General features: G+C 51.1%; 39 protein-coding genes and 1 CRISPR repeat array. Of the genes, 11 read left to right on the forward strand and 28 right to left on the reverse strand.

Going from position 1 to position 46,383, the window contains the following annotated elements; translation table 11 throughout:
• Positions 1 to 367: 367 nt before the first annotated feature.
• The 5 genes from nadB to LKE08_RS27920 form a co-directional block, all read right to left on the reverse strand.
• Positions 368 to 2,095 carry an L-aspartate oxidase gene (gene nadB, locus LKE08_RS27900; RefSeq protein WP_324707566.1) on the reverse strand — a complete coding sequence of 576 codons (1,728 nt, stop codon included), beginning with the start codon at positions 2,093 to 2,095 and terminating at the stop codon, positions 368 to 370.
• A gap of 412 nt (positions 2,096 to 2,507) precedes the next feature.
• Positions 2,508 to 3,251 carry a macro domain-containing protein gene (locus tag LKE08_RS27905; protein ID WP_324707567.1) on the reverse strand — a complete coding sequence of 248 codons (744 nt, stop codon included), beginning with the start codon at positions 3,249 to 3,251 and terminating at the stop codon, positions 2,508 to 2,510.
• Positions 3,252 to 3,260: 9 nt separating this feature from the next.
• Entirely contained in the window at positions 3,261 to 4,499 is a 1,239-nt protein-coding gene (locus LKE08_RS27910; protein ID WP_324707568.1) for a DUF4433 domain-containing protein, read from the reverse strand.
• 44 nt (positions 4,500 to 4,543) lie between these two features.
• Positions 4,544 to 6,442: a 3'-5' exonuclease gene (locus LKE08_RS27915; RefSeq protein WP_324707569.1), complete on the reverse strand. Its 1,899-nt coding sequence runs from the start codon at positions 6,440 to 6,442 to the stop codon at positions 4,544 to 4,546.
• Between the two features lie 738 nt (positions 6,443 to 7,180).
• The gene (locus LKE08_RS27920) at positions 7,181 to 7,531 is read right to left on the reverse strand and encodes a carboxymuconolactone decarboxylase family protein (protein ID WP_324707570.1); all 351 of its coding nucleotides are present in this window, start codon (positions 7,529 to 7,531) and stop codon (positions 7,181 to 7,183) included.
• A gap of 208 nt (positions 7,532 to 7,739) precedes the next feature.
• Here LKE08_RS27920 and LKE08_RS27925 point away from each other — a divergent pair, with 208 nt between their 5' ends.
• Positions 7,740 to 8,369, forward strand: coding sequence for a hypothetical protein (locus LKE08_RS27925; RefSeq protein ID WP_324707571.1), 630 nt, complete (start codon positions 7,740 to 7,742; stop codon positions 8,367 to 8,369).
• Between the two features lie 327 nt (positions 8,370 to 8,696).
• A CRISPR array of direct repeats spans positions 8,697 to 11,034; the repeat unit is 37 nt; unit sequence GTTTCCGTCCCCTTGCGGGGAATAGGTAGGAAAGAAC.
• Positions 11,035 to 11,364: 330 nt separating this feature from the next.
• Here LKE08_RS27925 and cas2 read toward each other — a convergent pair.
• The gene (cas2, locus tag LKE08_RS27930; RefSeq protein ID WP_324707572.1) at positions 11,365 to 11,649 is read right to left on the reverse strand and encodes a CRISPR-associated endonuclease Cas2; all 285 of its coding nucleotides are present in this window, start codon (positions 11,647 to 11,649) and stop codon (positions 11,365 to 11,367) included.
• Positions 11,650 to 11,876: 227 nt separating this feature from the next.
• Positions 11,877 to 12,890: a CRISPR-associated endonuclease Cas1 gene (cas1, locus tag LKE08_RS27935; protein WP_324707573.1), complete on the reverse strand. Its 1,014-nt coding sequence runs from the start codon at positions 12,888 to 12,890 to the stop codon at positions 11,877 to 11,879.
• A 119-nt stretch (positions 12,891 to 13,009) separates the two neighbouring features.
• On the opposite strand from cas1, the gene csx18 reads away from it, so the two are divergent.
• Positions 13,010 to 13,324 carry a CRISPR-associated protein Csx18 gene (gene csx18, locus LKE08_RS27940; RefSeq protein ID WP_324707574.1) on the forward strand — a complete coding sequence of 105 codons (315 nt, stop codon included), beginning with the start codon at positions 13,010 to 13,012 and terminating at the stop codon, positions 13,322 to 13,324.
• Positions 13,325 to 13,381: 57 nt separating this feature from the next.
• Here the strand turns inward: csx18 and LKE08_RS27945 are convergent, their stop codons facing one another.
• From LKE08_RS27945 to cas10, 8 genes are all read right to left on the reverse strand, one after another.
• Positions 13,382 to 14,482 (reverse strand): putative CRISPR-associated protein, encoded by a 1,101-nt coding sequence (locus LKE08_RS27945; RefSeq protein ID WP_324707575.1) that lies wholly within the window; start codon positions 14,480 to 14,482, stop codon positions 13,382 to 13,384.
• Positions 14,483 to 14,609: 127 nt separating this feature from the next.
• Positions 14,610 to 15,881 (reverse strand): TIGR02221 family CRISPR-associated protein, encoded by a 1,272-nt coding sequence (gene csx2 / locus LKE08_RS27950; protein ID WP_324707576.1) that lies wholly within the window; start codon positions 15,879 to 15,881, stop codon positions 14,610 to 14,612.
• A gap of 14 nt (positions 15,882 to 15,895) precedes the next feature.
• A complete protein-coding gene (gene cas6 / locus LKE08_RS27955; RefSeq protein ID WP_324707577.1) occupies positions 15,896 to 16,654 on the reverse strand; it encodes a CRISPR system precrRNA processing endoribonuclease RAMP protein Cas6 in 759 nt (252 codons plus the stop codon).
• A 7-nt stretch (positions 16,655 to 16,661) separates the two neighbouring features.
• Positions 16,662 to 17,933 carry a type III-A CRISPR-associated RAMP protein Csm5 gene (gene csm5 / locus LKE08_RS27960; protein WP_324707578.1) on the reverse strand — a complete coding sequence of 424 codons (1,272 nt, stop codon included), beginning with the start codon at positions 17,931 to 17,933 and terminating at the stop codon, positions 16,662 to 16,664.
• Positions 17,934 to 17,938: 5 nt separating this feature from the next.
• Entirely contained in the window at positions 17,939 to 18,982 is a 1,044-nt protein-coding gene (gene csm4, locus LKE08_RS27965) for a type III-A CRISPR-associated RAMP protein Csm4 (protein ID WP_324707579.1), read from the reverse strand.
• Between the two features lie 9 nt (positions 18,983 to 18,991).
• Positions 18,992 to 19,936 (reverse strand): type III-A CRISPR-associated RAMP protein Csm3, encoded by a 945-nt coding sequence (csm3, locus tag LKE08_RS27970; protein ID WP_324707580.1) that lies wholly within the window; start codon positions 19,934 to 19,936, stop codon positions 18,992 to 18,994.
• The gene (csm2, locus tag LKE08_RS27975; protein WP_324707581.1) at positions 19,936 to 20,409 is read right to left on the reverse strand and encodes a type III-A CRISPR-associated protein Csm2; all 474 of its coding nucleotides are present in this window, start codon (positions 20,407 to 20,409) and stop codon (positions 19,936 to 19,938) included. Before csm2 ends, csm3 begins: the two co-directional genes overlap by 1 nt.
• Before the next feature lie 47 nt (positions 20,410 to 20,456).
• The gene (gene cas10 / locus LKE08_RS27980) at positions 20,457 to 22,763 is read right to left on the reverse strand and encodes a type III-A CRISPR-associated protein Cas10/Csm1 (RefSeq protein WP_324707582.1); all 2,307 of its coding nucleotides are present in this window, start codon (positions 22,761 to 22,763) and stop codon (positions 20,457 to 20,459) included.
• Between the two features lie 467 nt (positions 22,764 to 23,230).
• Between cas10 and LKE08_RS27985 the strand changes: the two genes are divergently transcribed.
• Positions 23,231 to 23,920, forward strand: coding sequence for a cupin (locus LKE08_RS27985; RefSeq protein WP_324707583.1), 690 nt, complete (start codon positions 23,231 to 23,233; stop codon positions 23,918 to 23,920).
• A gap of 228 nt (positions 23,921 to 24,148) precedes the next feature.
• Here the strand turns inward: LKE08_RS27985 and purF are convergent, their stop codons facing one another.
• The 7 genes from purF to ndhC all read right to left on the reverse strand — a co-directional run bounded on the left by purF (position 24,149) and on the right by ndhC (position 33,515).
• Complete coding sequence (gene purF, locus LKE08_RS27990) at positions 24,149 to 25,627, reverse strand: amidophosphoribosyltransferase (RefSeq protein ID WP_324707584.1); 1,479 nt, start codon at positions 25,625 to 25,627, stop codon at positions 24,149 to 24,151.
• A 269-nt stretch (positions 25,628 to 25,896) separates the two neighbouring features.
• Complete coding sequence (purL, locus tag LKE08_RS27995; protein ID WP_324707585.1) at positions 25,897 to 28,284, reverse strand: phosphoribosylformylglycinamidine synthase subunit PurL; 2,388 nt, start codon at positions 28,282 to 28,284, stop codon at positions 25,897 to 25,899.
• A gap of 257 nt (positions 28,285 to 28,541) precedes the next feature.
• Positions 28,542 to 29,810, reverse strand: a complete 1,269-nt coding sequence (locus tag LKE08_RS28000) for a pitrilysin family protein (RefSeq protein ID WP_324707586.1) — start codon at positions 29,808 to 29,810, stop codon at positions 28,542 to 28,544.
• A gap of 203 nt (positions 29,811 to 30,013) precedes the next feature.
• The gene (locus LKE08_RS28005) at positions 30,014 to 31,600 is read right to left on the reverse strand and encodes a Cna B-type (RefSeq protein ID WP_324707587.1); all 1,587 of its coding nucleotides are present in this window, start codon (positions 31,598 to 31,600) and stop codon (positions 30,014 to 30,016) included.
• A 310-nt stretch (positions 31,601 to 31,910) separates the two neighbouring features.
• On the reverse strand, positions 31,911 to 32,420 hold the full coding sequence (locus LKE08_RS28010; RefSeq protein ID WP_324707588.1) for an NAD(P)H-quinone oxidoreductase subunit J: 510 nt from the start codon (positions 32,418 to 32,420) through the stop codon (positions 31,911 to 31,913).
• Entirely contained in the window at positions 32,413 to 33,138 is a 726-nt protein-coding gene (ndhK, locus tag LKE08_RS28015; protein WP_324707589.1) for a photosynthetic/respiratory NAD(P)H-quinone oxidoreductase subunit K, read from the reverse strand. The genes LKE08_RS28010 and ndhK overlap by 8 nt, the downstream gene beginning before the upstream one ends.
• Before the next feature lie 14 nt (positions 33,139 to 33,152).
• On the reverse strand, positions 33,153 to 33,515 hold the full coding sequence (ndhC, locus tag LKE08_RS28020; protein ID WP_324707590.1) for a photosynthetic/respiratory NAD(P)H-quinone oxidoreductase subunit C: 363 nt from the start codon (positions 33,513 to 33,515) through the stop codon (positions 33,153 to 33,155).
• 508 nt (positions 33,516 to 34,023) lie between these two features.
• Here ndhC and LKE08_RS28025 point away from each other — a divergent pair.
• The 8 genes from LKE08_RS28025 to LKE08_RS28060 all read left to right on the forward strand — a co-directional run bounded on the left by LKE08_RS28025 (position 34,024) and on the right by LKE08_RS28060 (position 38,371).
• Positions 34,024 to 34,359 (forward strand): rubredoxin, encoded by a 336-nt coding sequence (locus tag LKE08_RS28025; RefSeq protein WP_324707591.1) that lies wholly within the window; start codon positions 34,024 to 34,026, stop codon positions 34,357 to 34,359.
• 25 nt (positions 34,360 to 34,384) lie between these two features.
• On the forward strand, positions 34,385 to 35,389 hold the full coding sequence (locus tag LKE08_RS28030; RefSeq protein WP_324707592.1) for a photosynthesis system II assembly factor Ycf48: 1,005 nt from the start codon (positions 34,385 to 34,387) through the stop codon (positions 35,387 to 35,389).
• A gap of 123 nt (positions 35,390 to 35,512) precedes the next feature.
• On the forward strand, positions 35,513 to 35,758 hold the full coding sequence (gene psbE / locus LKE08_RS28035; RefSeq protein WP_324707593.1) for a cytochrome b559 subunit alpha: 246 nt from the start codon (positions 35,513 to 35,515) through the stop codon (positions 35,756 to 35,758).
• 26 nt (positions 35,759 to 35,784) lie between these two features.
• On the forward strand, positions 35,785 to 35,919 hold the full coding sequence (psbF, locus tag LKE08_RS28040) for a cytochrome b559 subunit beta (RefSeq protein ID WP_324707594.1): 135 nt from the start codon (positions 35,785 to 35,787) through the stop codon (positions 35,917 to 35,919).
• Positions 35,920 to 35,928: 9 nt separating this feature from the next.
• A complete protein-coding gene (locus LKE08_RS28045; protein WP_324707595.1) occupies positions 35,929 to 36,048 on the forward strand; it encodes a photosystem II reaction center protein L in 120 nt (39 codons plus the stop codon).
• Between the two features lie 71 nt (positions 36,049 to 36,119).
• On the forward strand, positions 36,120 to 36,239 hold the full coding sequence (locus LKE08_RS28050) for a photosystem II reaction center protein J (RefSeq protein ID WP_324707596.1): 120 nt from the start codon (positions 36,120 to 36,122) through the stop codon (positions 36,237 to 36,239).
• Between the two features lie 220 nt (positions 36,240 to 36,459).
• Complete coding sequence (locus tag LKE08_RS28055; RefSeq protein WP_324707597.1) at positions 36,460 to 36,714, forward strand: SemiSWEET transporter; 255 nt, start codon at positions 36,460 to 36,462, stop codon at positions 36,712 to 36,714.
• A 40-nt stretch (positions 36,715 to 36,754) separates the two neighbouring features.
• Positions 36,755 to 38,371 (forward strand): radical SAM protein, encoded by a 1,617-nt coding sequence (locus LKE08_RS28060; RefSeq protein WP_324707598.1) that lies wholly within the window; start codon positions 36,755 to 36,757, stop codon positions 38,369 to 38,371.
• 227 nt (positions 38,372 to 38,598) lie between these two features.
• Here the strand turns inward: LKE08_RS28060 and LKE08_RS28065 are convergent, their stop codons facing one another.
• The 6 genes from LKE08_RS28065 to gap form a co-directional block, all read right to left on the reverse strand.
• Positions 38,599 to 39,459 (reverse strand): SDR family oxidoreductase, encoded by an 861-nt coding sequence (locus LKE08_RS28065; RefSeq protein ID WP_324707599.1) that lies wholly within the window; start codon positions 39,457 to 39,459, stop codon positions 38,599 to 38,601.
• Between the two features lie 178 nt (positions 39,460 to 39,637).
• Entirely contained in the window at positions 39,638 to 39,856 is a 219-nt protein-coding gene (locus tag LKE08_RS28070; RefSeq protein ID WP_324707600.1) for a hypothetical protein, read from the reverse strand.
• Between the two features lie 20 nt (positions 39,857 to 39,876).
• Positions 39,877 to 41,103, reverse strand: coding sequence for a 2,3-bisphosphoglycerate-independent phosphoglycerate mutase (locus LKE08_RS28075; protein ID WP_324707601.1), 1,227 nt, complete (start codon positions 41,101 to 41,103; stop codon positions 39,877 to 39,879).
• 81 nt (positions 41,104 to 41,184) lie between these two features.
• Complete coding sequence (gene ppsA / locus LKE08_RS28080) at positions 41,185 to 43,566, reverse strand: phosphoenolpyruvate synthase (RefSeq protein ID WP_324707602.1); 2,382 nt, start codon at positions 43,564 to 43,566, stop codon at positions 41,185 to 41,187.
• Positions 43,567 to 43,649: 83 nt separating this feature from the next.
• Complete coding sequence (locus LKE08_RS28085) at positions 43,650 to 45,236, reverse strand: BON domain-containing protein (RefSeq protein ID WP_324707603.1); 1,587 nt, start codon at positions 45,234 to 45,236, stop codon at positions 43,650 to 43,652.
• Between the two features lie 50 nt (positions 45,237 to 45,286).
• On the reverse strand, positions 45,287 to 46,383 hold a 1,097-nt coding region (gap, locus tag LKE08_RS28090; RefSeq protein ID WP_324707604.1), incomplete at its 5' end, for a type I glyceraldehyde-3-phosphate dehydrogenase.

Consider the following 46,383-nt stretch of genomic DNA (forward strand, 5'->3'; position numbering starts at 1 on the left):
CTCCCCAATCATCTTTAGATGATTTGAGCTGGTAGGGGCGCAAGGCTTGCGCCCTCGGGAATTGATTCCCAAGCGGTGTTGATATCCAACCCGTTTGTTTCCGGGCATTCAACCGGATTTGATATGAGGAGTTCTCAGAACTCACCCGCCTTGAAATGAATTTCAAGGCTGATAGCAAAAGTCCACTCAAGTGGACTCATCTCACCCATTCCAAGCCCTCATAATTGGTGGTTTTGGGGGACAGAAAACTTCCCAATTATTTCTCATTGCTATAGCGGTATGTATTTAGGTGAACACACATCCTCTCTCTGTGTCCTCTGTGCCTCTGTGGTAAAAATTTCGGACGATCCTCACTTCTCCCAAAATATCAAGATCGGATCATTTCTTCCTGATACCGCATCCCCGTGGGCACGGACGTACACCGATCGCCCTTAACAACCGTGTGAACCTGCCAATCTTCCCGGGTTTCCCGATAATCCAAGCGGTAATGTCCGCCGCGGCTTTCGGTGCGGAATGCAGCACTTTTTAAAATTAAATGGGCGATATCTAATAAGTTGAGAAGTTCGGCGACGGACTTCAGATATTTGCCGGTTTCCGGGGATGTAAATCGGACGGTTTTTTGGGGATTTGGAGCGAGTAAATAGGGGCTGATTTCCAGGTTTTCCACCTCCTTTCGCCAACCTTCGACGGTGGCGATCGCCGCTTCCAAAACCTCTCGGGTGCGACAAATTCCGGCGCTATCCCACATCAAAGCTGCCAAATCCTGCCGCAAACTGGCGATGCGGTCGCCGGATGGGACGGGGCGATCGTCGATTTCGACCGTTTCCGGGGACGGTTCGGCTGTGCCATTCATCTCCTTATTTAAATCGCTTTCAATCTTCGACAACTGGGAGGCAAAAACCAAACATTCCAGCAGGGAATTACTCGCCAACCGGTTCGCGCCGTGCACCCCCGTGCTCGCCGTTTCTCCGATCGCGTACAATCCCGAAATCGAGGTGCGGTTCATCACGTCGCAGGCGACTCCCCCCATCCAATAGTGGGCGGCGGGGGCGACGGGCATCAACTCGTTGAAAACGTCGATTCCCCAGTGCTGGCACACTTGGATGATATTCGGAAACCGGCGGCGAATTTTGTCCGGTGCGATCGGCCGCATATCCAAATAAACGTTGGCTTCGGCGGGATTTTCGGCGGTATTTTGTAAGTGGAGATAGATCGCCCGACTGACGACATCTCGCGGCGCCAATTCCCCGGAGGGGTGGTAGTCGAAGGCGAACCGCCGCCCCTCGCGATCGACCAAATGGGCGCCCTCTCCCCTCACCGCTTCGCTGATCAAAAAGTGGGGCGCCCCCGGTTTCATCAGTGCGGTGGGGTGGAATTGGACAAACTCCAGATCCCGAACCGCGGCCCCCGCCCGCCACGCGATCGCGATCCCGTCCCCGGTGCTGACTTCGGGGTTGGTGGTTTTGGCGAACACCTGGCCGCCGCCCCCCGTCGCCAGGACCACGGCTTTGGCCCGCATCCAGCGAATTTGGTTGTCGCAGAGGAGGCTGATGCCCTGACAGCGGCCGGTTTCGGGGTGCAGCCACAGACTCAGGGCGATCGCCTGGGAGATCACCTGAATGTTGGGGCGTTCCAATACCGTCGCCATCAATACGTCCACAATCGCCCGTCCGGTGGTGTCGCGGGAGTGGAGGACTCGGGGGAAGGAGTGGGCGGCTTCCAGGGTGGTGGCCAATTTTTCCCCCTTGCGATCGAAATCGACGCCCAGGTTGACCAAAAATGCGATCGCCTCCGCCGCGTGGTCCACCAAAAACTGCACCGCCTCGCGATCGCACAGTCCCGCCCCGGCTTTGAGGGTATCTTCCAGGTGCAGGTTTGGCGTGTCGGGGGGGTAGATAGCCGCGGCGATGCCCCCCTGAGCCCACGGACTCGAACCGCTTTCGAGGTTGTCCTTCGTCACCAACCCCACCCGCAGATGGGAGGGCAGGCACAAGCTGGCGTAGAGTCCGGCGGCGCCACTGCCGACGACGAGGACATCAAATGGGTTCGGAATGTCTCCGGCGGGGTCGGAAGCGGGGGTGGGGGTTTGGTTCATGCTGTCGAGTGTTACGCTTCAGACGAGTATAGCGCTACGCGCAAGTCAAAAGTCAAAAGTCAAAAGTCAAAAGTTGATTACAAGGGCTTTTCAAAGTCCTACATATCGATTCTTTGGGTGTATTTTCAGCAATTGCCCCAAAATTGGATTAGCCTATTTCGTTTTTGATTAAAGGTTGGATAACTCGCAATTTCAATAGGGTGCGATCGTCTTTTGATTTGGCGTTGGGATTTTGGATTAGCTGTTGAACCTAGCACTTTTTCTGCAAAATGTCAAGCCCCGGAGTATTTTGTATGGGGGGATGGGGTGGAGAGGGGGCGATCGTAAAGTGCGAAACAGCCCCCCCTGATAGAGAATGGAATGGAATATGTTACCGTCGCGTCAGTCCCAACAAGAAAAGAATTGTCTGTAATTAAAATAGCAATTGTAGTTGGGTTGGTTCTCTTTCACTGTCTCCACCAGTTAATTGTTTGTCAGAGTGTAGGTTCTTAGCCATCTCGGATTGAGATTTTGAGTACAACAGCTTAAAAATATCTTCATAAGTTTTTTTACCAACTCCTGGAATTTTTTGCAACTGCCGAAAACGTTGAATTGGCAAAGCTGAATTTATTTTATCGACAATATTGCTGCGGATTTTTAACTTAGAAATCCAGAATTGATTATTTTTTTTATTCAGCATCTCAACCATCAAACCTTCTGTTCCACTAGCATGAGATTCCCGATCCAAGCAAATGTAAACATCTATGTCAACATCACTCAAGTATTTTTCCATAACTTCTCGAACATCATGCCAATTTAACCCTCCTTTATCACAACCCAGCTTCGGAAATGCAATTGATTCAATTTTTGCTCTTTCATAATTGTCAACAAAGTAAGTTAATCCTTGTTCTATCCACTCTAGTTTTGAAGGATACTTCCAATGATTTTTGGTCGCAAAATTCATGATCCAAGGCGATTCATAACCTCGATAGAGGTAAGGATGATCGACCCGAACTTGTTTTTGCTTGCATCGGTTGAGATAGTCTTCATACATATCTGGATAGCGAAGTTTAAATTCCAAAGCCAAACCCGCTCCCATAACTCCCACACAATTGACCGTATTGACAATAGTTTGGGACTCCACATTAAACACCGTTGTATCTGTGTACTTAATCATTAGCAACTCTCAAAAATATAGAGAACGATTGACTTCTACCGATATGTTAACACAATCAGGGATAAGCTCTCGAACTGCTGGCATTTGAAACGGCCATCTACAGAATATCTTAAGAATGCTTTGCACATTTACTCGGTCAGGTACTAACACTTCTGCACACATAATTATTTTATACCTTTGTTTTGTTGCCGGATCTTCATCATTCCATGAACGTCCTTTTATGATTGTCCAAGGTAGTTGTTCTAGCATGGCTAGGTCATGATAAACATTTGTAGCAACCGCTGCTACATTTCCATCAGAAAACAATGTTCCTTCTTCCAAGATTAACATCGGATCAATGCCAAGCATGACAATCTCATCTTGAAGATCCCGTCTTTTATAGAGCATGGTATTTCTGGGATTAAAATAAAAAGGAACATGACCATGCCATCTTGTTCTCCAAGACTGAGCTTCTTGCATGGAAATATCTGTTTTTATAAACCCACCCTGATGAGAAAGATTGTGAGAAAGCAAGCCATTTTCTAAAATCGAATTTAAGTTGGAAATATGTGTCATGTGATACAAATATTTAATCCCAAATTTATTGAGATAATCCCTTCCCAATTCTTTTTTAAAATAAGGATGTTCGGGGATAAACAACCCAATAGTTTCTGATAATTCTCGATCAATATTATGAATCCCAGAGTCCAAAATTCCAATAATTTCTTCTCTCAATTCTTGGGATATTTGTCCGTTAACATCCGCAGGAAGCATTTTTTTGCATATCTGTAGATGCTTGTCTGTAGGCAAAGAATCTCTAATATTTCTTAAATCAGGAGAACACAAAAACTCCGGGGAAAGAGATTCGATCAAGCTCAATTGCTGTTCAGGCTTGATACTGTTGATTTTTTTGATAAGTTGATCTTTAATTTCATTAGCCGATAACATCGATAAGTATCGGTTAATAATGGGTTGCCATATTTTTGGGTCTTGATGTTCAAAACAAGCTTGGAGTACATTACAAGCCGTCTCTTCTGATAATTTAAGTAATTCTAAATTTTGAGCTTGTTCTCGATGATTATAGGGATGGAAACCCAAATCAAACTTGACAAGTTTACCCGCCACTAAATTACTACATTCACATTTTACTTGACTTTTGTGTATATATAAATCTGCTTCGCCTTTTCGTTCAATAAAACCATAGTTGTTTTCAACTCCCCTTTGGGTATTAAAACCGCCAAACCATTTGATTCTTCCAACTTGTATCATTTTCAATTGACCCCAAAATTAATCAACGATAAATTGTGAAAAAATCACAAATAAACAAAATCAAATTTTTTGTCATTTTTGAACTCTCGGATTAACGCATTTTCTTGACAAATAAACAACTTCAATAATTCTTGAGCACGAGTCATGGATACATAAAGCTGACGACGAGCAAGAATACTCCCATCACTACTATCAGAGCATTGGGCAAAATCTTCCATCCAAATAATAAAAACTGCTTTGAACTCTAAACCCAAAGATGATAAACTAGAAATTAATCGAATACCCGGACGACTTTGGCTATAATTCTTCTTACTTTGCTGACCTTTGCTAACCCAATAAAATGAAACATTGGCTTGGGCGAGGTATTGTTGAAAAATATTCATCTGTTTTTTATTCGATTGACGGTGAATTACAGCTATATCTTCTGGTTGATAATTTCCAGATTTTAATAATTTTTTGATTTCCTCTGTCACCACTTGTTCTTGAGTTCGAGAAGAACCTGTCACATAAACTTCTGGACGAGTACCTGAGCGTTGAGCTTGGCTGGGAAGAACGATAGGAAAAGTAATTTCATCAGTTTCTGAGACTTTATCTTGAGGCACAGAATGATGAAGCATCGTCCATGCTGCTGATAGAATTTCTTGAGTATTACGATAATTTTTGTCTAAATCAAATCGCTTGCTAATGGTTCGACCTACAGCTTTAATCCCAACTTCCTTCCATGTAAAATCGTCTCGCTTATAAAGACTTTGGCTACCGTCTGCAACAATCATTAAATCTCCATTTTCCGGATCTTTTAATGCCTGAACACAACAGCGAAACCAAATTGGTACAAAGGTATGAGCTTCATCGACTAAAATTGCATCCCATTTTTGACTGTGTTTTTGTGAAAGCGCTTTCAAAGTCTCTTGACCTACGTATTCATCATAATTGATTCCAGGTTGACTGCCTAAGGATTTGCCAGTTACAATTTTTGACCATTCATGGAAGTTCTCTACCAGGATTCTATTTTGTTGATCTGCGACGACTGAATTTTTGATAACCGATCGCAAGTAAGATGCTAGACTAACATTAAAACAGACAATTAAAACTTTAGCATGGGGATTATTATTGAGGATTAATTTGGCACGAGCCAATAAAAGCAAAGTTTTTCCAGATCCGGAAACACCAAAGAAAATCCGGTGTCCTTCTCCAATTCTGCGCGCCAAATTCTCTTGTTTTGCATCTAGAGTTTTCAGAATTTTGTCATCAGGTAAAGGATAAAAATTACCTCTAACACTGGTCGTTTTTGCTGGTTCATCTCTAATCACCATTTCGGGATTGAGAACGCCTTTAATTGTACTAATCTGATCTGATGTTAGTGGTTCAAAATTGAAATAAGCTTTTACAAACATTTGTCGCAAGCGATCGCACAAATTTTCCGTCGATAAGTTTTGCCAATTTAAAAACTCATCTCGATAGACAACCTGGGGATAAGGAAGAATCTTATCTAAATCAGTCTCGGTGGCTTTTTTATAGTTAATGTTTGACATGATGACACCCAAACCTATCGGAAATGCCACTTTTCCTTGATGCTTACCTTGCTGCTGTTGGAGAATTCGATATTTGGGCAAATTATTTAATAGTTTATCTAGATAATCATTCGCCTGTCGTAAAGGCGATTTTTGCCACTCTACACTTTCTACATCATCTTTCAAAGAAACAATTTGAAAAGTATTAGTATCTGATGGTTCCCTAATTTGATTAGAATACCAACCTTTCACTTCGATTACTAACAATCCTAAATCGGGACCTAAAATAATAAAGTCTGGACAATGACTATTCAGCAGAGGTTCATACCAAACATAAAAGTTATCGTCTAACCGATCGCGCAATATTTCATAAAGTTTTTTTTCTCCTTCACTCGCTTTTGCAGGAATAGGAGATGGAATCATGATTGCCATTTTTGAGTTTCTCCTCTAATTGAATTGATTCGTTTTTTTGATTGAAGGCAACGCTTGGTTTAAAACGCCACAATCATATCACGACAAGCCGATCGCGCCTTTCCGATCCGAGCGATCCGTCATAAACGCGACTAATTCTTCCGGTTTATATTTTATTATCTAACATTGATTGACTTTTGAATGTAAACTTTTATATAGCAACCGTAGCAGTTCGGATACAATTGCCTGTCCCGAGTCCACTTGAGTGGACTTTTGCTATGAGCCTTGAAATGAATTTCAAGGCGGGTTTCAAATTGGCAGATCAGTGCGAACCGTTGCAGTCTGTTGCTATAAATCACGGCTTCGGAGGCCGATCGCACCCTCCCATCAAAACCAAACCGCCGACAGTTCCACCTCGATGCGGGGTGCTCTCATACCTATCGGCCGCAATGCCAACTTTTACGCAAAATCCGATCGCATTTTTTCCATACGTTCCGATTACGCCTCCTCGAAATTCAATTCGATCGCATAGCCGATCGCCTTTTTCCCAGTTTATCCGTGGGGATGAATGCAGTGGGGTTCGAGATGCGATCGCCCCCACCCAACCCTCCCCTTGGTAAGGGGAGGACTATTTAAAATTACGATCGGGTGTTTCTCAAATGAGTCAGCTACGGAGAGTCAAAGTCCCCCTTTTGAAGGGGGATAATGGCGGATCGAACCGTATCGCAACAGATCGACAACTGCTATAAAACTTCGAGATCAGCCCTTTTCAGCCATAAACTGATCGTAAGCCATCAGGGCGTCGGCGCCGAAGACGGTGGACGGACCGCCCCCCATGAGTTGACAGACGCCGATCACTTCCACCAACTCTTCCCGGGTGACGCCGGCTTCGATGCATTCGTGGAGGTGGTGGGCGATGCAACCGTCGCAGCGGGCGGCGATGCCGAGGGCCAGGGCGATCATTTCTTTCGTCTTGTGGGAGAGGGCGCCGTCCTTGGCGGAGGTGGCTATCATCAAGGATTTGAAGGCCTTCATCGTTTCCGGTTCGGCCTTGGCCAGTTCTTTGCTTCCGGCCATGAAGTTTTTGCCGATTTCGGGATAATTTTTCACGATTGTCTCCTGTGAATGTCCGTTGTGGGCGATCGCGGAACCGTTTCGGGTTCTTTTGTTATAATTATATAGGATTTTAGTCATCAAACGGGATAGGGGTGGGTCGGGGCATTTTGAGAGCGATCGCCGAAATTCCCCATTTCAACGGGGCGATCGCGCGGGCGATCGTCGAGAAAAAAGAAATTCGGAGGAAGAGAAGATAGGACAAGTGAAGCGGCGGGAAATTCAAACCATACCGGCGACGACGAATGAAACTTTGCTTCGGGTGTTCGGCACCGTGATGCCGATGGGGTTATTGTTGGTGCGATCGCCCGGTTATTTTTTCACCTCCCAATGGGAGTCCCGCCAAACCCCCCCGCCGGATATCGACACATTTATTACAGCAGAAACGGACGATGTGGCGAGAGTCGGAGAAACGTTGGTTTTCGTGCACCGTTGGCGGGGGAAAGATTTTGATCCGACGGCCTTCGCGCGGGCGAAAGTTTTTTTGTCAAAGGTGACGCGGGGGGTGCGGGAGGCGGGATATCGGGCCGAACCGTTCGATCCCCTCTCGCCCCAACTCAGTTTGCCGCGTCTGGCGGTGGAAGCGGGTTTGGGGAATCTGAGTCCCTACGGATTGTTGGTCCATCCCCGGTTCGGCCCCCGGTTGATTTTGACGGGATTGAAAACCGATTATCCCCTGCAAATATCGAGTCGCCGGCCGGAGGCGGGGGGGTGTACGGATTGCATGGTTTGCGTGCGAAAATGTCCCCAAAACCCGATGGCAACCGGACAGGTGGACATGGCGGTTTGTAAGAGTTGCACGCGCTGTTTGACGGTGTGTCCGGTGGGTTCGTAACCGTTTTTTATTATTGCTGAAATCATGGCATTCGTCAGAGCGATCGCCGTCAATTTTTCGTTTCCAGCGGGCGATCGGACTCTTTCGCTTCGACGATAGTAATGGGAAGTTATTTTAATTTTTTTTGCCCCCAAACCCCCAATTCTGGGGGCTTTGATCGGCTGGAAATTTTGCGAACATTTGACACGGCTATATTGTGAATTTGCCCGTATTTTGGGCTGCAAATGTGTGGCGATTTTTGCTTAAAGTTCTGTCTCCTGACCGGGAATTGGTAGTTAACTTAATTGATTATATAACTATGTAGTTGTCTTATATTGTGTCGCCGGAGTTTCCGTCCCCTTGCGGGGAATAGGTAGGAAAGAACTTTTCCATGAACTTCCAGACAATGACCCGTGTCAGCGATGGCAAGTTTCCGTCCCCTTGCGGGGAATAGGTAGGAAAGAACTGGTCCTACCGTGGATGTAGTCTCATCGAAACGACGTTTCCGTCCCCTTGCGGGGAATAGGTAGGAAAGAACCAACAACAAAATGTTTTCTCAAGTGTTTATCAGTAGCTTGGATGTTTCCGTCCCCTTGCGGGGAATAGGTAGGAAAGAACGTCCGTGCCCGGTGGGAGGAGGCGTACCGCCACGACTTGTTTCCGTCCCCTTGCGGGGAATAGGTAGGAAAGAACACCGAGGTTCCCGGCTAGAGGATTTCCGGCTATTCAGTCGTTTCCGTCCCCTTGCGGGGAATAGGTAGGAAAGAACGGCGTCTTTGAAAGAGTCGACATCTCTTCAGAAGGGATGGAGGTTTCCGTCCCCTTGCGGGGAATAGGTAGGAAAGAACTAATGATTTTAACATTCTACCGAAAATCTCGGTATAAGTTTCCGTCCCCTTGCGGGGAATAGGTAGGAAAGAACTTGTTCAAAATAGAGGCAAATACCATGGTTAACCCTAGTTTCCGTCCCCTTGCGGGGAATAGGTAGGAAAGAACCCGAGAAAAAAGCGGCCCTTCAAGCACTGATGACCGTCCGTTTCCGTCCCCTTGCGGGGAATAGGTAGGAAAGAACCGCGTCCATCATCGAGAAACTCATGAAGCCCGCCCCTCGCGTTTCCGTCCCCTTGCGGGGAATAGGTAGGAAAGAACGAAAGCTTCCAGTTCTTCTCTTTGTTGCGTTCCTTTGTTTCTCGTTTCCGTCCCCTTGCGGGGAATAGGTAGGAAAGAACACGATGCGCCGGACCTCCGATGGTCACGGCGGGGTGATGTTTCCGTCCCCTTGCGGGGAATAGGTAGGAAAGAACAGCATCGGGGTGAAAAAGGCCAAGGTCCGTCCAAGCCGAGTTTCCGTCCCCTTGCGGGGAATAGGTAGGAAAGAACCAGGGAGTAGAGACCCCTTCTGATGTTTATCAAGAGTTTCCGTCCCCTTGCGGGGAATAGGTAGGAAAGAACTCGCAAGCTTCCGACCTGGAAGAACGTCTCAGGCCGAGACTCCGTTTCCGTCCCCTTGCGGGGAATAGGTAGGAAAGAACTGGGTCCAGATGCAGACCCCCGAGAAGGGGCTCCAAGTTTTGTTTCCGTCCCCTTGCGGGGAATAGGTAGGAAAGAACTCTGAATGGTTGCAGTGGTTCTGCGGCCTCCAAGGTGTCGTAGGTTTCCGTCCCCTTGCGGGGAATAGGTAGGAAAGAACAAGTTGATTTCAACACAGGCATGCCGCCACGACGCCTACGTTTCCGTCCCCTTGCGGGGAATAGGTAGGAAAGAACCTGCTGAAGACTTCATAAAGAGCATCAAATAAGGTTAGTTTCCGTCCCCTTGCGGGGAATAGGTAGGAAAGAACACTGAAGAACTTCTCTAGGAATAAAGCAGTATCCCGGCTGGTTTCCGTCCCCTTGCGGGGAATAGGTAGGAAAGAACGTGTGGTCCTACCGGGGCTGTGCCCTGGTAGAAACGAGTTTCCGTCCCCTTGCGGGGAATAGGTAGGAAAGAACTCCGATTGAGGAGGAAGCTTCGAAGAAGGGAACCTCCGTTTCCGTCCCCTTGCGGGGAATAGGTAGGAAAGAACCATACCGCTACGTATTGGAAACAGACTCCGAAGTCCTGGAGGAGTTTCCGTCCCCTTGCGGGGAATAGGTAGGAAAGAACTGGACGACCTGGAGGACGACGACGAAGACTTCGACGTCGTTTCCGTCCCCTTGCGGGGAATAGGTAGGAAAGAACACATAAGATGGGGGGTAAATCATTCATATTTGGAGAGGAGGTTTCCGTCCCCTTGCGGGGAATAGGTAGGAAAGAACCTGCTGTATGAGTATGGCAAGAAGGCGGTGCCGGAAGGCAACCGGTTTCCGTCCCCTTGCGGGGAATAGGTAGGAAAGAACTGACAACCTGATCGGGCATGTCCTGATGTCCCTACGAGAAGGTTTCCGTCCCCTTGCGGGGAATAGGTAGGAAAGAACAACCGTTATTTGTACAATACGGGACCGGGCGGAGGGGCGTTTCCGTCCCCTTGCGGGGAATAGGTAGGAAAGAACCTGGAATCCTTGGCTATCTGTCAATCCAAATCTGCAAGGAGTTTCCGTCCCCTTGCGGGGAATAGGTAGGAAAGAACTTGGGCGCGACGCAACCCACACTGGGGTATCCACCCCACATGTTTCCGTCCCCTTGCGGGGAATAGGTAGGAAAGAACCCTATACCTTTGGAAACTATACGCTATGCGGTTTTCAAGGTGCGTTTGCGCGAGAGCACGGAGAAACTGCTTAACAAAACTTTACGGGCTTTGTTGTCGCGAGAAAATTTCTTCGTTTTCGATGGTTTTTATAGTATCAGCCCTTGCGCGAGACTGTCAACCCCCAAAAACACAAAATTTTCTTTTTCTTGCTGACGGATACATCAACTCCCGCGTCCCTGCTCGTCGCGCCACATTCTTAAAAAAAGCAACATAACTTCACAAAAGCTGAAACGATTTTCCCACAAGCATTCCAGCCCCAAAACTTTCAAAAATAGCGCGATCGCACCCCTACAAAATGAGAAAATCCGGCGGCTCGTAGGGGGCCGGCCCGCCGTACACCTTCACCTGGGCTTTGGTGGCGGGATTGAGGGGATAGGCCCGCAGGCTATCCTCCTCCAACTTCAAAACCCTCAGCCATCGTTTATTTAATAAATCCTCCAGAACTTTTTCCTCCAGGGGACACTCGAACACCGAATACTGAACCCGCTGACATCGCTGTTCGAGCAACTTCGCCAACTTGTTGCGGCGCTTGTCGTCCCGGACGTCGTAGCAAACCAACCAAAAATTCGCCATAATCATTCCTCAAAACGTTAAAAGTCAAAAGTCCGATCTTTTGATTCATCAGTCCTATGGTGTCCGGATAATCTGTTGGGTTTCGTTCCTCAACCCAACCGACATCGGCTCTAGCCCCCAAACCCCCAATTCTGGGGGCTTTGATGCAGATCCCCCGATTAGCCCGACCATTGCAGATCCTCCCCCAGCGGAGTTTTCGCCGGATTTGATATCAATACCGGCTTTGCTCAACGCAAGGTAAACGCCTCGTAGTCCAGGCGAGTTTCCACCAGACAACGGCCGAGCGATCGCGCCTGTTCCAACAGGATCTGACTCAATTTCAACTTCCGATTTTGGGGCGGATATAAAATAGAGTCCTGAAATTGGCGTTCCAACTGCCCCAAATACAGCTTTTTCACCGTCTGCCCCAACCAGACCCCCTCCTCATCCCCCGGCGCCGGTTCAAAATCATTCGGATCGATCAACCCGCCGTTCACCAAAGCGATGGCGGCGCGATCGACCACCACGGGGCGAAACTCCTCCATCAGATCCAGGACTAAATTGGGGCGAAATGGAGTAATAGCGTGGAAAAAGCCCAAATAGGGGTCGAACCCAGCCTGGACGCCGGCGGCAAAAATCCGCGCCAACAAAACGCCGTAACCCCAACTCAGCAGGGCATTCACCGGATCGCGGGGCGGGCGGCGGTTGCGTCCCCCGAACTTCCACTCGGGGGGGAACCAGTGGGTCAGGGCTTGGTAGTAGATGCGGGCGCAGATCCCCTCCACACCCATCAACTCGTCGCGATCGAGGGGGGTTTCCGTCTGTTTGAGGCGGGGGAGGTAGGAGGCGATGGTGTCGATCGCCTCGGTGAGTTGTCCGATGCGCCCCCCGGTGTCCCGGTTGCGCCGCTGGAGGACGTACCGCTGGTTTCTGACTTTCCCCAAAATCAGCCGTTGGGCCAGGGCCATGCCGAAGGTGGTGTCCAGGGCGCGATATTGGGCGAGTCGCACCGTGGGGTTGGTGGCGAAGTGCCCCTGGAGGCGCCCGCGAAACCGCCCGTCCCGGCGCAGGAAAATGGTTTCGATGCCGCGATCGAGGAGTTGGGCGATCGCGCCATCCGTCAACTGCACGCCGGGGAGGATGACGATCAAATCAACTTCGGCGAGGCGGCAGGTTGTGGACTTCTCGGACTGCTCAATTTTTAGGGTCTGATTCTGATACCGAACCACGGTTTGGGGTTCGGTCAGGTAAAGGGTGGTCATGGCGATAATGTAAAGAAAATTATAGTATTTAAACAGAATGTTTCAATTGTTGGTCATCTCGTTTTTTTAGCATATAATTGTTGGTGAAAAAAATCAATTGAAAATCGGGGTCTAAAATCATGAACCGTTCCAGTGCCCGGACGCTGATCCGGTATCGCAGCATCGGGGTCGCGATCGCCAATGCCGTCGCAACTTGGGTGTTCTTAATTATCGCGCCTTTGGGATTGTTTACCGTCATCATCTGTACGGCTTTCGTGTTCGGAATTTCTCTGGCTGCGGGAATTGCGGGCGATCGCACCCTGTTCTCACTCCTGCGACGCAACGGCTGGGAAATGATGATGTCTGACGATCCGGAATTGTACACCCAGGGACGGGTGCAGCAACCCCCGCAATCGCCCTTATATCAACGCGATCAGAATCTTTTAGACAGATAAATACTGTGGGGGTGGCTGTTGAGCCACCCCCAGTTATATGGATTCAGCCGAAACAGCTTACTCGGCAAATTCCTGGTTCAGGTGGATGGCGATACTGTTGGTTTCCGCCAGATTTCGCCCCGTCGTCTGGATGCACAAACCGTAACCCGCATCCGTCCAGGTGAGGACGAACTCGACAATCCCATCGGCAGTAGTGCGCCGAATTGGGTTGGTTTGATTGGGGTTAAATGGCAAAGAATTTACAATCTTAAGGACGTAGGGAGAACGGCGAATTTTTTTAGAAAAATCTTCCAGAATATCTTTGCCATGATCGTCTCGCAAACTGATAGGTTTGCGATCTGGAACGGTGTCATTTTGGGGAATACTGGACAAAATCGCCGTTTCCTGTTTGGCGAATTGCAGGCGCGATCGCTCGTTGAATAAGATCCCCATTGCCGAAAGACAGACCAAATCCGCTTCGCGATCGAGCAAAGATTGAAGGTAGGGATCTTCGAGGGAAAATTCGAGATTAGAAACTTCGACGATATTTTCCGTTTCCAGAGATTCAAACAGCAAATAATTGTTCAACCAAAACGCCAAATCGAGGGCGACGGGTTGGGGCGGCAGTTCGATCACCTCCGAAAACTTCTCGAACAGGTAATAGACGGGAATTCCCAACGCCTGTCCGATCATCCCCGCGAAGGAAATTTGGGCTTTGTAGCCTCCCGTGGCATTGATAGCGATCGCTTCCGGGGAGAACTTGCGGACTTCGGTGCTAATTTCCCGAACCAAATTTTTCAAACCTTTTTGTCGAAAATCCTGGACACTATCATCCCGGAGTCCCTCCAAAACGCGATACTCAACCCGTTCAAATTTCAGGGGATTTTTGTTATTATCAAAATACAGTTTCAGCAAATTTCCCATCGCCCTGCCGTCGTCCGTATCAGAGACGAGAAAGATCAGGGACAGGCGATTTGGCAAAAACCCCTTGTCGCAAATGCTGGCGATGGAGTTAATTTCCGCCCCGCAGAGGCGATCGGAGTTGCTGCGATCGAGGAGGGACAGGGAGAGTTGCTGCCAGTTGTGGGCGTTGAAGGCGTCCTGAATGTCCGAATCGGGCGATCGTCTTAGGTTGTTCAGGAGGCTGGTTCCGACGGTGCAAATGAGCGTGTTTCTCATGGTTGTTGCAAATTAGATAATAGAGCAGGAGAAGATTAGAATTAGAGTCAATTATCCAGAGGAATAGACGGACTTTATATCGATGATAAAGCCACATTTTTTTACCCCCTAGACAATTTTTAAAACTCTAGCTCGGCTTGTCGATGATCTCCCAGGCTACAGCAATCTGATTCAGTTGTTGTAAGATTTCTTGTAAGGTGTTCTTAATTTCTGCCACAGTTTTCGGATTTTTGCGAAATCCAGAATGTAGAACATCATTGCGTAAATTAGCCAACTTACAAGGCGGATTGTTCCACAACTGATTGATCGTCTTACGTTTAGATTGTTCAATTTCTTTATATTGACTGCGGTAAATGGACTCCCGATCTCCCACTTTACCACCACAGCAAAGGATTTCCATTTCTTCGCGTGTTTGTTTATCCATTGGATCGAGTTCAAAATGATAACAAAGGAGAGAAGGTAGCCATTCCCGTGCCAGTGATATAGCTTGGACATCTAGACCCTTCTTTGCATACCACTCAATTTCAAAAAGCTGTTTCTGCAATGCAGCCTTGCCATTGTCTTGATAATTTTGCGGTTCTTCTAAGGCAAACTGACCATACTCATCTACAACCCGATTTAACAACATCTCAAATGGTGGCACAACTTTTCCTAAATCTGGTTTAGCCTGTTCAATATCCTCTGGTAATGCAGCCGCCGCCGTCATCACATCCATCGGACGCAATAACTGCAAACCTTGTGAAATTTCTAAAATGCGATCGCCCAATGCTTGCGTATGACCTTCCGCTTCTTGTAGCAATTGCGCCAAGTCTTGACCATTCCCTGTTTTTAAAAACTGGTCAGTTGCGGTGAGCCAGTCAAACAAGCGGACCACTGGTAAAAGGTCAAACGTGGGGGTAATGCCATTCTCCTTTGCTTCAAACGCGCCATAAAGCAAACCTTCGATAGCAATATTTCGTACAACTCGAAAATAACTGACTGCCAACAGTGCAACAATCGGCACGGAGCGAAATGAATGTGTGATGTCGAAAATGACGCGATCGCCTTCTTCTAAACATTCATTAACTTTATTGAAAATAGTCCATATATCTTCTGGACTATTGCGCTCGGGAATGTTTTTGACTGGGACGATCTCGATGTTTGGAAATTTCTCTGCCAATCGTTCTTCAAGTTGATGCCAATTTGAGCGATCTTCTTTTTTTTCTTTATGTCCGGGACATTCATTTTCAACCTTTGGAGTTAAGAAAATATACATTTTGTCGGGCTGATAAAATTCAGCTAAAGCCTCTTGATAGTATTTTGTTTTCAAAGAGATTGACTTTGTAGGATGTTGATATTCTGTGACTTGGTAAGAGTTAAATCCTAAAAAAGAAAGGATTTTTGTGATTTGTTTTGCCATGATTAATGACTCCTCTAATCAGTTTGTGTTTGGCCCATTCCCAAGCGAGTTTTGATCCCCGTTCCTGAAAACTGAGCATATTGAACTAACAAGTTGGCGACGTTCGCCAGTAAAGGATCGGTTTTGTACAGCGCCTTTAAGGTGACTTCGCCAACAAATCCGGTCGCCGAGTCTTTTCCGATGCGGAATAGTTGAGTCGAAATGCGATGACGCTTGATTGCGATCGCATTTGCTAAATAACCAATCAATTCTCCCCCACCCAAATAAATGGGAGCAAAGTTATTCCAAGATTTCAGCCAACTCCGAAACATGAGTCCGGGAACTGGAAGGGGAAGCTTGATCGATTGCTGGGCGAAAGCAGTGGGGGTTGTAAACTGTAACTGAAACTCGCGGATGGGTTCCGGCTCATTAGCGACTAAGGTTGTGTAAAGCTGTTCGTAACTCGCGATCTGATCTTGGCGATCGCCAACCGAAAATTTAGTCCCCAAAAATTCTAAGCCATCGGACAGGTCGAGAGATGCGATCGCCTTAGAACTTTTTTCTTGCAACCCAGAAAATGTGAGACGATAAAACTCTTCCGGTTGAAACGTGATAAAATCTCCGGCTCCCCAGCACCGCCCTCTAATGGTCGAAAAGCTGGTATCTGGGATAATATCGCCACCAATTTCTAACCCCAATTTATGGTGAAGTTGCTTGACCAACTCTAAGCCGTAAGATCGGGGAAGTGTCATCGGTTCGGAAACCGTCAATGTCCAAGTCGAACGAATCAGCATCAATTAATTATCCCTTAAATCTGACCCACCCCGGAACATATTTAATATCTCCTCTAGGATCGACCACAGTACGACGAGATTTTGGAGCTTCAAAGTTGGGCGCTCTAATCCCACAAGTATCTCGAATCTGTTTTCGCAAATCATCCTTAAAAAGCCATCCTACCGTTGTTCCCGTCATGCCACTTGCCCAGCCAATTCGCAAATTATAAGGACATTCTTCCTTTTCATAAAAATCTCGAATCGCTTCAAAATCAAGATTTTTACCTTGATGCCGTTTGTTTTTCACCATCGCCCAATAATCATATTCTCCATCCCACTGATCTTGAGCAAAAGTTTGACAGATATTCAGCAATTCATCTACAGAGTGAAACGGAATTTTCATCCCTTGCTTGTGCTTGAACCAGGACAACATTTCAGTATCCAGAGCCAAGGCAAAAGTCGTTTTGACATTTCGGACAACCTCTGCATAAATAGAAGCTCTGTATTTGGCATTCCAATCCTCAAAATGGCTGGAAACGATAACTTCAGCTACAGCGGGAATGTTAAAAGTAACTATTTTGTTGTTTTTGAGCGTCACCTTTCTTTTAATTAAAGGTTGAGAATCAGTGACTTGGACGGCTCTCATAATATCAGTGTTTGGCCCGGTACGGGCTGAAATCGATTTCCCTTGGTAGTTTAATGAAAAATCAGAAAATAAACTATCCATGAATAGCCGATCATCTGCCCACTTTGACCTTTGTTTTAACTCTCCATTATTCAACTGCTGCCTGAGTCTTTGCTCGATCGCACTCACTCGGTTAGAATTGGGTACTCCATACTCCTGATCATTTTTGAGCAAGTAATATGCGATCGCTGTTCTAATCGCACCTTTAATTGAGGTTCCCGGAATATAAAGCTGTCCGAATCCGTTCCGAATCATCGGTCGTAAATCGGTAACTCTTTCATCCGTCCACTTAGCATCGATCGCAGCTTCTGGAAAAATGCGATTGCCCACAGAATCTTCAGCATCGTGCCACCGCTCACCAAATGCTGATTGAAGAATACCGGTCAGTTCTTCTCGACGCTCGATCGCACCAATATAGTCCTGCAATTTTCCCCGATTTCGCAATTCCCTTGCCAGAGCTTCTTGATCTGGAAGATAGACTTTTTGCCTTGTCTGAACATATTCAAATGGGTTCAGCCGAGATACCGCAGACCCAATATGCAGCAGGGGACTCGATAATGTAATCGTTCGAGTTTCGTAAACTTGAGGCTTGGAAAGATTAGAAGAAGCAACCATGATTGTCAATAGAGAATAATGGGCAAACTAAAAGCAATTCCACTCCGATAAATTTTATGCAATTTTTGAAATTGGTAGGGAGTGACATCCGCCAGTTGTCCGTCAGGACGCACGGGAAATACCGAGCCTTCGACAAACATCCGCACTTTTTTACGTCGCAGTTGTCGCCCCGAAAAGGGAGAGGAAATCCACCCCCCTCGTTCCAAGATTCCATAGCTGGCGCGATCGGCATGGAGTGTATCTGGAATGGGAGTTTGCCAAAGCAAACTGATTAAACTGTAGTCAGTTGGTTGAGAACAGTTGAGCAACTTTTTCCATGTATCTGATAAATCCGACCAGGTCGCTTCAAACTGTCCTGCACCACTCGATCGCTCACCACCTAAGCCTTCATCTCCCAGCAGATTTAAGGCTGCGTGAAGTCGATTTTCTAGGTCTTGATCGGCATTAATAAACTCGATCAAAAAGTACAAGCCACAGGAGCGATCGAATTGAACAAAACCAGTGTGGTAGAAATTCGTCGCCCGAGTCGTGCGATCGATGGCCACTTTCGGGGTTTTATGGATTTGATAGGTTTGGCTATAGTCAAAGATTCCCGCATTATTAAGAGAACCAGAGGTTTTAGTCTTGTTTGTATAGCCAATCAATTCGGTGCGATCGTCGTTCGTAAACCCATTACCTTGATACCAACGTTGCCAAACATCCAAAGGCAAGTAATGAATTTTTTTGTAGGTCTTGGCAAATTCCAAGTCATTCCCTACCGGATATCCCCGAGGAAATTTGAGCGGTTTTGGCAGGTAGTCAATCCTATTTTTTCCGTCATCATAATAAACAAATGTTGAACTGATGCGAAAAGGAGGTGATGGGTCAAAAGACTTCAGTAAATCTTCGACGGCATCTTTTCCAAACAAGCGAGCGTAGGTAACAATCAATGCACTAAATAATGTATCCGATCGCACCCGCTCGCTCGTTTCCTCAACTCCAATTCCGACTTCACCAAAATGGGCAGAATGTTGTCCAAAATTCAGGCTAACTCGCTTGTAGTTGCTCATAACTTAGGTTTAACTTCCTGGTAACTGAGATTGGATTTCACTAAATCGGCTTAAAAACTCAGAAGTGTTTTTGACAGATGGAAAGTTAATAGAAGTACCGCTGCCACCGGCAATATTTTCGTATTGTTTGGCATCGCGGTAAGAAAAATTAAAGTTCTCAAACTTCACTTTTCCGTAACCCCGAGAACCGTGTCCACCCAACGCATCGTCTTCTAAAATTGACAGGGCGATCGCCAAGTTTTTAACATCTTCAATCGCCTGACTTTCATCCTCGACGGTATATACCATTTCAAAGGTAAATTTCGATCCGGCTGGAACTCGCTCCAATTGTCTGGGATTCGCTGCGGCTGTCACCCGATCTAATCCGTTCTCAAACTTCCACTCAGTCATATACAACCCCGTGTCAATGTTGCGGAGTTGCTCTGCCGATTCCGGAGTCAAATGGCAATCCCGCACAATCAAACGAGCCGGACAATTTCTGCCTTTAATTTTTGTATGAGATACACCATCAATTGTTTTAGTTCCCTGCCCCTCTAATTCTTGTGACTGGGCGATCTCAGTGGGAATCCAACAGCTAGAACCGCCAGTGGAGCCAAACAAACGGCTAACCTGACAAGTTTTTGCCCCTTCATATTCAACATACTGATCCCGTTGAATCTCTGTATAACCACTTTCCAGATCGTCACTTTCATAGCGGTATGTTCCGCTGCCTCCACCCCGGTTTAAAGGTTTATTCAGCCATCGTTCCAAAATTGACCTCAATTTACCTTTAATCGAAGAACCCGGCAGATAAGGATACTGACTCACCGGGTCGCGAATCACAGGTTTATCCAGTCCTCCAATTTCTAACGTTTCTCCACCACCACCAATATGTAGTCCTGTTTCAATAATTAGAGTTCCGGTGATTTTCAACTTACCAACTAATGGTTTTTGAGGTCTTTCAATAACTGTCATTATTTTCCTCCTTCGGCTTTATGATAAGCAATAACAGACTCGATCAATTGAACTAATCGCTCAAAGTCTTCTAAAGAGTGTACCTGGTCAATAGCAGCAGACATAACATCACTTAAAGGTTTGGCTGCTTCTTGTCTGGCTGCTGCATAAGCCAACTTGGGCTTTAGAAGTACAATTTCCGGTTCAATCTCGGAAAAAAGCTGATTCTGATTTTCTTCAGTTTGAGCCAGCTTTGCCTTCAAACGATTAATTGCATCCAAAAACTTGCGGATCTGATTGGTTTCTAACCTCTTGTTTTTTAGATAGGGTCCAAAAATTTCAGCGTGTTTCACCAGATCTCGAATGGGGTAATCTTTGAGAGTCCCATTTTTCTGATTGTTCAACTGGTGAATTGCTTTAATTATCTCTTGCTCTGGGCTTTGAGATATTTGAGGCTGAGTTTGTGGGTTGCGTCTAGGTTTATTTGGGGTCATAGTAACTGCCTGTATTCATAACGAACATGATCTGAAATGGATAAATTTCATTCACGGTTAATTGAAGAACGGTTGAGTAGCTCCAGCCAGGTGGCGATCGCCCGAAAATAGGGAGCATTATAGGGGTTCTTTAGGGAAGTACGAATCGGTTCAAAATCAGGATGATTCCGGACTTGGGCTGGTAGCCTTGCCAAAGTATAGGCAATTTTTGGCAAGTGCAGAAAGTAACGGATATCCCACTGATCCTTTTGGGATTTTTTGACGGATTCTTTGATCATTTTATCTTGAAGTTCTGCCGTTGCCAAGAGATTCCTTACAAAACTTCGTGAATAGTTGATTTGTAGAGAGCGATCCAATTGTTTGACAAATGGCAAAACTCCCCAAAGACTCGGTTTCATTTCGCCAGACAGATAATTTTGCAATTCGCGATCGAGGTAATCCTGCTGACTCCGTTGCATATTTTGCAAATCTTCTGGTGAAGTTCCCAACCACTCATCCCATTTAAAGACACTGCCAAACAATCCTAAGCTGTCCCGACCATTTGCTTTGGCTTTTTCTTCTGCTTTGCCAGATTCTTCGGCTGCTTGGTAGAGAGGAAATTTGGGTACGGATAAGCTAATTCCACCCGAAAGGCTGATGTCTGGATGTTTTCCTGTATAAGCCCGAAAACACTGATAGACATCAAAGGCAAATTCGACCACTTCATGCCATGCACCGCTCACGAATAAATCATCTCCTCCAGCATAAATAAATACCAAATTTTTTCGCTCTCCCGTCAATCTTTGAACGACGGTATCATGTAAATTTTGATTGCGACATTGAGCCAGACTATTTAAATAAACTTTGAAAAAGTAGCTCATCTGTCGTGACAAACCAGCCAACCGAGGCAAGGTTTGATTATTTCCCAAGCCTTTGGCAAAAATCTGTCCTAATTTGTCCACATCCATTCGCAAATAGCCAATTCTAGGAATACAACCATCTTTTTGGGCAATATCTGCCATTTCATTGGCTCTCATTGTCCCGTATTCTTCCCGGCTATTTTGAGCATAGTTGCCGAGCAACAGAGACACGGATTTATGATTTTGATAATCGGCAACTGTCCAATTGTTGACCCAAAAAACCGTTTCCGAATCTCGTAAATTTTCAACTTGCTCCTTGTCTCGAAATAAGTGATAACAAACGGTTCTATCTGGCAATTTTATTTGCAAACGATCTAAGGATTTTGGAAGACTATCTCGAATTGGCGATCGCACGATAGCGTCCACTCGAAAAAGCTGACTGCCCAGGCGAAACATCCGCCGACAGATCGGACAAGCCAAAACAGAATCGGCTTCTTGATCGTTGAGCGGTTGCAAGTTTTCCTCATCATCTCGATGGCAAACTCGACAAGGTTCGTAAGTTTCCTGAATTGCCAAAACTTTCTCAAAATGACGGTCAAATTTGCGGGCTTTTTGTTGAGCCAGGTTTTGAGTAACGGTTGCCCATTGTTCAGAAAATTGGGCGGAGCTAATTTGTGCGATATCAAAATTTTTATGACCCAAGCTTAAAAATACTTTACCTTGAAATTCATCGATCAGCCATTCATTGAAACTATCTCGTATTTTTTGCACGCAATTTTCATGTTCTTTCTGCTCGGGAGCTAAAAGATATAAATTTCCACCCCCAACATAAATAATATTAGTGCGAGGTAGATTTAATTTGATGAGCAGTTGTTGAGCGATTTCTTCCGTTACCAATTCTAGATAAAAACTTCTGGCTCTCAGTGACTTCAATGCCCCATCCGATGAAATTGTATAAATAAAGTCTTGGATGCCGGACAAATCACCCGCTATTAAACTGATGTTATGAGCTTGAGGGTTGCCCGATATAATGGCCGCGATCGCAGCCGTTGATTTTGCCAAATCATATAGGGCAACGTTGTCAAATTCTAACGCTACATGAGAACCGAATTTTTCTAAAATCAAGGTTAGCAGGGACAAATTTTTCCAATCTGCTTCGGTTAAAGACTCGAGGGTTTTACGAATTTGGCGCTGTAGATTATCAATTTGGTTTTGCTGAACGGGTTCGGTTGTGGGATAGGGAATTGTCGGATCGCTATCTTGAATTGAGATAGGCGGTACATAATGCTTTTGAGATTGTCCCTGGGAGAGATTAACTGCATCAAACAATAGATGCAAAGGTTTAATCTGACTTGTCTCCGTCCAAGATAACAGTTGTTTGGCTCTGGCGATCGCCGGATTATCTTCTGAAACGCTGAAATTCTGTGGCAACTTGGCGTTTGCCCAATTTGCCAAATGCCAAACAGCTTGTTGGATGACCTGTAGAGCTTGATTTTTTGCTGTAAAGTTAACCATCTCAATCGTGAAACCTCACTGTATATTGGCCAAAATCCAAAGAATGAACTGGATCGCGATCGCATTTACCATCTCGATCGCCCCTCCCCCGGCAAAAGTTCTAAAAAAGGATGCAACACTTTTTCCACCGACCCCCCGCCCCGAGAACGTCCGAAGCCTTTGCCAGACGGGCGATCGCGACATTTAAAAGCTGAATGATTTCTCATAAACGCGGCCAATTCCTCCGGTTTATACTTTTATTATCAAACAGTGCCGAACTTTTTACTGTAAAGTTTCCTAAATCACGGTATCGGACGGCGATCGCGCCGAGCCATACAAACGGGACGCGATCGCACTCCCCCATCAAAATCGATCGCGCCTATCATACCTATCGGCCGAAATACAGAATTTTACGCAAATTTTTTTTCTCTCCCCCGACAAGTTCATGGCGAACAGAAATCGGGGCGATCGCCGTGAGACGCTGAATCGTGAGAATTTGTGGCTTGGGGGAGGTCGCCATGCAGCAGCGAGATTGGTTGATTTCGGGGGACGGCCGATGGGTGAGTTGCCCCCCTCCCAAACAGTGGGATTTGCTGACGGAGTGCGAGGACTATCGCCTCTTTCACTTTCTCGCGGATGTCGATCGCATTCTCGATGTCGCCGAGGAAGAAGACCAGACAGAGGACGTATTTTTACAATCCCTGCGGCGGCTGGTCCGCAAACTCATGCTGAAAACCTACTGGGTGACGACAAAAATTCCGGAACCCCAACCCGGAAAAGAAACCGCGATCGCTCTTTTATACGACGAACCCGGATATCCCCTCACCCTGCAAATGGAAACCATGTTACCCGGCGCCTCCACCCCCATTCACAATCACGGAACTTGGGGGATTTTGGCGGTGGTGAAAGGACGGGCGAAAAATATCACTTGGATGCGATCGCCGAGTGCCCAATTTCCCGATAAAATTGAAACGGTCGGGGAACAGATTTTGGAGGTGGGGGAAATTGTCAGTTTGACGACGGAGGCCATCCACGCCGTCGAAGCGGTGGGGGACGAACCCTGCGTCACCCTCAACCTGTACGGCGAAACCAACTTTTCAGGACGTTTTCAATTTGACCCCGCCACCCACGAAGCCAAACCGTTGGAAACCCTGGAGACGGTATTAAAACATTTGTAATCTCTAGAAACCGGGTTTCTTGGCAACCTCTCGATAAACAACCTGACGCTCTCCTAGAAACCTGGTTTCTTCCCCCCAGCGAGACAGCTCTAGAAACCGGGTTTCTTGGCAACCTCTCGATCAACAACCCGACACCCTCCTAGAAACCCGGTTTCTTCTCCAATCTCAAAAAATGTCGGGGCAATTTGCGAATTACCCCGACAGAACATGAATTAAAAACAACCCGAATTAAACCTCGATCGGCTGTTCTAACATCAATTTAGAACGCTTCACGGTTTCAGGTACATCAATCGGATAATCTCCGGTAAAGCAAGCCGAACAGAAACTGTTGGGATCTTCTTTCGTCGCATTCAGCATCCCTTCCCAACTCAGATACGCCAAAGAATCCACCCCGATTTGAGCTTGAATTTCTTCGACGGATTTGGTCGCCGCGATCAACTGATCTTGGTTGTCCGTATCGATGCCGTAGAAACAGGGGTGGGTGACGGGGGGAGAGGAAATCCTCATGTGTACCTCCGTCGCCCCCGCATCCCGCAGCGCCTTGACGATTTTACGGCTGGTGGTGCCCCGGACGATGGAATCGTCCACCATGATCACCCGCTTGCCGTCCAACACGTCTTTGAGGGGATTCAACTTCATCCGGATGCCGGATTCCCGCATATTTTGGGTGGGTTGGATGAACGTGCGGCCGACGTAGCGGTTTTTAATCAACCCCTCGGCGTAGGGGATGCCAGACCCTTGGGAAAATCCGATCGCGGCGGGAATTCCCGAGTCCGGAACCCCGATGACGATATCGGCATCGACGCATGATTCCTTCGCCAACACCCGGCCAATCCGCAGGCGGTAGCTGTACAGGGTTTCTCCCTCCACGACGCTATCGGGCCGGGAGAAATAAATCATCTCAAATACGCACAATTTCCGGGTGGGTTTTTGACTCCAGTGGAAGGACGCCATGCCTTCATCGGTGATCCAAACCAGTTCCCCCGGTTCCACGTCCCGCAGGTATTCGGCGCCGATGATGTCCAACCCGCAGGTTTCCGAGGCGAGGACGTACCGCTGGGGGGTGGTTCCCAAGGTGCCGATCACCAGGGGGCGAATCCCGTGGGGGTCGCGGACGCCCATCAATCCCGCCGGGGTGCCGATCGCCAAACTGTAGGCTCCATCGCACATCTCGAAGGCGGTGATACTGGCTTCCAACCAATCTTTCCCGCGATTCACCTCGGAAGCGATCGCCAGTGCAATTAATTCGGTATCCGTCGTGCTGACAAAATCGAATTGCCGCCGGGTCATCTCCTCTCGCAACTCGGCGGCGTTGACCAAATTGCCGTTGTGTGCTACAGCAACCGCCCCCAGGCGGGTTTCGGCGACGGCGGGTTGGGCGTTCACCACCCGGCTCGATCCGGTGGTCGAGTAGCGGGTGTGGCCCACCGCCAGATCCCCCGGCAACTGCTGCAAAATCGATTCGTTGAAGACCTGGGAAACCAATCCCATGTTCTTGTACAAGTGCAGGCGATCCCCTTCAAAGGTGGCGATTCCTGCCGATTCCTGACCTCGATGTTGGAGGGCGTACAAACCAAAATAAGTGAGTTTGGCGACGTCTTCGGCGGGAGCGTAGACCCCGAAAACGCCGCAGGCTTCCTCCGGTTTGTCGGGGTGCAATTCGGCGGGGCCGGGGTCGTCGATCGCGCGGGACTTATTAGGAATCATGGTGATGCAAAGCTCGTGAATTCAGATTGTGATGAACCGGAAATGGACCTTAAAAAAATGCGACAGTCTCGGACAATCTCCGCTTTTATTTTAACAATTTCTTAATTTTTTTGGGGGGGGTCGGTATCGCACCGATCGCGATCGCTCGCCCCCCGAAAAAGATTGTTAAAACGGATGATTGTCATAGACAAGACTGATACTGACCGTTCAATCTGAGATGCCAAATCGATGAGCAAAGGGAGGATTCGCGCCCACAACAGGCGTTTGTACTATGTCAGACGGCGCTCGATCGCCCCGTCGTAGCGATCGCACATCTCGGACATCCCGACTTCAGTTAACGTCAGGTTATGAGATGTCGCGATTCGCAGGGGGGAAAGCGCTGCATTTACTGTACCCAAATGGTGCCAGTTCCGGCCAGGATTTCCCCAAATTTCTTGCAAATAATCCTCCCAAACCCGTTGCTGCCGGGGATGAACCGAAACCAAAATTCTGGCCCCCCCCTCTCCAAATAGGATGGCGTCCCACCGTTCGGGGGAATCCGAAGTTAATTCTAGGTTAATGGTAGCTCCCAGCCGGTTGCCGATGCAACATTCGGCCAAAGCGATCGCCAGACCCCCTTCCGAACAGTCGTGGGCCGATCGCACCCAACCCCGGCGAATCCCCGTCCGACAGGCCTCCTGAACCCGCCGTTCCAACTCGAAATCCACTTTGGGGGGTTCTCCGGCCACCAAACCGTGTACCGTCGCCAAATATTCCGACCCCCCCAGGGTGACGTGGGTAGAATTGCGATCGTCGTCCGTCCAATTCGCCACCCCCAGCAGGTAGATCAAATCGCCCTCCTCCCGCCAACTCTGGCCGCAGGCTTGGGCCGGGTCGGGAATCAATCCCACCATCCCCACCACCGGCGTGGGATAGATCGCCTGGGGGTTTCCGTCCGCATCCAGCGTCTCGTTATACAAGGAAACGTTCCCCCCCGTCACCGGAGTCGAAAACGCCTCACAGCCCTCGGAAATGCCCCGACAGGCCTGGGCCAACTGCCAGTATCCGATCGCTTTTTCCGGGCTGCCGAAATTGAGGTTATCCGTCACCGCCACGGGTTCGGCCCCCACGCAGCTCAAATTCCGGGCGGCTTCGGCCACCACCCCCTTCGCCCCTTCGTAGGGGTCGAGGTAGACGTGGCGGGAATTGCAGTCCACCGTTGCCGCCACCCCCGGCCAAGTTTGGGAGGGGGTGGCGATCCGCGATCGCGCACCTATCGCTCCCTGGGGACGCAACCGCACCACCGCCGCATCCGCCCCCCCCGGCACGATGATGGTGTTGTTCTGAACCTGGTGGTCGTACTGGCGATACACCCACGCTTTCGAGGCGATGGAGGGCGTATCCAACAGCGTCAGCAACACTTGATTCCAGGTCGAAACCCCATCCGCCAGTTCGATGCCCGACGTCGTGCAGGGGGGCAGGGTGTCCGGCATCCAGGCCCGGGCTTTTTGGACGTACTCCGGCAGTTCCGGGGGGAGTTCCCGGTGGTAGATGGGGGTGTTGTCGGCCAAAGCGGTGGCGGGGATTTCCGCGGCGATTTCTTTTTTGAATAAAATGCGGACGATGGGTTCCGCAATCACCGTTCCGGCAACGACAGCGTGGAGTCCCCAGCGGTGGAAAATGTCGATGAGTTCCTGTTCCCGGCCTTTTTGGACGACGAACAACATCCGCTCCTGGGATTCGGAGAGCAAATATTCGTAGGGGACCATGCCCGTTTCCCGGACCGGAATTAAATCCAGGTCTAATTCAATCCCCACGCCCCCTTTAGCCGCCATTTCCGAGGTGGAACAGGTGATGCCCGCCGCTCCCATATCCTGGGCGGCGACGACGGCGCCGGTTTTGAAGGCTTCCAGGCAGGCTTCGACGAGGGATTTTTCCAGGAAGGGGTCGCCGACCTGGACTGCGGGGCGATCGGTGGCGGATTCTTCGCTGAGTTCCGCGCTGGCGAAGCTGGCACCGCCCATGCCGTCCCGTCCGGTGGTGGAACCGACGTACAAGACGGGGTTGCCGATGCCGGCGGCGCCGGATTTGACGATATCGGGGGTTTCCATGATTCCGATCGCCATGGCGTTGACGAGGGGGTTGCCGGTGTAGGCGGGGTCAAAATAGACATCGCCCCCGACGGTGGGCACGCCGAAGCAGTTGCCGTAGTTGGCGATACCGGCGACGACGCCCTGGAAAATTTGCCGGGTGCGGGGATTTTCCAGGGAACCGAAGCGGAGGGCGTTCAATACGGCGACGGGGCGGGCGCCCATCGTGAAGATGTCCCGCAGGATGCCCCCGACGCCGGTGGTGGCGCCCTGGAAGGGTTCGATCGCGGACGGGTGGTTGTGGGATTCGATTTTGAAGGCCAGCCGCAGTCCGTCGCCGAAGTCCACCACCCCGGCGTTTTCCCCGGGGCCGACCAAAATGCGATCGCCCTCGGTAGGGAACTGTTTCAGGAGGGGGCGGGAGTTTTTGTAGCAGCAGTGTTCGCTCCACATCACCCCGAACATCCCCAGTTCGGCTTTGTTGGGATGCCGTCCCAAACGGTTGACGATTTCTTGGTATTCTTCCGGCTTCAGGCCTTCGGCGGCGATTTCTTCCGGGGGAAACGGGCAGTTCGAGGAGATGGACATGGTATGCGATCGCACGTCAGGACAACAGCCTTTATTGTATCGGGAAGGGTGTAGGGTGTAGGGAATCGGGAATCGGGAATCGGGAATCGGGAATCGGGAATCGGGAATCGGGAATCGGGAATCGGGAATCAAATGTGTAGGGGCAACCGTCCCCGGTTGCCCACCTTTATTGTATCGGGAATCAAATGTGTAGGGGCAACCGTCCCCGGTTGCCCACCCGTTCCTTCAATTATTAATTATTAATTATTAATTATTAATTATAAAAGCGGTTTCACCACTGTCATGACGTACCGTTCCGGGCTAATGTGGGTTTTGGCGATCTGCTGCAATTCGGCCGCGTTGAGGGATTGGATCTGTCGGGGATAGGTGACGGAGAGTTCTGGTTGGGCGACGGTGAAGTAGTAGCCGTACAAACCGGCGAGTTGTCCCGGGGTTTCGGTGGAAAAGGCGTAGTCGTTGCAGAGGAGTCGCTTGCCGCGATCGAGTTCGGCCGGGGCGAGGGGGCGATCGCCGATCTCGGCCAGACACTCGCAGATCAGGTATTCCACCTCTTCGACATTTTCCCATTCCAGGGTGGCGTTGATGGTGAACAGGCTGGACTCCTGTTGCAGGGAGAAACCGCTGCTCAAGCCGTGCACCAACTGCCGATCTTCCCGCAGCAGTTGCACCAGCCGGGAGGTTCGCCCCTCGGCCAGCAGCACCGACAGCAGGTCTAAACCGTAGCCGTGGCGCAGATTTTCCACCCCCGGCCCCGACCAAGCCATAGTCATCCGGGCCTGTTCCACGTTGGGGAGCAACAATTCTTCGTGGCGGATGCCGGTGAGTTGGGGGGCCCCGTTTCCATTGGTGGACGGGCAATCTTCGGGTTTGCTGAAGCAGCCGAAAGCCCGGGACACCAGCTCCCGCGCCCGCCCCTGGTCCACCCCTCCGACGATCGCCACGGCCATATTTTCGGGCTGGTAGTGGCAGCGGTGGAAGCGGCGCATTTCTTCGGGCGATCGCGCCATCAGCGTCTCTTCGGTCCCCAACACCGATCGCCCGTAGGGGTGATTGGGATACAGCGTCTCCATCATCGCCTGAAATTCCACCCAATCGGGGCTATCCTGGGATTGGTGCAGTTCCTCCAACACCACCGCCCGCTCCCGCGCGAACTCGTCCTCCGGGATGGCCGCGTGCAGCAACAGGTCGGCCAGGGGGTGCAGGGTGTCTTCCAAATATTGGGCGGCGCTAGTGATGAAGAAGTGGGCGTAGTCGTGACTCGTGGCGGCGTTGGCGACTCCTCCCCGGCTCTCGATCGCCCAGTCGAACAAACCGGGGGCGATGCGATCGGTGCCTTTAAAAATCATGTGTTCCAGGAAGTGGGCCATCCCCGACCAGGGTTCGGGTTCCCGGGTCGCGCCGGCCTTCACCCACACATCGACCACCGCGACGGGCGTCGCCGGCATTTCTTGGTGGATGACGGTCAGCCCATTGTCCAGGGTGAAGACGGTGGCGGGAAATGTTTCGACAGTTGAGAGTGCAGACAACTTTTAACCTTTTAAACTCCCATTAATCCCCTACCTACAGAATAATGGTTCGTCGCCACAAAATCTGAGTATTTTGATACCAAATCGCAAGGCGCACAGAGACCCAACAAATCACCCCCGGCCGATTGACTCCGGCCGGGGGTGATGAAAGCTCATCGGGTCATACCGGTCAGATGGAAGCCCGAGACCGTCTCCACCGCCGCCTACACGACGGGAACGGGGAACTCGGAGAAGCCGAACGGCACGCCGGAGGCACCGTTGCTGGCCAGAAGTGCCAAGCCGTCACCCGCGATGACGGGTTGAGCGGTGGTCTGGAAGGGCAAGTTAGCCGGGGCTTCAGCCCGGACGACGAGAACCGGAGGTGCGGACAGCTCGGTGGAAGAGAACCAGCGGGAAACCTCGAAGATTCCGTAGTTTCCACCTTCGAGCGTCACCGTACTCGGCTCGGCGGGCAGGGGATTGCCGTTGGCGTCGCGGGCGATGATATCGGTTCCCGTCACCGGATCGAAGACCGTCAGGGGTCCGCTATCCAACTGTCCGTTGTTGTTGATGTCAATGTAAACCGTGGCACCTTCGATCAGGGGTTCGCCAATCTGGTAACCGCTGTCGATGTTGACATCGGTGAACACGAAACCGGTGACGGTATCTGGGACTCCACCTCCTCCGATCAAAGCCGGGGAAACGCTGAAGAAGAAGTTCTTCTGAGCGCTCTGGTCGGGAGGCAAAGCCACGTCAAAGTCATTCACCCCCGGGAGCGGATTGGTCAGGACGACGCTGCTGCTGGGGCTGGTGGCTTCCACCGGGAAGCTGGTCGCCAACAGTTCGGGATTATTCTCAAGGGTGTAGAGCAGATAGGGGTTTTGAGCCCGCTCTTCATCGGAAATCTCACCGAAGCCCGTGTCCAAGCCCTGGAGGACGTACAAGCCGTTGCGATCGGTGAGTGCGGTTTGTCCGCCGCCCGTCACCGTAATTTCCGGAATTCCCGGTTCCCCGGCATCGACCAGGCCGTTGCCGTTGAGGTCTTCGATCGCGAAACCGTAGATGCTGTTGGGAACGACGTAGCCGAGGTCTTGGAACGTGACCGCCCCGCCAAAAACGGTGACTGCTTGCGGAACGGTATTGGTGGCCTCGAAATCCTCGGCAAAGGGGGTGATGGGCGGAAGCCCCACCAGGGCCAGCTCCTCACTGGAGGGGGGGTCGTTCAGGGGAAGTAACGGTCTGACTTGGTAAGTCCCGGGGACGAGGTTGTTGAAGAAATAAAACCCGCTGGGTTGGCTGACGGCAATGGGTTCGTTGGCCGTCCGGACTTCGTTGTTATCTAAATCAAGGAACAGGGGAATGCCGCCGACGACGGGTTCGTCGAGATCGAAGATCCGGTTGGTGTTGTTATCGACGTAAGTCACCCCTTGGATGTTACCCAGACCGGTGGGCGGTGGAACGGGGGGGACGGGGGGGACGAAAACGCTGTTGACGATGGGAATCGGACCGAGGTTGGCGGCCGGGTCGGCGGGGACGCTCAGATCGACGGGCAGGTTGCTCCCGGAGGTCGTCACGCCGGCGGGCAGGGCTTGTTGCAGTTGGAAGGGCGTCCCGGCCCCCAGAGCCTCCAACCCGGCGATTGTATAACCTCCGTTCGCATCGGTGACACCGCTCAACTCGCCCGCGTCGAGGGCGGCATTGAACGGAGCCAGATCGGTAAATACTGTGGCGCCAGCCAGTCTCTGGTCGTTGGGACCGAGTACCCCGTCACCGTTGACATCTAGAAAACTAGTACCTGTAAGGTTTGACATTAGCTTGAACTCCTCCACCAAAATGTTGGGCTAAGACAGTTTATGCAAGACCAAGTCCTTGTTCCTCGACTTAATCCGAACAGAATACACTCGATCGCTTATGAGTGCATATTCTTAAGACCACATTGAATACAGCATGAGCCTAAGAAAATATACCAGACTTTCCAGAAACATTGCAATTTGGTTTTGAACCGGGGATGCCCAATTTTATCCCCCTTGGAGTTGGGATTTGCCCGGGGGCAATCTCCCATTCTCCAACGTCGGAATGACCCTTCATGTTGCCGCCCGAGAACCCCGCCTCCGGAACCCCCTAGTAGGCATCTTGCAATTCGTGGAAGTCCGGCGAGATATAGTCTTTGCGAAGGGGCCAGCCGACCCAGTCTTCCGGCATGAGAATGCGCTTGAGATTGGGGTGGCCTTCGTAGACGATACCATACATATCATAGGACTCCCGTTCTTGGAAGTCCGCCGTCTTCCAAATCCAGTAGACGGAGGGAACTCGGGGGTCATTTCGGGGAACGAAGACTTTGACGCAGACTTCTTCGAGTTGTTCCACGTCGTCGGCGACTTTCGCCAGGTGGTAGGTGCTGACGAGATCTTCTCCCGGGCCCGCGTCGTAGGCGCACTGGCACCGCAGGTAGTTGAAGCCGTAGGCGTAGAGGGCGGTAGCCAGGGGAATGAGAAAGTCGCGATCGACTTTCACCATCTCGACGCCGACATGGTTGGGGCCGAGAAATTCGTGTTCAAAGCCGTTTTCACTCAGCCATTTGGACACCGGGCCGGCTTCGACGATGGGGGCTTCGGTTTCGTTTTCAGCCACGCTGTTCCTCCTTCTTGACGGGATCGGCTTGCAGGGCGGGGGGGACGGGCATCCCGATCGCCTCGGTGAGTTGTTTGGGCGGCACCTGGCGACTTTCCGAGGCCAGGTATTGGCCGGTCAAAATCGGTTCGACCACTTTCATCTGGTGCGATCGCGTGTAGTAGCGGTGGGTCTGTTGCAGGTTGCCCCGCTCTTGGAAGGAGTCGTTGGCGATCTTCTTCCGCAATTTGATAATCGCGTCGATGATCGCTTCCGGTCTGGGGGGACACCCGGGGATGTAGACGTCCACGGGGATCAGTTTATCGACACCCCGGACGGCGGTGGTGGAGTCCATGCTGAACATCCCGCCGGTGACGGTGCAGGCTCCCATCGCGATCACATATTTGGGTTCGGGCATCTGTTCGTACAGGCGCACCAAGACCGGGGCGTATTTCATCGTGATCGTCCCGGCGGTGATCAGCAGGTCGGCTTGGCGGGGACTCGACCGGGGCACTAACCCGAAGCGATCGAAGTCGAACCGCGATCCGATCAGGCCGGCAAATTCGATGAAGCAGCAGGCCGTCCCGTAGAGCAGGGGCCAGAGGCTCGAGAGTCTCGCCCAGTTGTAGAGGTCGTCTACCGTGGTGAGAATGACGTTTTCGGAGAGTTCCTGAGTGACCTGGGGCCGCTCGATGGGATTGAGAATTGTTTTATCGGATAGGGGACTTTGAGTTGTCATTTTTGATGAACCATTTACGACCATTCCAACGCACCCTTGCGCCATGCGTAAACCAGAGCGATGACGAGGATGGTGATAAAAATCAGGGCTTCCACGAAGGCCAGCAGCCCCAATTTGTGAAACGCTACTGCCCAGGGATAGAGGAACACCGTCTCCACGTCGAAAATGACGAAGACGAGGGCGAACATATAGTAGCGGATGTTGAACTGAATCCAGGCCCCTCCGATCGGTTCGCAGCCGGATTCGTAGGTCGTGCGGCGGGAACCGCCGCGGCTTTTGGGTCGGACAATTTTGGAGGCTCCGAGAGCCAGGAGGGGAACCAGGCTGCAAATGATCAGGAAGCCGAGGAAATATTCGTAGCCACTGAGGACAAACACGGTTAATTCAATGAGCGCTATAGTGTTCTGGCGTTGTCCCCGGCCGTTTCGGTGCGGCCCGGGATTTCTATTTCGGCGAGATCGACCCGCGATCGCGGGTCGATCTCTCCAAAGGGTGTTCCAGTGCGAGACTGGCGGTTTGGGAGATCGGGAATTGGGACTCGGGAGTCGGGAGTCGGAATTTCCCCGCCATCCCACACCCTGCACCCCAATTCTCGCCCGTCCCTACCGAGGTTCGATTGCCTTCAATTTACCACCAAACTTGATAGAGCGCTATTTGCATCCGGACTCGGGGACCCGCGCCATCAACGCTCCGGGGGCTGACCGGCGGTGCAGTGCCGGCCGTCTGGCCGCATCGGGGTGGCGCGTTTTTTCAAATTATATAAATCTATCCCCCGGGCCGGGGAGCCCTCGGGCGGGCGATCGCATCCGACGGGCTTCAATTTTCTCAGGTTCTGTAATATTATGTAATAGACTTTTAAGAATTAACTCCCCTCCGGTCGAGACTATGAGCGAGCAAGCCACCGAAGTCAAATCCCTGGATCGCTATGAGTGCAACGCCTGTGGCTATGTCTACGAACCCTCCAAAGGCAGTTCGTCGGGCGACATTGCCCCCGGCACCGAATTTGAAGACTTGCCCAAGGGGTGGCGCTGTCCGGTTTGCGGGGCGCCCCGGAGCCAATTCAGAAATATCGGCTCCAAGGAAGGGCCGTCGGGATTTGAGGAAAATCTCGGCTTCGGCCTCGGAGTCAACACGCTGACCGCCCAGCAGAAAAATCTTCTCATTTTTGGCGGGCTCGCCTTGGGATTTTTGTTTTTTATGAGTTTGTACGCCTTGCGTTAAGGAATCTTTAAACCGATCGAATCAAATGCAATTCGCTAAATTTCTGAAAAAAATTGCCATTTTGACCGTCGTCGCCTTGCTCTGTGCGAGTTGTGACTACGCGGCAGACCTGGGTTACAATCCCTGGGAAGTGGTTCCCGTCGCCACCGATGCCAAACTGTTGGACATCGACTTCGTGGACGGCTCGGACCACGGGTGGGTTGTGGGCAGCGACGGCACCCTGTTGGAAAGCCAAGATGGGGGTAAAACCTGGGAAACCAAGCAGCTCGACCTGGGCGAAGAAAATCTCCTGCTCACCTCCGTCAGCTTCAAAGGCTCCGAGGGCTGGATCGTGGGGGAACCTTCGGTCTTGCTCCACACCACCGACGAAGGCCAGTCCTGGACTCGCATCGCCCTGAGTAGCAAGCTGCCCGGCGCCCCCAACACCATTGTCGCCGTGGGGCCGAACTCGGCTGAAATGACCACCAATGTCGGGGCGATCTACAAAACCGAAGATGGGGGCCAAAACTGGAAGGCCCTGGTTGAAGAGGCGGTCGGGGTGATCCGCAGCCTGTCCCGCTCCGAGGGAGGGGAGTACGTCACGGTTTCCGCCAAGGGGAACTTCTACTCGACTTGGGAACGGGAGGACAAAGCCTGGACGCCCCACAACCGCTACAGTTCCAAACGCCTGGAAAAAATTGGCTTCGCCCCGGACGATCGCCTGTGGATGTTGGCCCGGGGCGGCGAAATCCGATTCAGCGATCCCGAGGACCCGGAAAACTGGAGCGACCCGATCAAGCCGGAATTTGCCACCAGTTGGGGACTGCTCGATCTGGCCTACCGCACCCCCGAGGAAATTTGGGTCAGCGGCGGCAGCGGCAATCTCCTGTGCAGTTTTGACGGGGGTGAAACCTGGAAAAAAGATCGCGGGGTCGAGGACGTTCCCGCCAACTTTTACCGCATCGAGTTCATGAATCCCGACCGGGGATTTATACTCGGTCAACAGGGGGCGTTGCTCCGATATGCGGGAACCCCCTCGGAGGCAGTTTGAGGGAAAAACAAGTCGATTTCAAATGTCGGTTCAGTTGACTTGTTACCGATGCCTCCGTCCCGTATCATAAGATATGATCGAGAGTCCGAATACGTTGTTGACTTGGTTACAGGAGCAATTTGAATGGCAGGTACCACTGGAGAGCGTCCGTTTGGAGATATCGTTACCAGCGTCCGTTATTGGGTGATTCATAGCATCACGATTCCCGCTCTGTTTATTGCTGGCTGGTTGTTCGTCAGCACCGGACTGGCTTACGATGCCTTCGGTACGCCCCGGCCCAATGAGTATTTTACTCAAGAGCGTCAGGAGCTGCCGATCATCACCGATCGCCTGGATAGCAAAAAACAGATTGACGAATTCATTAAGTAAGTAGTTTTGAGGAGAACCGCGAAAAAATGACGAATGCAAATCCCAACGAACCGATAAGTTATCCGATTTTTACCGTCCGCTGGCTGGCCGTCCACACCCTCGCCGTCCCCACGGTATTTTTCCTGGGCGCGATCGCCGCGATGCAGTTCATTCAACGATAGGAGGAATTTATGGATCGCAGTTCTAATCCCAACAAGCAGCCCGTCGAATTAAACAGAACCTCTCTGTATCTGGGTTTGCTGCTCATTTTCGTTCTCGGCATCCTATTTTCCAGTTACTTCTTTAACTAACTGGCAATTGCCTTAAAATTTGACCGTTTTCCGTGCAGTCAGTTGATTTTTGAAGAGAGAGGTACAAAACCGTGTCTGGAGACGCTAAACTTCCCCTTTGGTTGGTGGCAACGATCGCCGGAACGGGCGTTCTCGTTGTCGTCGGTCTGTTTTTCTACGGAGCTTACGTCGGCGTAGGATCCTCTATGTAGGAAAACCCCTCACATTGAGAGCTTAAATGCTCAAATTTGCTCCGATCCCGCTCGTTTGTGAGTGGGATTTTCTTTTGATCCGCAGATGACGCAGATTTTCGCAGATTTAAGCGATCGCTTGTTTGCGAAAGGATTTTTGGGGATGGGTGGGGGTGTCCTCTTCTACGTCTGTTTTTTGAAACAATTGCTATAACATCAGAGACGATTTATGAATCTATCCATGAACGTGATTACCGGAATCGGACTGCTGGCGGGAATGTTGACGACGATCGCCTTCCTCCCCCAGGCCCTCAAAACTTGGAAAACCAAATCTACCCGCGATGTCTCTTTGGGGATGTTCGTGATTTTCTGTACGGGGGTGTTTCTGTGGATCGTGTACGGGACTCTGGTTCGCGATCTTCCCGTCCTGCTGACGAATATCGCCACTTTCATTCTCGCCTCGACGATCCTCTGGTTTAAGCTAAAATATCACTGAACCCGGCGCCCCAGATGTCAATTTATCGAGCTTTTATCCCGTGACTGTTTCCGCTTTCGATCGCGAACGTTTGCTGTTTACCCCGGCGACTCCCGAACCCGACGCCATCCCCGTTATTTTTGCGTTTCCCAACGAATATAGCGTGGGAATTACCAGCCTCGGATATCAGGTGGTTTGGGCGACTTTGGCCCTGCGTTCTGATGTGGCGGTGAGTCGCCTGTTTACCGACTGGCGGGAACCGCTTCCCCAACATCCGGAATTGCTGGGATTTTCCCTGTCTTGGGAGTTGGATTATGTGAATATTTTGTCGCAGTTGGAGGGGTTAAATATTCCCATCCGATCGCGCGATCGCGACGACTCTCACCCGCTGATTTTCGGCGGCGGGCCGGTGTTGACGGCGAATCCTGAACCTTTCGCGGACTTTTTCGACGTTATTTTATTGGGGGACGGGGAAGATTTATTGCCCAATTTTATCACCGCTTATCGGGAAGTTAGACGAGCAAATCGCGATACAAAATTACGCCACCTCGCCACAATTCCGGGGGTTTATATCCCCAGTTTGTATCACGTCACTTACACCGGTCCGGACGGTGCGATCGCCTCTATCGAACCCGTTGACGGCGATATTCCTCCGCAAGTAAAAAAGCAAACCTACCGGGGAAACGTCCTCTCCGCCTCGACGGTGGTGACGGAGTTGGCGGCGTGGGAAAATATCTACATGGTGGAAGTGGTTCGCAGTTGTCCGGAAATGTGCCGCTTTTGCCTCGCCAGTTATCTGACCCTCCCCTTCCGATCTGCCAGCATCGAAGACTCTTTAATTCCGGCGATCGATAGGGGTCTTAGCGTGACAAAACGGCTGGGTTTGTTGGGGGCATCGGTCACGCAGCATCCCCAATTTGAAGAACTTTTAGATTATCTCGGACGGCCGAAATATGATGACGTGCGGTTGAGTTTGGCTTCGGTGCGGACAAATACTGTCACCGTAAAACTGGCGGAAACGTTGGCGAAACGGGACACCCGCAGCATCACGATCGCGGTGGAAAGTGGGAGCGATCGCCTGCGGAAAATTATCAACAAAAAATTGGAGAATGACGAAATTATCGAAGCGGCAATTAATGCCAAAGCGGGGGGATTGAAGGGGATAAAACTTTACGGGATGGTGGGCATTCCCGGCGAAGAACCGGAGGATTTGGAAGAAACCGTGGCGATGATGAAGGCGATCAAAAAAGCAGCCCCCGGTTTGCGTCTCACCCTCGGTTGCAGCACGTTCGTGCCGAAGTCCCACACGCCGTTTCAGTGGTTCGGGGTCAACAAACAGGCTGAGAAACGATTGAAATTTTTGGAGAAACAACTGCGATCGCACGGCATGGATTTTCGCCCGGAGAGTTACCGCTGGTCGGTGATTCAAGGGTTGATTTCGAGGGGCGATCGGCGGTTATCTTATTTGCTGGAAAAAGTGCGGCACTACGGGGACACGCCCGGAAGCTATCGGCGGGCGTTTAAAGAGTTGCGGGGGCAGCTTCCCGGACAAGATTTTTACGTCCATCAAGATTGGGATTTAGACCAGGTTTTACCCTGGAGTCACTTGCAGGGCCCGCTGCCGGAAACGACATTGCAAAAACATCGGGCGGAGGCGATGAGTTATAGTACGGTGTAAATTCACCACAGAGGCACGGAGATCCCCCATTATCCCCCTTAAAAAGGGGGACTTTGAAACCAATTCTCCTCCCTTAAAAAGGGGGACTTTGAGTCCAATTCTCCCCCCTTACCAAGGGGGGCTGGGGGGGATCTCAACCTTGCCCGAGGACGAAAGAGCCACCATTATTCCCATTAAAAAGGGGGACTTTGAGTCCAGTTCTCCCCCCTTTTCCCGACTCCCGCGTATCAGGCGTTGATGATTTCGCCGCCGTTGGGGTGCAGTACCTGACCCGTCATGTAGGCGGCATCTTTGGAAGCCAAAAAGACGTAGCTGGGGGCGATTTCGATGGGTTGTCCGGCCCGTCCCAGCGGCACTTTTTGGCCGAAGGTTTCCACCTTGTCTTCGCCGTAGGAAGAGGGGATCAGAGGTGTCCAGACGGGGCCAGGTGCGACGCCGTTGACGCGGATTCCTCGGTCGGCTAAATTCGTGGCGAGCGATCGCGTGAAGGCGACGATCGCGCCTTTTGTCGAGGAATAATCCAGCAAGCCGGAACTGCCGCGATAGGCGGTGACGGATGTGGTATTGACGATCGCGCTACCTTCTTGCATATGGGGAAGGGCTGCTTTTGTTATGAAAAACATCGAATAAATGTTGGTGCGGAAGGTGCGATCCAACTGTTCTTCGCTGATGTCTTCCAAGTTCTCTTGGGGGAAATGTTCGCCGGCATTGTTGACCACAATATCGAGCCGCCCGAATTCTTCGACCGTCTTTTCGATCGCCTCTTTACAGAACGATTCTTCGCTGATATCCCCGGCAATTAACAGGCATTTCCGGCCGATCGCTTCGATGCGTTCTTTGATCTCTTGTGCATCTTCGTTTTCTTCCAGGTAAACGATCGCCACGTCCGCCCCCTCTTTGGCGTAAAGGGTCGCCACGGAACGGCCGATCCCGCTGTCGCCGCCGGTGATCACCGCGACGCGATCGCGCAATTTGTCGCTGCCCTTATAATCGGCATCATCCGTTATCGGACGGGGTGCCATCTCCCCTTCGCGCCCGGGAACTTGGTCTTGGTGCTGGGGCGGTCTTTTCGTGCGTTGTGCCGTCATAATCGATGTTCTCAAAATACGTCTTAAATTCCGGGAAAATTCTCAATTTTTCACAAAAAATTGTGTATAAATTGACAGAAAAATATTCCCTGGCTTCAGACTAAGTTAATCGAACCGTCGATACGTCTACCCTGAGAAGTAATCGCGAGATATTACAGGTGGCAAAGAAACCGGGTTTCTATCTAATAACTTGGGTGAGAATTCGAGATTCTCGCAGAAACCCGGTTTCTCGATCCAATCCACCCCACACCCTACACCCCAAATCGTCTCCTGGAGGGTCGAGGTCGAAAATGACGCGATCGGGGTAACGGGGGCGATCGCACCGACTCGGCCAGACGTGGGGGGTCGTACAGGCCTGATTTGCCAGGTATACCAGCGTCGCCGCATTGTTACCCATCGTGCTACAAAAGAGAACGATCAGGCGCCGAATTTTTGCAGGCGTCCGGCGTGGGCGAGGGCGAGTCCCATCAGGTGGGTGCCGGGGCGCAATCCCAGGAGTCCCTGGCCGCAGGAGTATTCGTCGAACCGGGAAACGTCGTCCACGCGGGCGGTTTCGGCTTGGATCATCGCCGGGACGGGATGCCAACTGTGGCGCCCCATGACGGCGGGGGTGGAGTGGTCGGCGCTGACGACGAGGACATCGGGGTTGAGGTCGGTAATTTTGGGGATCAGGCGATCAACGGCTTCGAGGACGTCAACTTTTCCGTCGAAGTCTTCGTCTTCCCCTTCGCTGTCGGAATGTTTGACGTGGAGGAAGTAGAAATTATAATCGTCGCCGTAACAGGATTGGAGGGTTTCAAAGCGCTGTTTCATGCCGCCGGGGTGAGGTAAAACATCCATTCCCACCAGGCGGCTGACGCCGCGATACATGGGATAGTCGGCGATGCAGACGGCGTTCAACCGGAAGCGATCGCGCAGTTTTGGCAAATGTTCGTAGCGTTCAAATCCGCGCATCAAAATGGTGTTGGCGGGCTGTTCGTCGGCGAGGACGGCGTTGACGCGATCGATAAATTTACGCACCAGATCGGCGGTTTTTTTGGAGTCTTCCGAAGTGGCTTTGGGTTCGATGGGGGGAACGCCGATATTTTGGGGGTCGGTATCCGGCAATTTGTCGTTCAATCCGTCTCCCCGGAGAACGAAAACGGCCCGGTGTTCGCTGACGGTTTTGAAGAAGAATTTTCCCTCAAAATCCAAGCTGACTTTTTCGTTGATTTTATCGCACAGGTGGCGGTTTAAATCGGTTTCGATGCGTCCGGCGCGGCGATCGCTGATGTTGCCCTCGGTGTCGCGGGTGGCGAAGTTGACGCGGGCGGCGACATCCCCGGTTTGCAGGTCGAAATCGATGCCTAAAGCGGAGAGGACGCCGCGGCCGATCCGGTATTTTAACGGGTCGTAGCCGAACAGAGATAGATGGCCGGGGCCGCTGCCGGGGGTGATGCCGGGGCCGACAATTTCGAGTAAGCCGCAACTGGAATTTTTGGCGATTTCATCTAAGTTGGGGGTGTGGGCGACTTGCAGGGCGGTGCCGCCGCGATCGCGGTCTTTTAGCCCCCCCACGCCGTCGAGGATCAGGTAAACGATTTTGCCGCCGTTATCCCAAACTAAATCTTCCCAGACAGTGGTGATATCCATCATATCCATCATTTAATTCTCCTAAATATAAACTGTGTAGCCCGGGCATCTTGCCGGGGGTGCGATCGGGCAGGATGCCCGAACTACGAAGGGTTAATTTTCCATGTCTGCGATGCGGTTTTTTACCTCCACGATGCTATCTGGATTGAGGGAAATTGAATCGATTCCGGACTCGACGAGGAAGGCGGCAAAGTCGGGGTAGTCGCTGGGCGCCTGTCCGCAAATTCCGACTTTCCGATCGCACTTGTGGGCGGTTTCGATCAGTCGCCGGATCATCCGTTTGACGGTGGTGTTGCGTTCGTCGAAAAGGTGGGATAATTCGGAAGAATCGCGATCGACTCCGAGGGCTAATTGGGTCAGGTCATTCGACCCGATGGAGAAGCCGTCGAACCGTTCGGAAAACTCGTCCGCCTGTTCGACGTTGGTGGGAATTTCGCACATCACATAAACCTCCAAACCGTCTTCGCCGCGCTTCAAACCGTTGTCGGCCAAAACTTCCAAAACGCGGTCGGCTTCTTCGATAGTTCGACAGAAGGGAATCATGATAATCACATGGTTCAAACCGATCGCCTGCCGGACTCGTTGGATGGCGCGACATTCGAGGGCGAAACCGTCCCGGTAGCGATCGCTGTAGTAGCGGGAGGCGCCCCGAAATCCCAGCATCGGGTTGGCTTCTCCGGGTTCAAATTGTTCGCCGCCGATCAGATCCGCGTATTCGTTGGTTTTGAAGTCACTCATGCGGACGATGACCGGATTCGGATATTGGGGGGCGGCGATTTTGGCGATGCCGCGGGCGAGGCGATCGACGAAATATTCGCTTTTGTCGCTGTAGCCCCGGGTCAATTTTTCGATGGTTTTGCGGGTGTCTTTATCTTCGATTTTGTCGAAGTGAACCAGCGCCATCGGGTGGATTTTGATGGTATTATTGATGATGAATTCCATCCGCGCCAAGCCGATGCCGTCGCTGGGCAACCGCCACCACCGGAAAGCCGCGGCGGGGCTGGCGATATTCATCATAATTTGGGTGTCGGTTTTGGGGATATCTTCCAGGTTGACTTCGGCGGTTTCAAAGTCTAAAATACCGTCGTAAACGAAACCCCGATCGCCCTCCGCACAGGACACGGTGATCTCGCGATCGCCCCGCAATTCTTGCGTCCCCGATCCGGTGCCGACGATCGCCGGAATCCCCAATTCCCGGCTGACGATCGCCGCGTGGCAGGTCCTCCCGCCGCGATCGGTTACGATAGCCGCGGCCTGTTTCATGATCGGCACCCAGTCCGGATCGGTCATCCCCGTCACCAGGATGGAATCCGGTTCAAATTTATCGATTTCTTCGGCACTTTTGATCCGGCAAACTTTCCCGGATGCGATCGCTTCTCCGATGCTGATCCCGGACAGTATTTTTTCTCCTTCTTCCTTCAATTTGTAGGTTTTCAGCGAACCCGCCTCTTTCTGAGATTGCACGGTTTCCGGGCGGGCCTGGACGATAAACAATTCCCCGCTTTTCCCATCTTTCGCCCACTCCATATCCATCGCTTTTCCATAGTGGGATTCGATGGTCGTCGCCCACCGCGCCAGTTGCAGGGCTTCCTCATCTTCGATGACGAATTGTTGCCGTTCTTCCTCGGAGGTTTCGACATTTTTTGTCGTCTTCGACCCGCCCTTGGCGTAGATCATTTTTTTCTGTTTCTCCCCCAACCGCTTTTCTAAAATCGGCTGCAAATTTTCGTTATCCAGTAGGGGTTTAAAAACCTGAAATTCGTCCGGTGTGACGCTGCCCTGCACGACATTTTCCCCCAATCCCCAAGCGCCATTAATGACCACGACATGGGGAAATCCGGTTTCCGTATCGATGGAAAACATGACGCCGGAAGATGCCAAATCAGACCGTACCATCTTTTGAATTCCCACGGAGAGGGCGACTTTTAAATGGTCGAATCCCTGGCTTTCCCGGTAGCTGATGGCGCGATCGGTAAATAGGGAGGCGAAGCAGTCCCGGCAGGCGTTTAAAACCTCGTCTTCTCCGGTCAGATTCAAGAAGGTTTCTTGCTGTCCGGCGAAACTCGCGTCCGGCAAATCTTCGGCGGTGGCGCTGCTGCGGGCGGCGACATCCACGGATTTTGTATCGTAGCGATCGCTCATTTCCCGGTAGGCGCTTTTGATGTCCTCGGCGATGCGATCGGGAAATTTCGACTTTTTAAATAACCCCCGGATCGACTTTCCGACTTCTTCCAAAGGTGCGGATTCGTCGTGGAGTTTGTCGATTTCTGCCTTAATTTTATCGGTGATTTCGTTTTCGTCCAAAAATTCCCGATAGGCTGTTGCCGTGGTCGCGAAACCGTCGGGAACCCGAATCTGTTTTTCTTTCAAACTCTGAATCATCTCGCCCAAGGAGGCATTTTTTCCTCCCACGGCGGCGACATCTTCGGAGTTGAGATCGTCAAACCAGCGAATATAAGAATTTGAACCCGACATATTTTTTCCTTAAATAACTTGGTAACACAAGCTTCTAGCTTGTGATGTTTCACCGGCAGGATGCCCGTGCTACTCGATCGCGGTTACGATGCCGATCGCGGTTCGACATCCAACTTATCGATCGCGCCGATAACTCCAGCTTCGTAGGTTTCCTCCAAAACTTGGGTATGTTCGTACCGGGAATCGACGGTTCCGGTGAGGGTTGCCACGCCGTTATTGACGGAAATGTTAATATCATCCCGGTCGATAAAGGGCGACCAAGCCATCTGGTCGGCGATATCTTGTTTGAGTTCCGCATCGGCTTTTTCTGCGGGGCTGTAGTCGCCGCCATTTTCCAAAGCATCCCAGTCGTAAAACGGGCGATCGTAGGACAATTGTTGACCTTCAATTTGCAGGTTATTGATCGCGCCGGTGACGCCCAACGTCAGCGTCGCCAGATCCCCCGCCCGCCATTTTTCCGAGTAGGAATCGACCGTGCCGCTGAGGGTGACGATGCCCTCGTCAACGGAGACGTTGACATCTTCGGCGTCGATGTAGGGACTGCGGGAAATGCGATTTCTCAAATTTTCGGCGATTTCCCCGTCCGTGGGGGGGTCGAGGGGGACGACGGTAATTTCGTTGCGGACGTCCAAAACCCCCGTGGTGTTGGCGGCATCCTGGGCCGCGGCCCGCTTGGCTTTCAGGTTATCGACGATGCCCGACAGGGTGACGATGCCGTTGCTGACGTCCGCATCGACGTTGAACGCCGCCACGCGGGGATCGGCCCTCAGGGCGTCGTTGATGGCTTCCCGGAGGTTCGGATCGGTGATGTCCGCGATCGCCTCTTTCCGCAGGCTTTCATCTTCGGCCCAGGGCTCCACATCCAGGGTTTCGGCGAGCACGGAATCGACGCCGACGACGTAGGCATCGGAGACGGCGATGGATTTCTCGAAGGCGCTGCCCACAGTCCCGCTGAGGATCACTTGGTCGTTGGCGACGCTGACATCGATTAGGGCGGCATCCACCCGCGCATCCCATTTCAGGGCTTGGCGAATGTCGGCGGCGATGTCGCTATCGGCGCGAGTTTCGTCGTAGGTGACGAGGATTTGGTTGTCAACTTCTCTGACCCCTTTGACATCTTTGACGACGCGGGCGGCGAGTTGTTTTTCCTGCCAAGAATCCACGGTTCCGGAGAGGGAGACGACGCCATTATTTACAGCAGTTTCGATCGCCCATTCTTCCGTGGCGGGATCTTCTTCCAAAGCGGTTTTTACGTCTTCGGCAATTTCGAGATCGGTGCGATCGCTCGGTTCGACGATAACCCGGTTGACCACCGATCGCACCCCTTTGACGGTTTCGGCGATCCGGGTGGCTCGTTCTTGGGCGAGGAGATCTTCGACGGCACCGGATAAAATGACGATGCCCTGGTTAGTTTCGACGTTAACATCGTAGCCGGAAAGGTGGTTGCTGAGGGCGTATTCTCCCTTAATAGCGGCGGTGATTTCCGAGTCGGTGAACTCGGGTTCCCCGATCGCGGCGACGGACTCGACTTGCTGGGTTTCTTCCATTACCTTCGGTTCGGCACCGACTCTCGGACGGCGATCGCAGGCGGCCGACACCGAGGCAACTGTCACCGCCAAAAAGCCGGATATCAGCAGTTTTATAGTTTTGATTTTGGGAATGGGAAACATTTCGTGATTTCCTCCTGTCGAACTGCGATCGGGGGGGATTTAAAAAAGAGTTAGCTCGCCCCGGATAAAACGGGGGATTCCTTCAGCATCCGCATCGTTTCCCGCACCATCTGGCTGGCATAACCCCACTCGTTGTCATACCAACTCATCACCTTCACCAGGTCGCCGTCCACCACCTGGGTCATCGTCAGGTCGATGATGGAAGCGTGGGGATCTTTGACGATATCGGCGGAGACGATTTCATCCTCGGAAATGCTGACGATATCCCGGTAGGTTTCGCTATCGACTTCCTCCCGAAAGATGCTGTTAATTTCTTCGGCGGAAGTCGGTTTTTCCGTCACGAAGGTGATGTCGGTGATGGAACCGACGGGGACGGGGGCGCGGACAGCTACGCCATCGAATTTATTTTCGTATTGGGTGAGCACTTTTGTGGTGGCTTTTGCCGCACCTGTAGAAGTGGGGACTAAATTTTCTGCACCGGCCCTTCCCCGGCGCAATTTTTTGCTCGGACCGTCTACAATAGATTGGCTGGAGGTGTAAGCGTGGACGGTGGTCATCATCGCCTTTTTAACCCCGATGCGGCGTCCGACCATTTCAAATACTGGGGTGACGCAATTGGTGGTACAACTGGCACAGGAAATGATGCGATCGCTCTCGTCTGGCTTGTTGATGCCGTGGACGATTGTGGGGATGCCCTCGCTTTTGGCGGGGGCGGATAAAATGACTGCTTTTGCACCAGCTTTCAGGTGTTTTTCCAACCCCTCTTTTTTGGTAAAAATGCCCGTGCATTCCAGCACAATATCGACATTTTTGGAACTCCAGGGGAGCTGTTCCGGGTCTTTTTCGCTGTACACCGGATACTGTTTACCGTCGAGAATCAGACTGTCGTTGGTCGATTCGACGCTGCCCTCGTATCTGCCATAGACGGTATCGTATTTTAATAAGTAAGCCAAAGTTTCCGGGGGAACCAAATCGTTGATTGCAACGATTTCCAATTGCGGATTTTTGTGGGCAATTTTGAGGACTGCCCGCCCGATTCTTCCCAGTCCGTTAATTGCGATATTCTTTGCCATGTCGTAGATCTCCGGATTCAACAGTCGCTCGCCAGCCAGGGTGTGTGGCGATCGCGCGATCGCCACACACCCCC

This window comes from Lyngbya sp. CCY1209 (genome assembly GCF_035615495.1).
Lineage (GTDB): Bacteria > Cyanobacteriota > Cyanobacteriia > Cyanobacteriales > Microcoleaceae > Limnospira.

Excerpts from the sequence above, each read along its gene's own strand:
- cas6 (WP_324707577.1), bottom strand. The coding sequence starts at position 16,654 with ATGCTGATTCGTTCGACTTGGACATTGACGGTTTCCGAACCGATGACA.
- LKE08_RS28085 (WP_324707603.1), bottom strand. The coding sequence starts at position 45,236 with ATGTTTCCCATTCCCAAAATCAAAACTATAAAACTGCTGATATCCGGC.
- csx18 (WP_324707574.1), top strand. The coding sequence starts at position 13,010 with ATGAACCGTTCCAGTGCCCGGACGCTGATCCGGTATCGCAGCATCGGG.
- purF (WP_324707584.1), bottom strand. The coding sequence starts at position 25,627 with ATGATTCCTAATAAGTCCCGCGCGATCGACGACCCCGGCCCCGCCGAA.
- ndhK (WP_324707589.1), bottom strand. The coding sequence starts at position 33,138 with ATGACAACTCAAAGTCCCCTATCCGATAAAACAATTCTCAATCCCATC.
- psbE (WP_324707593.1), top strand. The coding sequence starts at position 35,513 with ATGGCAGGTACCACTGGAGAGCGTCCGTTTGGAGATATCGTTACCAGC.
- cas1 (WP_324707573.1), bottom strand. The coding sequence starts at position 12,890 with ATGACCACCCTTTACCTGACCGAACCCCAAACCGTGGTTCGGTATCAG.
- ppsA (WP_324707602.1), bottom strand. The coding sequence starts at position 43,566 with ATGTCGGGTTCAAATTCTTATATTCGCTGGTTTGACGATCTCAACTCC.
- purL (WP_324707585.1), bottom strand. The coding sequence starts at position 28,284 with ATGTCCATCTCCTCGAACTGCCCGTTTCCCCCGGAAGAAATCGCCGCC.
- LKE08_RS28075 (WP_324707601.1), bottom strand. The coding sequence starts at position 41,103 with ATGATGGATATGATGGATATCACCACTGTCTGGGAAGATTTAGTTTGG.
- LKE08_RS28055 (WP_324707597.1), top strand. The coding sequence starts at position 36,460 with ATGAACGTGATTACCGGAATCGGACTGCTGGCGGGAATGTTGACGACG.
- LKE08_RS28065 (WP_324707599.1), bottom strand. The coding sequence starts at position 39,459 with ATGACGGCACAACGCACGAAAAGACCGCCCCAGCACCAAGACCAAGTT.
- csm5 (WP_324707578.1), bottom strand. The coding sequence starts at position 17,933 with ATGGTTGCTTCTTCTAATCTTTCCAAGCCTCAAGTTTACGAAACTCGA.
- LKE08_RS28025 (WP_324707591.1), top strand. The coding sequence starts at position 34,024 with ATGAGCGAGCAAGCCACCGAAGTCAAATCCCTGGATCGCTATGAGTGC.
- LKE08_RS28005 (WP_324707587.1), bottom strand. The coding sequence starts at position 31,600 with ATGTCAAACCTTACAGGTACTAGTTTTCTAGATGTCAACGGTGACGGG.
- LKE08_RS28070 (WP_324707600.1), bottom strand. The coding sequence starts at position 39,856 with ATGGGTAACAATGCGGCGACGCTGGTATACCTGGCAAATCAGGCCTGT.
- LKE08_RS27915 (WP_324707569.1), bottom strand. The coding sequence starts at position 6,442 with ATGGCAATCATGATTCCATCTCCTATTCCTGCAAAAGCGAGTGAAGGA.
- csm4 (WP_324707579.1), bottom strand. The coding sequence starts at position 18,982 with ATGAGCAACTACAAGCGAGTTAGCCTGAATTTTGGACAACATTCTGCC.
- nadB (WP_324707566.1), bottom strand. The coding sequence starts at position 2,095 with ATGAACCAAACCCCCACCCCCGCTTCCGACCCCGCCGGAGACATTCCG.
- LKE08_RS28045 (WP_324707595.1), top strand. The coding sequence starts at position 35,929 with ATGGATCGCAGTTCTAATCCCAACAAGCAGCCCGTCGAATTAAACAGA.
- LKE08_RS28030 (WP_324707592.1), top strand. The coding sequence starts at position 34,385 with ATGCAATTCGCTAAATTTCTGAAAAAAATTGCCATTTTGACCGTCGTC.
- cas10 (WP_324707582.1), bottom strand. The coding sequence starts at position 22,763 with ATGGTTAACTTTACAGCAAAAAATCAAGCTCTACAGGTCATCCAACAA.
- cas2 (WP_324707572.1), bottom strand. The coding sequence starts at position 11,649 with ATGGCGAATTTTTGGTTGGTTTGCTACGACGTCCGGGACGACAAGCGC.
- LKE08_RS27910 (WP_324707568.1), bottom strand. The coding sequence starts at position 4,499 with ATGATACAAGTTGGAAGAATCAAATGGTTTGGCGGTTTTAATACCCAA.
- csm3 (WP_324707580.1), bottom strand. The coding sequence starts at position 19,936 with ATGACAGTTATTGAAAGACCTCAAAAACCATTAGTTGGTAAGTTGAAA.
- psbF (WP_324707594.1), top strand. The coding sequence starts at position 35,785 with ATGACGAATGCAAATCCCAACGAACCGATAAGTTATCCGATTTTTACC.
- csm2 (WP_324707581.1), bottom strand. The coding sequence starts at position 20,409 with ATGACCCCAAATAAACCTAGACGCAACCCACAAACTCAGCCTCAAATA.
- LKE08_RS27945 (WP_324707575.1), bottom strand. The coding sequence starts at position 14,482 with ATGAGAAACACGCTCATTTGCACCGTCGGAACCAGCCTCCTGAACAAC.
- LKE08_RS27905 (WP_324707567.1), bottom strand. The coding sequence starts at position 3,251 with ATGATTAAGTACACAGATACAACGGTGTTTAATGTGGAGTCCCAAACT.
- csx2 (WP_324707576.1), bottom strand. The coding sequence starts at position 15,881 with ATGGCAAAACAAATCACAAAAATCCTTTCTTTTTTAGGATTTAACTCT.